Here is a 57,671-nt window from a genome sequence, read left to right as displayed (position 1 = left end):
CGCATCTCGCGGTAGAGAGCCTCATCGGGAACGAGCTGCTTGGGCTCGATCTTCATGAAGGCCTCGAACGCATCGGTGCGAAGCGCCTTGCGCTCGTTGAACTCCTCGTAGATGTCGGCGATCTCCTCTTCGACCTCTTCGGGTGCCATACGCTCGTCCTCGTCGACGTCGTCGACGAAATCATCGTCCTCCGGCACGTAATCGGTCGACAGGCGGCGGGTCGCCTCGATGAGGCGATCGCGCTCGGCGTCCAGCTCTTCGAGATCGGCTGCCAACTCGTCGCGCAGCTCGTCGGCGTCTTCCTCGCGCGCCTCCTTATCCACCGAGGTGATGATGGAGCTTGCGAAGTACAGCACCTTCTCGAGCTCCTTCGGAGGAATGTCGAGCAGGTAGCCCAAGCGGGAGGGCGAGCCCTTGAAGTACCAGATATGGCTCACCGGAGCAGCGAGCTCGATGTGGCCCATGCGCTCGCGGCGAACCTTGGAGCGAGTCACTTCGACGCCGCATCGCTCGCAGACGATGCCCTTGAAGCGAACGCGCTTGTACTTGCCGCACGCGCACTCCCAGTCCTTCGTGGGGCCGAAGATCTTTTCGCAGAACAAGCCGTCTTTCTCGGGCTTAAGTGTGCGGTAGTTGATGGTCTCGGGCTTCTTCACTTCGCCACGGGACCAGCTGCGCACGTCCTCGGCGGAAGCGAGGGAAATGCGCAGGGCATCGAAGTTGTTCACGTCGAATTCCGTCGTCATTATTCCTCCTCTCCCTCACCGATGAGGTCGTTCGTATCGCTGTAGCCGTCTACGACGTCTTTCATTAAATCTCCCAGTTCAGCGGCGATGCTGTCGAGAGCGAACGCCGCGTCGTCTTCTTCGGTCTTCTTGGCGTCGGCCTGCAGCGCCGCAAGCAGTGCGGCGTCTCCGGCGTCCTGCTCGTTCTCGTGCTCCTGCGTGATGTCGATGGCATGGTGATCTTCGCCCTCGAGCTCGACGTTCAGGCACAGCGATTTCATCTCCTTGACGAGAACCTTGAAGCTCTCGGGCACCTCGGCTGCGGGGATGTTCTCGCCCTTGACGATGGCCTCGTAGGACTTCACGCGGCCCGACGTATCGTCGGACTTGACCGTGAGGATCTCCTGGAGCACGTTGGAAGCACCGTAGGCGTAGAGCGCCCACACTTCCATCTCGCCGAAGCGCTGGCCGCCGAACTGAGCCTTACCGCCGAGCGGCTGCTGGGTGATGAGGCTGTAGGGGCCGGTCGAGCGGGCGTGGATCTTGTCATCGACCATATGGCCGAGTTTGAGGATGTAGCTCTGGCCGACGGTGATGGGCTCGCGGAACTTCTCGCCCGTACGTCCGTCGTAGAGCCACGCCTTGCCGGTTTCGGTGAGCTGCGGCACGAAGCTGTCATCGGCATGCTCGCCGTATTTGGCATGGTTGATGTTCAAAAGGTTGCGGTTCGCCTTGAGGATGGCGTCCGAGATCTCCTTCTCGGTCGCGCCGTCGAACACGGGCGTGGCCACGTGGATCGGGCCCTCGACGACCTCGTCGGAGCTTTCGTCGTCAGACCAACCCCACTTGGCTGCCCAGCCGAGATGGCATTCGAGCAGCTGGCCGACGTTCATACGCGAGGGAACGCCGAGCGGGTTCAAGATGACGTCGATCGGCGTGCCGTCGGCGAGGTACGGCATGTCCTCGACCGGCAGGATGCGGCTGATGACGCCCTTGTTGCCGTGACGGCCCGAAAGCTTGTCGCCCTGCTGGATCTTACGTTTCTGGGCAACGTAGATGCGCACGAGCTCGTTGACGCCCGGCGCCAGCTCGTCGCCTTCGAGGCGCGAGAAGCGTGCGATGCCGATGACGCGTCCGCCGGAACCGTGCGGCACCTTGAGGGAGGTGTCGCGGACCTCGCGGGCCTTCTCGCCGAAGATGGCGCGCAGCAGGCGCTCCTCGGCGGTGAGCTCGGTTTCGCCCTTCGGAGTGACCTTGCCCACGAGCACGTCGCCCGGGAACACCTCGGCGCCTATGCGGATGATGCCGTCGGCATCGAGGTCGGAGATCATGTCGTCGGAGATGTTGGGGATCTCGCGGGTGATCTCCTCGGGGCCGAGCTTGGTATCGCGCGCGTCGATCTCGTATTCGGAGATGTGGATGGACGTGAGCAGGTCTTCGGCAACCACACGTTCGGACACGATGATGGCGTCCTCGTAGTTGTAGCCCTCCCACGGCATGTAGGCGATCATGAGGTTCTGGCCGAGTGCGAGCTCGGCCCCGTCGCAGCTGGGGCCGTCGGCGAGCACGTCGCCCGCCTGCACCTCGTCGCCCTTGCGCACGATGGGGCGGTGGTTGATGCAGCCCGACTGGTTGGAGCGCTGGAACTTCGGGATCAGGTATTCGTCGTATTCGCCGTCGTTGTTGAGCACGATGATGGTCTGACCGTCAACGTAGTCGACAACGCCCGGGTTCTGCGCAACGAGGATCTCGCCGGAGTCGACCGCGATGCGGTGCTCGATGCCGGTGCCGACGAGCGGCGCCGAGGGACGCAAGAGCGGCACGGCCTGACGCTGCATGTTCGAACCCATGAGGGCGCGGTTCGCGTCGTCGTGCTCCAAAAACGGGATGAGCGAGGTGGCGACCGATACCATCTGGCGCGGCGACACGTCCATGTACTCGACCATGTCGACCGGCACCTCATCGGGCTCGCCGAAGACGCCGTTGGAGTCCTTGGTGCGGCAGAGGACGCGTGCGGCCTTCACGAAGGTTCCGTTCTCGTCGTAGTGGCCGAACTCGCGGGTATCGGGATCGAACTCGTCGTTGGCCTGGGCGATCGTGAAGTTCTCTTCCTCGTCCGCCGTCAGGTAATCAACCGTGTCGGTCACCTTGCCGTGCTCGACGCGACGATACGGCGTCTCGATGAAACCGTACGGATTCACGCGCGCATAGGTTGCGAGCGAGCCGATGAGGCCGATGTTCGGGCCTTCAGGCGTCTCGATCGGGCACATGCGGCCGTAGTGCGAGGTGTGGACGTCGCGAACCTCGAAGCCCGCGCGTTCGCGCGACAGGCCGCCCGGCCCGAGTGCCGACAGGCGGCGCTTATGCGTGATGCCCGCGGCGGGGTTGGTCTGGTCCATGAACTGGGAGAGCTGGGAGCTTCCGAAGAACTCCTTGATGGCCGCCACAATCGGGCGGATGTTCACGAGCGATTGCGGCGTGATCTCATCGGGTTCCTGCATGCTCATGCGCTCGCGCACAACGCGCTCCATGCGGGAGAGGCCGATGCGGAACTGGTTCTGGATGAGCTCGCCGACCGTACGGATGCGGCGGTTGCCGAAATGGTCGATATCGTCGGTCGAGAAGCCCTCCTGACCGGCGTGGAGCGCCACGATGTACTGCATCGAGCGGATGATGTCCTCGTCGGTCAGCGTGGAGCTCTCGTAATCGGGATCGAAACCGAGCTTCTTGTTGATCTTGTAGCGACCCACCTTCGCCAGATCGTAACGCTGCGGATTGAAGAACAGGCCCTCGAGAAGCGTGCGCGCCGAATCGATTGTCGGCGGCTCGCCGGGACGGAAGCGCTTGTAGAGCTCGATCAGCGATTCTTCCTTGGTCGTGGCCGGATCGCGATCGAGGGTGCGCAGCACCATCTCGTCGTTGCCGAGGAGCTCGATGATCTCCTCGCGGCTTTCGGCCAAACCGAGGGCGCGCAACAGCAGCGTGGCCGGCTGCTTGCGCTTGCGGTCGATGCGAACCGACAGGATGTCGCGCTTGTCGGTTTCGAACTCGAGCCATGCACCGCGGGACGGGATGACCTTGGCGTTGTAGATGATCTTATCGGAGGTTTTATCGCGCTCGGAGGCGAAATAGACGCCTGGGGAGCGGACGAGCTGGGAGACGACGACGCGCTCGGTGCCGTTGATGATGAACGTGCCGCGCGGGGTCATGAGCGGGAAATCGCCCATGAACACGTCCTGTTCCTTGATCTCGCCGGTTTCCCGGTTGATGAAACGGATCTCGACGAAGAGAGGCGCCTGGTAGCTGACGTCCTTTTCCTTGCACTCGTCAACCGTGTACTTCGGCTCGCCGAACTCGTGCTTGCCGAACTCGACGCACATATCCTTCGTGCTGTTCTCGATCGGGCTGATATCGCCGAATGCTTGGTCCAATCCCTCGTTCTTAAACCATTCGAATCCACCCGTTTGAATGGCGATCAGATTGGGGACGTCCATGACGTCTGGGATCTTGGCGAAGCTTCTGCGATTCCTATAAAGGCTGGTGGGAGCGCTTTTTTTTGCTTGGGCCACGAGGCTGTTCCTCCTTCATGAGAATCAGGTAAACTGCGAAAAAGTCGCAATTTCTAAAAGTACTGCTCCGTTACCTCACTGTCAAGAAAAAGTTTTTCGAATTGTGGTTATTCTCTGAAATTATGAGGGCGAACTGGGGTTTTGCGAATATGACATTTTGGTGCCGCCGAGGAGTCCGCGCCGGCAGGCTCGCCAATCCTGAGGTTCGCGGCTCGAGGACCCCGCCAGCAGGCAAGCCGCCATCAGAGTACGCGAATGCATCCCGAGGACGGCTTGCCAACGGATTTGACGAGAACTGCTTCAAAGACGCATCTGCACGATTTCGGGAGCGCATTCGAAGAGAGCATCCAGGTCGGCGATTACCTGTATGAGATTTACGGTAGTGAACCCGAAAAGAGTCCTTTTCCACCCGCGCGCCCGTACCTGTAAGACGTATGCCCAGTTCAAATATACCGTAACTTCCCTACTGCGTGTCACTATCGCAAATCTCATGCAAGAAAGGGGCCTTCCGCCGCCGAGACCCCGTTGGGATGCGCAGAAGCCAGCACCGACGGCGCCTCGTGCGGCGGCCGTGGCACCGTCTCGATACATCCCGGCGGGCGGGCCGCCTTTTCGGTTCAGCGATCCTCGCCTCTTTTGCTTCTCGAGCCCAAAGCCGCGTACGCCGCCACGAGCGAGCAGAGGGCGAGAACCGCAAGCGGAGCCGCGCCCAGCTCGTCGCCTACGGCGGCGAGGCCTCCCCGAGAACCGCCGCCCGTCCACGATCCCGAGCCTCCCGGATTTCCGGGATCAACCGGTTCGGCTGGATCGGTCGGGTCGGACGGCCCGCTGGGACCATCGGAATCGTCGGGGTCGTCCGCGCGCGCGAGCTCGAAGGTGTGGGCGACGTGCTGGCCGTCGGCGAAAACGAGCTTCACCTCGTGTGCGCCGTTCTCGATCCCGTCGAGATACGAACCGTGCAGCGTCAGTACCACGCTTCCCGACTCCAGCTTGCCCGCCGGCATACCTCCGTCGGCAAGGTCGACGCGGCCCTCGCCCTGCGCGAGCGAGAACTCCCGCCCGTTCACGGAAACGCCCACCGCATCGGAGATGTCGCCTGTGAAGGAGAACACTGCGTCGGTGCTCTTGCGCTCGATGCGGTCGGGCCCGTCGATCAAACGGTAGACGAACTGCCACTGCGCATACAGCGTCACATTGCCTTTCGAACCGCTAGGAATCGCTGTCACCTCGGCGCCCCCCTCGGCGGCGTCGAACCACCCCGTGAACCGGTACCCTTCGGCTTCGCCGAGCGGCGCAAGCGCGATGTCGGCGCTCTCCACCGTGTACGAAAGAGGATTGCCGTTTTCAGTTCCCCTCGTGTTCTCATAGGTTATCGAGTATGCAACGGGATTCCATTCCATGGTCAGGGCCAGATCGGCTCCTATCGGCTGACTGAACGACCACGGCTCTCCTCCGCTCGTCCACCCGGCAGCCGCATACGCCTCCCTGCTGGGATCGGCGGGCTGCGCGACCGCTTCGCCGTGCGCCGCGTATACGTCGTCGACGGCGGATCCCCCCGCGGAATCGAACGTCACCCTGTGCCCCGAAGCGAACACCGTATCGGCTGCAACCGTTACAGCGGCACCGTCGGCGATCGGGTAGCCAACCTCCTGTTGGCCCTGCTCGACCCAGTACGTCCCGCTGCCGGAAAACGCATCGTCGAAGCGGGCCAGACGCTCGAAGGTAGCCAGCTTGATTCCATCGGAACCGTACGCGAGCGAGAGCTCCGCGCCGTCACCCCGGTAAGCAACTGTCCGCACACCCGGGTACGGCTCGTTAGGGGTTCCGACGCCCTGGGGCGCGAACACCCCCGTATCAGGCAGCGAGATCGAACCTATGATCAACCCGTAGAGGCCGGCACCGATGCTCACCCCGTCTGTCGATCCGTACGCCTTGACCACCGCTTCCTCCGAAACGACGATGTCGCCCACGAGTCTGCCTCCGTACGGCGCCCCTATCCCCGCGGAGTATATCCCCCCGTGCGCCTCGACCGTAGCACCCATGATGGCAATGGAGCCGCAAGGGTCGGCCCCGCTCGCACCGATGCCGGGGAAGAGAGCGGCCCCTTGGGCAAACAGCGAAGCTCCCTCAGAACCGGCACGAATCGAGAGGTCCGCATCTCCTGGCACCGCGATGCCGCTGTATCGGTCCAGCGAAACCAACCGGTTGTCCCCCACGAGGGTCAACGCAAGCGACGCGTCCGTTGCAAGGCTTATCGGGGAGCCGGACGACGTTTCGATGGCGACGTTCTCGATCGTTATCCTCGCCTCGATTCCGGATGGCACCGCTATACGGTCGGTCGTGGCCTGCAGCCCCTCGCGGAGCTCGACGGACAACGCGGCTCCGCTGAGCACGACGAGTTTTCCGTCGCCCTGGTAGCGGTAGTCGGCGCCTTCGACGCCTCCCTTGACGGTTAGGTCGCGCACCGCCTCGACCGCATAGAGAACCGTGAGGGCATCCGTGAGGGAATAATCGCCTCCTCTTGGGTACAGCGTCGGCTCCTGCAGCGTTCTCCACGCGCGGGTTCCGATGTCGCCGTAGTCGGACGAGAACATGCGCAGCCACGTCGTATCGGGCATGGTCGCGGTGTCACCGATGTAGTTCAGGGTCGTTTGGTGCGACCCCGCGGCCGAGTAAAACGCGTAGGCGACCGTCCGCGATCCCGCCAAGTCGGCCGTCGGCGAGCCGAACGCGCGCGTACCCGACGATTGGACGCCGAGCGAGTGGATGGCGATCGTGCCCGTGCACGCGCCGTTGTAGCCCGAGCCCATTCCGGGCGCCCCGTCGCCGAAGGCCTTCACGACCGCCTGGTCCTGGATGGAAATCGAACCTGCGAACTTGCTGTACATGCCCGATCCTATGCCCGGGGAAGTCGAAACCCCCCGCGCTTCGACGCGCGCCTGATCCTTGATCAGCACCTGGCCCTTGAGCTCCGACTGGAAACCCGACCCGATGCCGGCCGAACCCGATCCCCCCGTAGCCTTCACCGCGGCGTCGCCCGCTATCGTGATGCTCTTGCTCGCATTGCTGGCATACGTTCCCGAGCCGACGCCCGGCGCCCTGTCGCCGCCATGGGCGGTTATGGTGCCGCCCTCGATGACGATCTCGCCTGCGGATGATTGCATGCTCTCGCCGATCGCGGCGCCGCCTCCCCCGTTCTTTCCGCCAGGACCCGCCTGTGCAACCAGCGTCGCCGTCGCGTCGTCGGCATCGTTTATGGTGACCTTTGCCGAGCTGGAAACGCGCACAGCCGAGCTCGTCATGCTCGCATGCAGCGTATTGGATCCCTTGATGAGGAGGTTGACCTGCCGTTCAATCAAAATGCACGAGCGATTCTGGGTGCTCGGCTGCTGTATGGTGATCCCGTCGATCGTCACGGTAGCCGCCGCCGCAACCACGATGTTGTCGGTCGTCGTTTCGACCCCGTCGCGCATGGAAACGGTGTAGGTGCCCCCCGCGCTGATGTGCAGGGTCCCCTCGACGTAGGTGTACCCGGTAGTAGCGCCCTCGACCACAAGATCCCGCTGCGCTCCCGCAGCGTACAGGGTCGTCGATGCCGCCGTCAGCGTATACGCTCCCCCCTGGCCTATTCCTACCTCGTCGTGGGGCGAAGCCGACCAGCCGCGCGCTCCCGTATCGGGAAAGCCCGCATCGTAGCGCATCAGCTGCGCGGAGGTGGGCAGCACGATTGAATCGGACGAATACGTGAGCACGGTCGTAGCGAAGTCGTATCCGCCGTTGCTGTGATACGCAACCTCGTTCACCTTCGTCGCGTCGACGGAACCGACAGCGACGATGCCGGTGGCGGGAAGGGTCACCGAGTTAGTCGGCGAACCGCCCGTACCGGGGCCGATCGCGTAGGCGTTCGCCCCCGCTTCGACGATCGCGTCGCATCGCACGGAGATGGAACCGCTGTTGCTGCTCAGAGAGGAAGCCCCGCCTCCGATGCCCGCGGCCCCGCTGCCGCCCTTGACCGACAGCAGACCGTTTGCGGGATTCTCGACGGTGAGGGCAGCTCCGACCGGAACGAGCACCCCGGCGGCCCCGCTTCCTGCCGCGATGCGGCATGCTCCCTCGATGACGAGGATCACGGCTGCACCGCCATCGAGGACGATGCCCCCCGCATCCGCCCTGCCCGTGTTGTCGATCGCCACGTTATGCAGCGTCAAGGTAGCCACTACACCGCTCCCCACCTTGATGGTATCCTGCGTCGAAGACGTGCCCTCGGCCAACGAGACGCGGTAGGCACCGTCGTTGAGCAGCTCCAGCACGCCGTCCTGGTAGCGGTAATCGATCTCGGGTATTCCGCCGGAGACGACGAAGTCTTCCGCCGATAGCGTCCCGAGGGATCCGTCGGCATCTGCGCCGTCGGTCGAGCGCAGCCCGAGGGTATCGGCGGACCCGTCGTTTTCAGCCGACGGCAACCCAGCAAAATCCCCCGATTCGTCGCCCTCGCCCGACGGTGATGCGGGCACATCTTCCGCTTCGCCGCCCTCGTTCGAAGGCGACCCGAGCGCGTCCTCGGCCTCGTTGTCACCATCCGATTCAAAGCTTTCGAAAGCGGCATCGGCTTCGATCTCAGTATCGGCTGCGCCGCCTTCTGCGCGAACCGATTGGACAAGAGGATCGGCGCTCACCGAATTCCCCTGTTCAGCATAGGCGATGGGAACGAGCGAGACCGAAAGGATACACGATAAGATGATTGGGAGAACCATGCGACGTTTCACGGAATACCCCTTTGGCGTCGGGCAGCATATACATAAAGATAATATCATACCTTTTATCCTTCGCCAAAAGGTCATCTTCATTTTACATGGCGCCAATCGAACGGCGTCAAACGGCGGTGAATCTCCCGGGAACGAAGATTGGCTCTTCCAGCCGAGCCCTTTTTGGAGCACAATACGAAATGCTATTGTTAACCGATTTGGTTTACGTTCAGAATCGCGTAGCAGGGAAAGGGCATCGATGTATCACCGGGTTCTCCACATTGCGCTGTTCGGCGTCGACGCAGAGGCGGAAGCGGCCATACGCTCCGTACCTTGTCCCGAACGGTTCTCACTTGATCTCTGCCCGCATGCCGAATTCGATGCCGATGCGTTCACCGCTTCGGATCTGGCGGTCATCGACTTACAGGGACTCGAGAGCTCAAACGCAACCTTCCCGCCCCGCAAAAGCAGCTCGAAGATCGTGCTGCGCATCCCCGCTGAAGACATCAATCGCCTGGGACGGGGCATATACGAAATGGTCGACGACGTTTGGCTCACTCCCATGCCCCCCTCGCTCGTCGCCTTTCGTTTCGAAAAGCTCCTCGAACTTGAAAAGGCGCTCGCCGAGCTCGCCCTCTCGAAGCAGTACCTCGACACCGCCATCGACTCGATCCCCGAACTCGTCTGGTTCAAGGACGCCCGCGGTTCGCACCTGAAAGTCAACGAAGCGTTCTGCCAGACGGTCGAGAAGACCAAGGAGCAGATCGAGGACCGTGGACATTACTTCATCTGGGACATTACGCCCGAGGAGTACTCGCAGGGCGAATACGTCTGCCTCGAATCCGAGGAAGAAACCATGAGCGCCCGCAAAACCTGCCTGTTCGACGAGCAGATCAAAACGAGCCACGGCATGCGGCAATTCAAAACCTACAAATCGCCCCTGTTCGATTACGATGGATCGGTGATGGGCACCGTCGGCATCGCCCACGACGTGACCGACCTCGGCAACATCGAAACCGAACTCGAGATATTCATCAACTCCATGCCCTACGCCATCGTCGTACTCGACACCGAGGGAACCGTCATCAACGTCAACGACCACGCAGAAGAATACTTCGACGTGAAGCGCGAAGCAGTGATCGGCGGCGACTTCGACGAATGGCGCAGGCTCGTCCTCGGCAATGCGGTCGTAGACGCCAACGACTTTACCGATTCGAGCTTCTTCACCGCCGACATCGGCGGTACGAGAAAGACGTTCGAAATCAATCAGCGCATGATCGTAGACGTGTTCGGCAACGAGACCGGCCAGCTGCGCATCTACCGCGACGTGACGAAAGAACGCGAACTCGAAGAGCGCGTCCTCAAAAGCGCCAACACCGATTACCTCACCGGCCTCTACAATCGGCGGTACCTGTACGAGCAGCTTGCGAAGGCTTCGAGCAGCATGATCACGCTGGCATATCTCGACCTCGACGATTTCAAGGGCATCAACGACGCCTTCGGCCACCAGATGGGCGACCGGATCCTCGTCGAGACGAGCCGGATCCTCGTCGAGCGGTTTCCCGACGACATCGTGGTGCGCATGGGAGGGGACGAGTTCATTGTCGCGATCCTCGATGGGCGCCCCGTCGATTCGGTCGAGGTTCAAGCGCTCTCTTGCCTCGAAAGCATCCGCACGCAATTCGCCGCCGACGATCTGCTCTGCCGCACGACAGGCTCGATAGGCATCGCTACCGATCTCGGGGAAGGCCTCTCGATCGACGAGCTTATCAGGCGAAGCGACGAAGCGCTCTACCAGGCGAAGCGGGCCGGCAAATCGCAGTGCTGCACGTGGTCCCAAGATTAGCGGGCAGGTAAACGCAGAACTCCGAACCGATTAGACGGATCGCGTCGTCACGCAAGCGAAAGCGACGCTGACACCCTGCCCCACTCGGCGCGGGAGCCTCCGCATGCACTACCCCGCCGATCGCACGCCGATCGCATGCGCTCTCGATATATTAATATGAAATATCTTACACATTACCTTACATGATGGTATACTCCGCTTTGTATTTATGTAAGATCTTGTATTTTACGCGTTGCATACTCGCAGAAAGGACAGGTATGGATACAGTGCACCCGGCCCGAAGGCCGCTAGCCCTCCTCCTCGCTTGCGCCCTGGCATTCGCTTTCTCCGGAATTCCTCAGTCAAGCGCGCACGCGTCCGAGAGGGGCGCTGTCGATTACCTCGACATCGACGTTCCCTTCGACAGCACGGACCAAGGCGAAGACGCCTTGGCTGCAAAGGATGCCGAGAACCGCTCCCCTCATACCGAGGATGAAGCCGCTCTTTCTTACGTGCCCGCACAACCATCGGGCAATGGGCCCGCGTCCTTCGGCGGGACATCGGCGGTTTCGCCGCTCTCTGCGCCCACCACGCAGGCAGAACTGCAGCAAGCGCTCATCGACGCCTCGGACGGAGCCGTCATCGAACTATCCCAAGATATCGAAATCGACGGCAACGGCATGGCGTACGATCAATCGACCGGCTGGGGTCAAGCGACGAACGTCCCGCTCTACATCCCCAACAACCTTGCATCCGTCACGATCGACGGCAACGGGCACCGTCTCGTACTCGCCGACGGATACGAAGGCCTCCACATCGATGCGGAAAGCTATCCCTCGGGAACTAGGGCGATCGCCCTTGTCGACCTTTCGCTCATCGGCCATAACGAAAACATCGACTCCAGCACGGCACTCGGCGACCGCAAAGCGGGCGGAGGCATGCACGTCGGAGGATCGAAAACAACGCTTGCTTGGAACAACGTGACGATGGCCGGGGTGCACGGCATCGGCACGGGCGGCGGCCTTGTCAGCTACGGCGCCAACGTTACGCTCACCGACTGCACCATCTCGGACGTGTCGGCAACAGGCAACGGGGGCTTCTACACCTCGGATGCCGGCGGCATAAACTACAACGGAAGCCTCACCGTAAGCGGAGGTACGGTATCGGGAGCGCGCTCCGGAGGAAACGGCGGCTTCGCTCTGGTTTCAGGGGGCACCCACACGTTCATCGGAGTCTCGTTCGACGATTGTTCGGCAGCAGACTCCGGCGGCGTTATATCGAACGCACGGGGAGGAGCGAGCACCTACATCGTAACCTCGTGCGCGTTCACCGGCAACTCCGCAGGGGAAAGCGGCGGCGCCATCCAGTCGCAAAAGGGCGGCCACACCATAACCGACAGCACGTTTACAAACAATGCTGCGGGAACCAGCTCGAACGCCTATCTGGGCGTCGGCGGAGCGTTTTACCAGAACTCCGCCACGCAAAGCACCTACTCCGCCATTTCAGGGTGCACGTTTACCGGCAACACGGCGAAGAGCGGCGGTGCTGTTTACGGCCAAGGTTTCGATTTCTCGAACGTCCGGTTCATCGGCAACAGCGCCCTTGCAGGAAGCGGCGGCGCGCTGAACTGCAACCCCAACACCTACTACACCATCGATGGAGCGTACTTCGAGGATAACTACGCATCGGCAGGCCAGCTCAACTGGAATATCGAAAAGCCCATGTCCGCGATAGGATCGGGGCTCGTCTTCTCGGATCTCGCGAACCACTACCGCGCAAACGTCAAGAACGTCACCGGCCTGACCGCGCAGGCGCCCGACGCCATGGTGGCCCCGTCGAACTGCCTGAACAACTACGACATCAGCACCTATGCGTTCTCCACGTACTTCTACACCGGTGGCACCGGCGCCGTTTGGAGCGATACCGGGCTCGACAAAACCCGTATGTTCAGCGTGGGTACGCGCACCATTTCGGCCGAGCTGGAAAAAAGAGGCCTGACGGTTAGTCACGAAGACGGCAAGCGGCTGCTCGGCTGGTATTTCCCAATCGGGGAGGTAACCTCGAGCGGACAACCCATCGTGTTCGAGGGATACGGCGATAAGCCCTATGTGATATCCAACGGCATCAACGACGACCTGCTCAAAGCCCAAGGGTTCGACGCAAGCGAAATCGTCGACGGGAGCACCTACGTCATTCAGGGCAGCTTCCACGTGCTCGTGCCGCTTTGGGAAGACCAGGCGGACCTCGTCTACCATCCTGATTCCTCCACGCAGATCACCGACCCGGACGGACCGCACGGCATGCTTACCGAAACGGCCGTTAAAGATCTTGCGGGCCTCGACGCGGAGACGCTCGCCCCCGAGAACATGGAGCTCGTCGGCTGGGCCCTCACCGAGCACGAGGTTGCCGGAGAGACCCTTTACGCCCCCGGCGCAAACATCGTTGTCGAAACCGACGATCTGCTCGATGGAGAAGTGCACCTGTACGCCCGCTACGGCGAGGCGGATACATCGGTCGAGCTTTCGGTTGCGCGCCTGTACGGCGAGCACCGCTACGCAACCTCGAGGCAAGTCTCAACCTATGAACGCGGTACCGAAAACACGGTGATTCTCGCCTCGGGCGACGATTACCACTTCCCCGATGCCCTCACGGCCTCGGCGCTTTCCGGCAACCTCGGAAACGCCCCCATCGTGCTGACGCCCACCGACCTGCTCGCCGACGATGCCCGCGCGGCCATCGAATCGGACCTGCAAGCGGGAACCGTCATTATCATCGGAGACCAAAACGCCGTCTCTTCCGAGGTCGAGGCAAGCGTGCGCGCGCTGTCTTCCGTTGCAACCGTAGAGCGCATCGGCGGAGCCGACCGCTACGAGACCGCCGAACTCGTCAATCGGGAAATCGGCTCGTCTCGCTCCACGACCGCCATCATCGCACGGGCCGACGATTTCCCCGATTCGCTCTCCGCATCATCGTGGTCCGCGGTTACCCAAAGCCCGATTTTCCTCGCCAAATCCGGATCGGCGGGATTGACCGAGGGGACGAAGGAAGCGCTCGCTTCGGGAGGCTTCGATCGCGTGCTCGTCCTCGGCGACGAGAACTCCGTATCGGCGGCAACCCTCAAGGAAGCACAGGCTGCCGCGGGCCTCACCGACGCGCAGGTTGTTCGCCTCGGCGGAACCGACCGTTACCATACATCGTCACTCGTAGCAGAATGGACCACGTCCGACGAGCGTTCCGCCGTCGAGCGCCTGTCATGGAACAAACCCGCCCTCGCACGCGGCGACAAGCATGCCGACTCGCTTACCGGCGGAGCCCTGCAGGGAAGGGATCGCTCGCCGGTGCTCTTGACGAGCGGCACCTCCGCAAGCAGCTACGCGCTGGCGCTGCTCGCCGCAAACGACGGCACCGTTGCCGAGCTGCGCTTCTTCGGTAACGAATACGCGATATCGCTCGACACCTCGAAAGCGCTCATCAAGGCGCTCACATGGGATTCCATCCTCTGGAAACCGAACGACGACGTAGCGCTCGAGGTGAAATAGCGCCGAGGCCGGCAATCGAACCGATGCCGCAGCCGAAAGAATCCCGCCCGAGTCGCATTTCGGGCGGGATTCTCGTTTCTCGTCAACGGACCCGGCGAACCAAAACGGATCGGCGCATTCGCTTCCATTCGCTTCCGCCTGTCGATTTGCTCAAACGCCTCGCGCTTATCAGCCAAGCGCAGCCTTCACCTGTCTACGGGGCCCGCTCAACTGCAGGCGCCTCGCCCGCAGGCACTTTGTCGCAGGTGCCCAGCTCGCCGATGCCCCGCCGCAGACGCCCCGCCGCAGACGCCTCGCCGCAAGCGCCTCCCTCTACAGCCTGTTCAAGATGAAATGACCGGACGCCATGTCGATGTCGAACTTCGCACCGCCGCTCTTATGCACATAGGAGCCGTCGCCCTGCTGGACGGTTTCGAACTGGCTCTCGAACGAACCCGAAGCTTTATCGACGTAGGCGGTGAACCCCTCGTTGTCGGGAATCGTCACGGCGATGGTGCCGCTCGCCATGTCGGCGTCGATGACGTTCGGGCACACGCTGCTCACAACCTCGATCCGACCCGATGCCGCATGGGTTTTGATCGACTCCGACACCGATCCCTGCGCATACGATTTGCCGCTTGCCACATCGATGTTGAGCTCGCGGACGGCAAAATCCCTCGCCTCGAGCTCGCCCGAAGCGAGATCGACGTCGAGCTTGTCGCAACCGATACCGGTTACGTTGTAGTAGCCCGACGCCCCGTCGATCTTCACGAGGCCGAAGTCGGCGGCGTATTTCTGAGGGACGCGAATCTCGAGGCTCTTGCTGCCGAACGAGAAGCAGGAAAACCATCCGCCATAATCGATGAAGAGCGTATTGCCGGAGATCTTCCAACGCATCTCCTGTCCCTTTGTGATGCCGTTGCCTGTCTCGATAAGCTCGATCTCGTCGGAGGCGGAATCGACCACGTGCATCTGTACCGAGCCGGCCGCCCAATCAACCTCTATGTTCTTCACGTCGCTCGCAGCGACGTTTGCGCTTCCTATCATAGAATCTCCTCCCGCTCTCAGCTGCCACGAAGAGCAGCCTGCGCCGAACCCCGCGATGGCGAACAGCGCCACGGCGAGAAGAACGGCTGATGCGATTTTGGCGTAAGACGCCCCGGTCAATCGTGCCATGGCTCGTCCTACTTTCTGTAGTTGGGGTCACTTTCGATGACATGGGCAATGTAGTAGTAGATCGGAATCGTGAGGAACACGATCCAGGCGGGATGCCAGATGCCCCAGAAGAAACCGGCGAGCAAGAACACGATCACGCACAGGATCGGGTAGGGAAAGCTCGACCACGCGCCCTTGCGATGGCCGCCGTCGTTAATGTCGCCAACGGCGTTGCGCATTTCACGCTCGACGTAGGCGTCCTCCCACTCTTTGCTTCCAACAGGATACTGATGGGGAGACTGGGGCGGGATGCTCGGACCCGTCGCGTAGGCGCCCGGAGGCGGTGGTGTCTGGGCGGTATGGTACGGGGGGCGGCGTAGGCGGCCGTCTGAGCCGGATGCGGCTGAGGGGCGCCTTGCGGGGCTTGGGCGGGTTGGGCGGTCTGGGATGCGGCGGCGTAGGCCTGCTGATCCTGCACTGCCTTCGCCGCGGTCTGGGCCGCTTGGGCTTGTGCAGCCGCCGCAGCCGCTTGGGCTGCGGCAACGCTCGCCTTCTCGGCTGCCGCTTGCGCCTTCTCTTCGGCGGATGCGTTGCGATCCTGCGCCTCGTAGATTATATCGTCTTCCAAATCCTCATCGAAGCGGAGCAGCTCGTCGAGCGTCACGCCGTACAGCTTTGCGAGCGCAACGAGATTTCCGGTGTCGGGAGACGATTCCGCGCGCTCCCACTTCGATACCGCTTGGCGGGACAGTCCGAGCCTTTCGGCAAGCTCTTCTTGGCTGTAGCCCTTCTCGCGTCTCAGCTCTGCGAGGCGTTGGGCGATCTCGACGTTCATGAATGGTTCCTTCCGTGATGTTCGAGCCATGGCGTTTTCTCTTTCGTCGACGAACCCAACGGTACCGTTGCGGGCGCGGTTGCACTAGCAAGTCTGGTAATCATTTTACGCAACCGTCGGTTGCAACCGTGCATGAAGTGGGATTTTATCCGAAAAACAATCGTTTGTAACCAGGTACCCGATTCCGATTCGCGTAAGAAAACGGCAAGGTCGCGGCTCAACCGCGGTAAGGCTGGCATGCTACGCTGCTTCTATGGGTGTTTTCATCGGATACGAATCGGCTCTAGAATTCTGGCGATCGGACCATGCTCTCAACCGACCGCCGCTCACGCGCGCCCTTCCCTCAGCGAACCGCACTCCCGAACGAAGGGCCGTCGAATCGGCGGACTTCGCAAGCATCGGCATCGCGAAGCGCCCCGTCCATCTCATGATAGCCGACACCGCAAGCCGCACGCGCTCCGCATCCGCGCCCTGCCACGTGGCAACCTCGCTGCCGCCCACCGGGTTATTCGTCAGAGCGGGAGACGGCCTGTAGAGGCGCGCGGCTAGGCGCACAGCTTGGATGGACCCTTGCATCCCATGCCCGGTTCCCGCCGACGCTCAGGGACTCTCGTGCATGGGTGGAGACGATCCATACATACACCCATCCATGGGTGGGACTTTCTGCAGCTCTGCGATCCGTGCGACGAGGCGGATGGGACCGTCGTGTTTTAGCAAGGTCAATCGGATTCCGCCGTTGAACCAGGATCGACGCGCCCTCGCGGAGCGCCCGACAGCGGGCTGGCGTTCCGAAGTCGCACGCGGGCGCATGCCGATATCGGTTCGGCGGCGGACGGGGCTGTTTCTACGGGTTTTTGCCGATTATGTTGCGTCCGGAGCCCGCCTGCAAGCCGGCCGGCTTCTTGCCAGCAGCATATTGCCTGGTCGCAGGGTTGTTCCGATTCGACCTCTTTCAAGGCTCGCCTTCAAGGGCGCCGAAAGCCGCCCCTGACGGGTCTTGAACGCAACATAATCGGCAAAAACCCGTAGACGAGGGCGATTCCGCCGTTGAACCAGGATCGACGCGCCCTCGCGGAGCGCCCGACAGCGGGCTGGCGTTCCGAAGTCGCACGCGGGCGCATGCCGATATCGGTTTGGCAACGGAAATCGGGCGTTGACGACAAAAACCGCCGATCTGAAGGATCGGTCGTTGCAGCAGGGAAAGGGCGGCGGAGCGCGGCTTTTCTTTACTTGGAGACAGTCCAGGTCGAGAAGGTGCGCCGTCCTTGGTTCTGACGGGTTTGCGATTTCGGAAGCGCAAACCTTCGTCGGATTGGGAGGATCCCCCAAACGAAATTTTTTGCGCCCAAGTGCCTGCTTTTCATGCGCTAACTTCTTACCTGATCGAGCGCAGCCCATTGCCGCTTACCAGCGATGCCGTCGAGCCGGCGCTTCGCGCGAAACCGCCGCCGACCGCTACAGCGCAGTGCCCTTCGTGGGGACGGTGAGTTTCGAAAGGTCGACGCCCTCGAGCTCGAGCAGTGCGATCTTGCGCGGCAGGCCACCGCCAAAACCCGTAAGGCTTCCGTTGGCACCCACGACGCGATGGCACGGCAAGATGATGGAGATGGGATTGTGGCCGACTCCCCCGCCCACGGCACGGGCGGATGCGCGGGCGCCCGTCTCTTCGGCGATCCGCTGGGCGATTTCGCCGTACGTTGTCAGCCGGCCGTACGGGATCTCGGCGAGCTGCCCCCAAACGCGTTGGCGAAACTCCGTGCCGCGCGGGTTGACGGGAGGAATAGGACCGGGGTCCTTGCCCCCAAAGTATGCGTCGAGCCACCTGCGTGCTTCGAGAAGGACCGGGAGATCGGGCCGAGCCTCGCACGCGCCGAGTGTAGCCTTGTCGTACTTCTGCTGCTCGAACCACAGACCCACGAGAGACTCGCCATCGCTGGCAAGCGTGATCGGGCCGAGAGGCGATTCGTATAGGTCGATGTAATCCATAGGTTTGCTCCTGTCGTTAGCCTGTCTGCACGGAGAATGCGCCGCTTGGCCGGTTTACGGGGCGGACTCAATCCCTTTGGCCGAACCGCTTTGCGAACGGGTGCCGACTTCTTTGCCGAAACCGCTTCGCAAAGAGGCGCCGGTCGCCTTGCCCGAAGCGGCTTTACCCCCCTGCGAGCCGAACGCGCTCGTCGCATGGGACGACCAAAGCGACATGACGGCATAGGACCGCCACGGCCTCCAGTTTTCGGAGAGCGCTGCGATTTCGCGCGGCTTCAGACCGGGAAAGGCGTCGCGCACCCCGAGATCCGCTGCCGGAAAGGCGTCGGGATGGCCGTAGGCGCGCATGAGCAGGTACTGCACCGTCCAATCCCCGATACCGGGGATAGCTTTGAGCGCCGCCGCATCGGTCTCGAGATCGGCGCCGGGGTACAACCCCACCTCGCCCGAACAGACGGCTTCTGCAAGCGCGCAGATGGCACGGGCTCGCTGCCCGATGACGCCGAGCTCACCGAGTCGGTTCGCCGCGTCGGGCGCGCAAAACGCAACGGGCGGCGGAAAGGCTATGTCGAGCCCCTCGTAGGGCGTATCGACCGGATGCCCGAACTCGTGCGCGACCCGTCCGGCAAGCGTACCCGCCGCTTTCACGGTGATCTGCTGCCCCAGGATGGCCCGCACGGCCATTTCGAACCCGTCGAAACAGCATGGCAGGCGTACGCCGGCAATGCGGCGCGAACCGGGCACGCGCCCGTAAAAATCATCGAGACCCGCCTCGATCGACGACGGCAGGCAATCGGTGTCGAACAGGCGGCGCACGCGTGCGAGCACCAGCGGGAGATCGTCGAAAAGTTCGGGCGAGACCGTGACCGAGAGACGGCTTTTCTCCGATTCGTCCTCGACGCCGATCCAGCCGATACGCGGATAGGAAGCAGCCGTGCCGCCTGTCGCAGCCCGCGCTTCCCCATCGAAGGACGAGGCGTCGAGGCCGATGCGCGGCGAAGAAGCATCGAGACGCACCGTACGCGCATACGAGTCTTCGCGAACCGCCTCCACGCCGTCGATGGCTCGCATGCGCAAAAAATCAAGCAGCAGGTCGAAACGGAACGGCGGACGATACCCGACGTGCAGCACAATGGGGCCGGCGCCGGTCTGCGATATGCCCGAGGCTGCCTTGACGCGAAAGCGGCTCGGCGGCATGCGATAGCGTTCGGAGAAGGCATCGTTGAATCGGCGAACCGACGAGAATCCGCACGCGTACGCAACGCGCGTGATCGGCAGCTCGGTATCGGTAAGGAGGCTTTTAGCCAAAAGCAGGCGGCATGTGGTCCGGTACTCCGTCGGCGTGACGCCGAACGCCCGCTCGAACAGGCGTCGCATCTGACGCTCCGAAAGCCCGAGCTCGGCGGCGATGTCGGCAATCCCCCGGGCTCCCGATCCCTCGCGTATAAGCTGGGCGGCCCGCCTGACGGCGCGGTCGGTATCGGGGGCCAAGGGAACGCCGGGCGCGAGCTCGGGCCGGCACTTGAGGCAGGGGCGGAAACCCGCCGCCTCGGCTTCGGCAGCCGTCTTGAAGAACGTGCAGTTCTCGCGCTTGGGCCGTTTGGCGGAGCATACCGCACGACAGTAAATGCCCGTCGAGCTCACTCCGACGAAGAACAACCCGTCGAGGCGCGGATCGCGCATGCCGAGTGCCTCCCAGCAGGTATCTCCATCCGGCAGCGGCGTGCCGAAGGATCGTTCGGCACCGAGCACCTTCTCGACTGCTTCGGCGCCATGCTTGGACTGGAACGGTTGTCGCGTTGTGCTCTGCTGTTTCATACGGTCTTCCTCTGCGCTTCGCTTCTCCACCAATGAAACCACACCAGGGGAACCTACGCTAGCCGTTTTCGGACACGAAAGTCGCACGGCACGCAGAACGCCGGGGCGGGCGCCGGCTACTGCTGCGCAGCGTCCCTGAGCTTTTCGAGCTTGGCGCGCACGGCAGGATCGATGCGGTCGGCAACCGTGTTCTTCCTCGATACGCGCGGCGTTGCATCGAGTTCGTTTTCGACAAGGAGGTTGTTCATCTCCCAGCTGAAGTCGTTCGCGCTCATGCGATCGACCCCGCCGCCGAACACGGTATCCTGAATGGTGGCGTCGCTCGTAACCACGAGCGCTTCGATGCCGCGCTCGCGGGCATCGTGCGCGAGCTTCTCGATCACCTTGTCGGCCGACTGGCCCGAGGGCGAGAACATGATGCGCACGCCGCCAACCGATTCGGCTTCCCCGGTAGAGAACCTGTTCTTGGCACCGTCGAACACGATAACCGCTCCCCACTCATGACCGGCGTAGCCGACAACGTCGTTGATCAGCGTCTCGCGAGCGCGGTTGAACGCATCGTCGGTGTAATCGGGTCCGGCTATCTGCTTGTAGCGACTGCCCGAACGAAGCACGTTGTAGCCGTCGATGATGAGGATCTTTCTGCGCTGCTTTGCCATGGCGAATCTATGCGCGGTTCTGGCGCATCCACTCGTACATGCAAGCCGTCGCCGCCTGAGCCACGTTGAGCGAACCGACGTTGCCCTCCTGCGGCAGCTTCGTGAGGAAGTCGCAGACTTCCTGGGTGAGACGCGCCAAGCCTTCCCCCTCGTTGCCCATCACGAGCGCGATCTTGCCCTTGAGGTTGGAATCCCACACGACCTCTTTCGCATGCTCGCTCGCTCCGGCAACCCAGAACCCCTCCTTCTTGAGGCGCTCGATGACCTGCGCGATGTTGGCGACTTGGCTCACGTTGAGATGGCTTATGGCCCCCGCAGAGCTCTTATAGGTGGCGGCCGTCACGTGCGCGCTGCGCTTGTTGGGGATGACGATGCCGCTCGCACCCACCACTTCCGCCGATCGGGCAATTGCGCCGAGGTTCCCTGCGTCGGTGATATGGTCGAGCAGCACTACGAGCGCGGCGCCGTCGTGTTCGGCGGCATGCGCTTCGGCCGCATCGAGGATCGTCTGCACGTTGCAGTACTCGTAGGGCTTCGCCTCGGCCATGACGCCCTGATGGCTGCCCCGCTCCGACCTCTCGTCGAGGTCGCGGTGGCGCACGGTCTTTACGGGTACGTCGGCCTTTTTGGCTTTACGCAGGATGTCTTCGACCAGCCCATCGCGCTTGAGGTTGTCGGCGATGAGGACCTGCTTGATGGGCACGTGCGTGCGTAGCGCTTCGATAACCGGACGCTTGCCTTCGATGTAATCTGTCATGGGGTGATGCTGCTCTTTCTCGGCGGTTTCGCTTTTCGCATCTATGGTACCAGAGACAGTCCCCGCCCGCCCATATGGGACGAAGCAGCAGAAAACGAGCAAGAACGAACTGCCCTACTGCTCGCCGTCGGCGAATTCGGTACGGTCCTTGCCCTCGCGCTTGGCTCGGTACAGCGCACGATCGCCCGCCTCGAACAGAAGCTCGTAGCTGTCGCCGTCTTCGCCTACCATCGCCATGCCCACGCTCAGCGTTACCCGACGGCCGGAAACCCGTATGTCGCGTACGGCATCGGACAAATCACCGGAAACCTCGACGGCGCGATCGCGGTCGGCGGTCGGCAGAAACGCCAAGAACTCGTCGCCGCCCACGCGGGCCGCTATGCCCCCGTTGTCCGCAAACGTACCCTCGATCGCACGGGCAACCTCGACAAGGAGATCGTCGCCCATCAAATGGCCGACCGTATCGTTTACCGTCTTGAAATCATCCACATCGATCACGTACAGAACGCCCGTGCCGCGTGCTAGGCAGTCCGCAAGCGCCGAACCCACCAGATCGTTTGCCGCAACCTGGTTGTACAGCTTCGTAAGAGGATCGCGGCGCGCCCTGTCCTCAAGCTCTTCGATGCGGCTGTGCTCGTCGGTCACGTCTTTCCAGCTGCCGATGACGCGCACCGGCTTGCCCGCCGGGTCTCGCACCACCATGATGTGCAGGCGCACCCAACCCTGCCGAGCGCCGGGTTCGACGGAGGATCTCCGCACATCGAACGTAGCCGTTTGGCCGTCCTCGAGCAGGTCGGGCAACCGCTTGAAATCTTCGAGCACCAGCCAGAAACCGTCTTTCATCCGGCTGCTGTAGCAGGGTATGCGGCGCTCTTGGAGCGGATTCTCGTCGGTAGCGCCCTCGGGGCGCTGGAACTCGACGAGCGTATCGGTTTCGACTTCGTATTCGAACAGCACGTCGGTTACGCTGCGCAGCGCCACGCGGTAGCGCTCCTGCTCCAACCTCAACTCTTCTTCGATGGTCTTTCGGGACGTGATGTCCATGATCACGCTGTTGATCTTCACCGTTCCGTCGGCAAGCGGAACCTTGCGGCCCGAATCGAGCACCCAGGCGAGCGTTCCGTCCTTCTTGCGGATGCGGTACTCCGTTTCGTACGTAGGCCCGCTCGCAAAGCAGCGAGCCACATCGCTGAGAGCGTTTTCGAGATCGGGTGGGTAAACCGCTCCGACGGCCGTTCCGCCGCTCATCTCCATGAACTCGTCGACCGTGTACCCGAGCAGGCCGGCCAACCCCTCGTTGACGTAGGCGAACGTGTAGAGATCGTCGTCTTCGCTCACCTTGAGGCCGCCGTTGGTGTTCTTCGTGATGAGATCGATCATCTCCGTCTTCTCGCGGAGGAGCTGTTGGAGGTATTCGTAGCTTTGGGTTCCCGCTTCGAACGGGAAATAGGGCTCGTCCTTCATCGCCTGATACGGATTCGACACATGTACGTGGCGGATCTTCAGCGAACCGCCGTCATCGACGAGTTCGTAGCTGCATCGCTGATGTTCCTCGAGCACCATGCCCGATTCGGCGCCCGTGCGCACGCGGTAGCGCCCCATGACGGTGCAGGTTCGATCGGTTACGTTTACGAGATGGAACTCCTCCTCGGACACATCGCACGGCGGCGCGAGCGGCGCGCGCTCAACGAGGTAGGATACGATATCGGCAGAATCGGTTGAGAACTCGATTTCGCCTGCGCCGATCCAGCTGAAATCATCGGCGAACCGCTCGACGACCCGATCGATTTCCTTACCGCCGTAAAACCGATGGACCGTATCGGATACGAATTCGACAGCGTGTCCGAAAAGCGGATTCATCCGACCTCGCTTCCTGTGCCCGTACGTCGACTCTCATGCTATGCACGAAGCCCTCGGCCATCGGCTTCGTGCCCGTTTAAAACAACCGTTTTGCTTATAGTTTCAAGTATACCGCTTCGGCCGTTCGTTCAGTCGATCATTATCGCCATCGTCCGCATTATCGCGAACGCGGCGGATCGACCGTCGATACCGACGGGCAGCGCGGTCAGGCGACCGTCATCCTACGGGAATCGACGGTTTGCATCCATGCGATGTAGGTATCGGGATAGTGGGCGGCGAGCGCCTTGGGGTAATCGATTCCGGCCAACGCTTGCACCGTGCCGACGACGCCTTCGATGCTGAGCATGTTCTCGAGAGAGGGAACCGTCTTCGCCGCCTTCACATCGAACGAATCGAGCGCGCCGAGATCCTCCGAACAGCAGGGGTTCGCGTACCCCGTATTGGCCTGAAACACCGCCTGCATCGCCTCGTATTCGCGCGAGAACGTCGAATCCTTCACATCGGGAAGCTCGACGGTTGCCCCGTAATGTCCGTATCCCCAGGTGAACAGAGGAAGCTTCGGAACGATATCGGAAGGATTGGCTACGTTGAAGATATTGCCGTACGACGAAGCGCTCCGCTCGATCGACTGGGTCGATCCGGGGGCGGCGAACGTGTAGGCGTACACGCCGTCCGTTCGAGCGAGCGCACGGTCGGTTGCCGCCCTGTCGTCGAGATCGGCTGCAAGCAGATTCGCTACGGCACCGCCCCTGCTGTGCCCGGTTACGAGAACCCTCGTATGGTCGGGATCGGCCCCGATGCCTTTCGCGTACTGTTCGAGCGCTTCGGCGATCTCCGACTCCGCCCGCTTGAAACCTTGATGATCGGCGCCCGCCTCGCCGCCGGCCAGATTGAAGTTGCTCAACCATTCGATGCCGTAGCTGCCGCGAATGCCCACGAAAATGAGCGTTTCGTCGGGTTCGCCGTCGGCACCCTCGAGCGTCTTGGAGGCGAACGCGTACGCGGCGACGTCATGCGATCCCGCGAACAGGGCACCGATCTGATCGAGCACATGGCTGCGCAGAGCGAAGGATTCGGTGCGCACGTTGTCGAATCCGAGCGAGCTCAAAGCCTTCTCTGCGTAGGGAACGGCCCCATCGACGCTGCCGTAGAACTGCGACTCGGAGTTGACAACGGCGCTCAGCACCGCGCACGCCGTCGCAAGATCATGATTGTAGGTATGGGAATCGGCACGCAACCACGCATCGTCGAACGTCATCTGCGTGGAAGTGAGTCCCGACGGGTTCATGCGATCGCTGCCCGCCACCACTTCGCTCGTATAGTCGACCGAGACGGTGATCGGCCCGTCAACCCGAGCTTGGCCCGCTGCTCCCTCGTGCTCGTACGCGTTGGCCTGCGGCACCGGAAGAAACCCGAAGACCGCGGCGCTGTAGCGAAGCTGGATGGAGAAAACGGATACGAGCATAAGGCAGAAGAAGGTCGTCGCCACAATACGGGCAGCCGATCGGATCGATCGGGGGCGGTTCGTCGCCACAGGCCATCTCCCTTTCGTCGGGTTCCACTGGTCGGAAACACGTATTAACCTCCACTAGTATAGGGGGCAATCGCGCGGAAGATGCCGGCTGCCAGCTAACCGCGATTATATCCACACGTTTGTAAGGGTGGTGTAAGGTTCGGGCTGTACGGAGCGGAAGACGGCCTCGGATTGGCCGCCCGGTCGCCCAGGCGGCCGCATCGCCCCTTACGCGCCCGGCTCCCGGGAAGCATCGGAGGAGACGAAGGCAAGAGCTGAGCGACCGTTCGGGGTAGATTCGGTGCCGTGCCGTCAGTACCTCATCATTTTCTTATGAATCGGCCTTTCATAAGATTCTTGGGGCTTCATTCGTACGTCCGCTCGCTATCGTTGCGGTCAGGCGCAATCGCATGAGTCCACGCGTGTCACCAGCTGGGACTCGCGCCAACAAGACGGATGCGCCCAGCAGAAACACCGAGGAGTAGGGAGCAAATATGACCATTGATCGCAGACAGTTCTTGCAAGGCGCTGCCTTTGTCGGCGGAGCGACGGCTCTTGCCGGTCTTACGGCCTGCTCGGGAGGAACCCCGAAGAGCCAAGACGAAACGAAGGCGACGGGCGGAAACCCGCAGGAGCCGGTTATCACCGAACTGCCCATTCCCGAAGCGGAGGCGCCGTCCGTTACCGAATACGAAACCGACGTGTTGATCGTCGGAGCCGGATTCGCGGGCATCCCCGCTGCCATCGAGGCCCAGGCGCAGGGCAAGTCAGTCCTTCTCGTAGACAAAGGGCATCCCGGCTACTCGGGATGCAGCCCGTTTCCCCAGTGCTACCAGTTCTTCAATGAAGAATGGGGCGACGATCGCGATGCCCAAAGGGAAGTCACCAAAGCTGCCGGCGAATACATCGCAAACCTCGACTGGTACAACGTCTACATGGACGAGTCGAAAGAATGCTTCGATCAGCTAGAGGAATGGGGTATTTTCGAACGATTCCCCAAGGCATCGGAAGCGGGAGATTATTTCGATACGAAGCGCTACCAAGACTACCATGATGAGTTCGCCCAGTACGATCGCCGCGCTCGCTGGAACCAGCTGCTTAAGGACAAAGGTATCGAAAGCGTCGAGTACACGATGATCACCGATGTCGTCAAAAAAGACGGTCGCGTTATCGGAGCCATGGGCCTGCACGTTCCAAGCGGTACCGTCATGACGTTCAACGCCAAGGCAGTCGTGCTGTGCATGGGCGGCGGCGCTTACAAGAACGGTGGATGGCCCATGTCGGGCGATACGTTCGACGGCGACTGGATCGGATATAATGCGGGAGCCTCGATCACCGGCAAAGAGTTCACGTACCAGATCGCCACCAGTTCGGTTGCACCGACATGCGGGTGGCGCGTGTACACGTGGGGATACCTGGAGAACATTCATCCGGTCGGCGGCATTTTCGGTGCCGAGGACGTACCCGAGAGGATCAAAACAAGAACCAGCACCATCGTCGGCAAGATCAACAAAGCCCGCAACGGCCTCGAACCGATCGATGCCGGCAAAACCTCCGACCAGCCGCTCGACAACGCGAAGAACTCGACGAACCCCGACGATCCGCGCATCATCGGCAACGATGTAGACCCCATGCCGTCACGAGACATCGACGGTGCAGCCGTTGGCAAGGGAATCCATAAGTGCGACGGGATCTTCTGCGGAGTCGACGATCTCGTGGGATACACGGGAATCCCCGGCCTCTACGCAGCAGGCGATACGCTTGCCTCGATGATCTACGGCTCCGTCTACACCCCCGGACAAGGGGGATCCGTTCCCGTATCCCACATACAAGGAAGGCGCGCCGCGAAAGCGGCGGCCGAGTACGCCGACACCGTCGACCTTGTAAAGATCGACGCCGACACCGTATCGTCGAAATCCGAGGAGCTGCTCGCACCAATGAGCCTCGAGACGGGATTCAGCCCCTACTGGGCGCAAGACGTGCTTCTCAGCATCATGGCTCCCTACTGGGTCGACATGGTCAAAGACGAACAGAGCCTCTCAACAGCTCTCGCAAACGTCATGCAATTGCAAGAAAACGTTGCGCCGAAGCTCATGGCAACGAACTCCCACGATCTGCGTACCGTGCATGAGGTTAAGCACAAGATCCTCAACGCCGAAATCAAGCTGAGGACGAGTCTCGAGCGGAAGGAAAGCCGCGGATACTGCTACCGAAGCGATTATCCCTATCGCGACGACGAAAACTTCCTCTGCTACATAACCGCTTCGAAAAACGAGGACGGAGAAATGGAGATCAAGCGGGTTCCCGTGAAAGACGAGTGGAAGGGCGATCTCTCGCAGCCCTACACCGAACGCTACGTTACCCGCCTTCCCGGCGAAGCCGAAGCCCTCGGCCTCCCCGAGTAGCAGACGCGTCGCACAGACAACACCCAACGATTGGAGGAAACACCATGAGCGTCGCTCGTTACGATTTGAACAAATGCATCGGATGCAAAAACTGCGTGACCATTTGCCCCATGGACGTATTCCGGTTCGACAGCTCGGAGATGAAATCGGTAATCGCCTACCCCGAAAGCTGCCAAAGCTGCGGGCAGTGCTTCGTGAACTGCACGGGACGCTCGCTTGTGATCACCTGGTACGAAGCGGGTCAGCCGATCACAACCTACCGCGCACCCGAAATACAAGAATCTCAAACAGCCTAACCGACTGCAACCCAATACGAGGAAGGAGCCCCTTTGGGCTCCTTCCTCGTGCGCGGCATTGGTATAATTCCATTATCGAACGAACCCCCATTGCATGCTATATTGCTCTATGGCGGTTGAGGGAAAAACGGCGCCGGGGATTAGCGCCAATCACGAGAAAAGACGGCATGGGCATAGTAAAGCGCCTCGGAAAAACAAGCGATCCGTTCGCTGTGCTGAGCATGGCTTTTCTTTGGCCATGCCTTATTCCGACAACGTATTACACGACGATCGCCTCGAATGCAGCCGTGTCTTCACTCACGGACTTCCCGTTTTTCATCGTCTTCCCCTCCCTGTTGATCGTTGCGCTCGTTTTCGCCTTTCTGCTTGGAAGCCGCAAGCAAACCCCGGGGCCAGCATCCGTGCGCATGCTGGGCGCATGCGGTGCGTTCGGCGTAATCGGTCATGCCATTCTCTGCATTCCCCAAGCGTGGCCGGCGATTCCTGTCTGGGTTTTCGTCGTCGGGCTGATCCTTGCAGCAGTTTACGTGACGTCGTATTGCATTGCCGTCGGGGGGATGCTATCCCAAGGAGAGCCGGGACGTGTGGCCGTCGAAGCGGTCCTCTCCTTCGTCATCTGGGAACTCGTTTCGCTCGTCTTGAATCTGACGGGCACGAACACCGGGCTGGTGCTCGTGCTATCCCCCGCGCTCGCCACCTTGTTTGCACTGCTTGCGCAACCCCGAAAAGGCCATCCGCTCGACATTCGAATCGTCCGCTCGGAAATACCCTGGTACATGATTATCGGCAGCGTTGCTCTCGTGTTCTTCAACATTGTGTACGTGAAGATACTTTTCGCCCAAGATCCGAGCACGTCGGACTCTCTCCACGTGTTCACTTCGCTCGTTGCCCTCGTGGTCTCGTTCGGCATTATCGCATTCCTTAAGGGCAGATCGTTTTCGCCGAGCACGCTCGTCGTGGTATTCGCAACGCTGGTAATTCTCTATATCGCCGCGCTGGTCGTCGTGCTGCTCATCACCGATCAGACGAACGTTGTTGTTAACAGGATATGGGCTGCAAGCGGGAGATGCTTTAAACTGTTCGTCTTTGTGGCGCTCTGTTGCCTCGTTAGCAGGAAGATCCTTTCGCCTATCGTCGCCTTCGGCTTCTTCCTACTAACCCTCGTCGCCCTTCCCGATTTCGTCTCTTTCGACCTCTCGTATCAGTCGCCTTTTCTCGACTGGATCATCCATACCGACATGGCAGGCCCCCTTGCGATCGTCGCCACGTTCGTTACCGCCGCCCTGTCGATCGTGTTTCTCGCCTTTGAAATGATGAAACTCTCAAAAGCCATCAGTCGTCGCCAAGACGACATTCACCAATCGATCTGCAAAACTGCCCTGGAGAACCGAAACCTCAGCGAACGAGAGCTGCAGGTCGCAGAATACGTGTACCGCGGCTACAGCGCAAAGAGAACCGCCGAGGCGCTGTATCTGTCGGAATCAACCGTGAACAGCCACACGAGGAATTTGTATCGGAAGCTCGGGATCCATTCGAAACAGGATCTGATACAGCTTGTCGAGAGCTTTAAGTACTGACTTCCGACCCTCGCGCTCGCACGGCTGCGCTATCGCATATCGCTATCCATGACCCGTCCCAGCATCACCGCCGCCGCGCGGAAGAGCGGCTCGCGGGACTCGGCGGCCGCGGCTTCGGCGAAGCGGGGCATCCAGGTTCGGGCGTGATCTTCGAGGAAGCGGGCGCGCGCGGCGGCCCAGGAGCCGTGCGGGGGCTCGGCGCCTTCCGGGGCGGCGGCGAGGCCGCACTCTATCATGCAGAGCCACTGCAGGAGCTCGAGCTCGGTGGCCGCGTGGTCCAGGGGCTCGTTGGTGCCCTCGGGGCGCCCGAGGCCGCAGCCGCGCACGAAGCGCTCGACGGCCATGGAGTGCGGGTTCACGAACAAAAGCGCCTGCACCCCGTCGTCGGCCGCGCGCCACACGCCCTCGTAGGGCGACACCGCGGGCTCGGGCGCGCCCACGAACAGGCGGGTGGCCTCGGCGCGCAGGGCGTGCAGGAGGGCCTCCGGGCCGCGGCCCGCGTACGACTCGAGCCCCGCGCCCCAGCCGCCCGGCAGCGCGAGCCCGAGCGCGCCCGCGACCTCGGAGGCAGCCTCCGCCCACTCGCCGGAGGCGACGGCCCCGGCGAGCTCGGGGCCCGGGTGGCGGAAGGAGAGCGCCAAGAACTCGTAGGCGGTCGCGAGGGTTCGTTCTTCCCGGTTTTCAGTTGTCGATTCCATAAGAGAAACTCCTTCTCCGTGACTCCGAGCCAACGCGCGCCGAAGACGGGCCTTCGGCGCGCATGTAGTTCTCGAGCGCAAAACCATGCTGTAGCGGCAAAAGCCACACCCGAGCGAACTAGGCTAACGAACCTCGGATATCGGCTTGAGGGGCAGGAACTTGAGGCCGAGCAGCAGCATCAGCGCCCCGAGGCCGAACACGCCGAGGGCCACGCCGAACTCGAGCGGGGTCGGCCAGTACACCATGCCCTGGTAGGCTCCGGCCATGCCGGCCGCCCAATCGGTAACGGTGTAGGGAGTCATCGGACCAGCGTAGTCGATGTTCGGGATCTGGAACCCGCCAACCAACAGCTGCACGCGCTTGCAGAAGATGCCGATTATGGCCGCGAGCGAGGCGGCTACGATGAGCCCGTTCCTGCGCAGCGCGGGAACGAAGGCGACAATCGCGGCGAAACCGCACAGCGCGATCTCGGCCCAGAAGAACGGGGCGAGCGCACCCGAGGTGAGCATCGAGACAGCCTTGGCGCCCGAGCCTCCGGGGAAGCCCTCGGTAAGGAGGTCGCAGCCGAAGAAGTACAGGTCGACGAGCACGAACGCGCCGAGCATCTTGAGCATTTTCACAACGTACTCCTGCTTAAGCTCCATGTAACCGGCCTTGCGCAGGGCTATGACCACCACGAGCACGAGCGCGGTGCCGCACACGAGCGCGGAGGACACGAACCAGGGCGCCATGAGCGCGGTGTGCCACATCTCGCGCCCCGCGTTGAGCGAGAAGATCCAGGCCGTCACGCTGTGCACGAGCACCGCGCACACGAGCGCTATGACGCTGACGACGCGCAGGGCCTTCTGCGACACCTTCCCGGCCTCCGCCCGCAGCGTCGCCCAGAGGTAGACGACCGAGAGGATCAGGTAGGTCGCAAGCACGATGATATCCCACATGAGCGGCGAGCTTAGGTTCGAGTAGGCGAAGAGCTCCCACAGGCGCAGGGGCTGGCCGAGGTCCACGACCACGAAGCCGATGGCGAGCACCGTGCAGCAGATCGACGTCCACACGGCCACCTTCGAGATGCCGCCGAAGCCCTTCATCCCGAACGCCTTCGGCACCGAGCTGATGATGAGGCCGCCCGCGGACAGGCCCACGAGGAACATGAAGCAGGTGATGTAGAGGCCCCACGAGTCGAGGTTGCGCATGCCGGTCTGCACCATGCCGCCCGAAAGCTGCACTCCCCAGAGCGCGAGCCCCGCGACGGTTACGACGGCTGCGACGGCGATGCCGATGTTGAGCCCCTTGCCCCCGAACTTGGCAGCAGGAGCCTTGGGCGACGTCGTCGCCCGGTTGTTCTCAGACATTGTATTCTCCTTTATCCGCTTAGACGAGGTAGTAGACGGAGGGGTTAGTGCCTTCGCTCGTCAGGAGCTGCTTGCACTCCCTCTCGCGGATTAATTTCGACACTTCGGATTCCGGGTCATCGAAATCCCCGAAATGGCGAGCTCTCTCCGGGCACACGGCAATACAGGCGGGCTCCAATCCTTTGTCTACCCGATGGACGCAAAGTATGCATTTCTCCACTGTATGCTTCTGGTGCGCAGGTACAGCGCCGCCAACAGGAAAGTCGATTGCATACTCGGGTTCTTCCCAGTTAAACGAACGAACGCCCGTATATGGACACGCTGCAATGCACATGCGACAACCGATGCATTTATCGTAATCCTGATGCACGATACCCGTCTCGGGATCCTTGTAGGTAGCCCCAACGGGGCACGCTTTCGTACAGGCGGGATTCTCGCAATGCTGGCAATTAACAGGAAGGTAGCTCATTGAATTATTAGGCCAGTCTCCGGCAGGCGTATCCATCTGCGATCCGCCATCGGTCAATATCCGGTTCCACCAATTTCCACGAGGAAGGTTGTTCTCATGCTTGCACGCGATTGCACAGGTGTGACAGCCTATACAGCGCGATGTATCGATCACCATTCCAAGACGCATGGCTATTCCCCTTTCTCAACCTGAACGCGAATATCATAAAAGTTGTAATTCACCGACATGGGGTTGACCTTTGTGTGGCTCAACTCTTGGTAGCACCCCTCAATGAACTGGTCGCGCTGCCAGCCCTTCGGCATCCAAGCAATGCCATCTTGCAACCCATTATGTATATGGCATCGGACTTTTACATATCCTCGATCGTTGTATACCCGCACAACGTCGTTTTCAACAATCCCTCGGCTTTCGGCTTCGTGCTGGTTGAGGTATACTAGCGGCTCGGGCATAAGCTCATTCATGCTTTCGTTCCCGAACCATTGCGTATGGGTCATCCACCGACTGTGAACCTGAAGGAACTGTAGCGGGTACGTCGCCGCAAGGGACTCGTCAGCAACTTCGAGTGTGGATTCCCAATACGGCATACGCTCTTTGTCAACGTACTCGGAGTAATCCTGGCCAAAATCGTATCGAGGAGCTGGTGACTCACAATATAGCTCGGCAAGGCCGGAATTCGTTGGAAAGGTTTTTTCGCTCTGAACGAACGGGTTCTCTTTGCTTCCCACCAACCTAATAGCCTTTTCCTTCTTCAGACGATCATAGGTAATCCCACTTTGACCAAGATCTTTGGAATCCATAATAAGATCGATCCACTCGCCAGCCGACTTCTGCGGAATCTCCTTGCTCAATCCCATCGCATCGGCTATCCCTGTAAATATTTCGAAATCAACCTTGCTTTCGAAGAGAGAGTCGATGGCTTTTTCAGAAATGGCAAGGTAAGGATTACCGTTGTTGATTCGAATATCCTCCTGCTCGAGCCAAAAACTCACCGGCAAAACCAGATCGGCATAGCGAGCGCTGTCTGTAAACTCAATATCCATAGACACGATGTATTCCAGCCGAGGGAGTACTTCATTGATATAGGAATTCTGATCAGGCTCATTGGATATCGTGTTAGCATTGGTGATAAGCATCGCTTTGATGGGGAAATCTTCGCCTTGGTATTTTCCGCTAATAATGACATCCCTCATCGCGTTTGGCACCAAATCGCTCGATGCCGCCTTCCCCTCCACCTCCGTCCACGAAGCATTAGTACTTACCTGCAAACCACTGTTCCAGAGACTGCCGTACGTTGCGCCATGCTTGCCAACGTTACCCGTAATGGCGGACAACGAAGCTGCTGCGAAAGACCAGAGATGGCCGTTCCAGTAATGATCAATGCCGTACATGCCAGCGAGCCAAAGAGGGCCACCATCGGTATAGCAGTCGTAGAGATATTGCATATCTTCAGCGCTTATACCGCATTCCTCTATAGCCCTCTCAAAAGAAAATTCGCTCACACGATCCTTCAGAAGGCCGAAAACAGTATCGACCTGAATTCCATCAACTTCAAAGCTCCCAAAAAGCGCTGGTGTCTCGCATTCGCTGAACAAGCGAGCCTCGTTGGCTGATTCATCCCAAACGTAGAAATCGTCAATTCGAGCGCTTTCCCCTGCTGCAGCCCGAGCCGCAATCAATTGAGCGAATTCCGATGTCGCAGCATCTCCTCCAGCAAGTTTCTCTTTGAGTTCGTCATCGAAGTCCGATTGCCTGAGAAGCATACCGGTATCGCGACGAACGAGACACGGTGCGGTGCTGCGCTTCATGCAAAACTCGGCATCATAATCACCATCAGCGATAACCCTATTGAGCAATGCAAGAGCAATAAGCGTATCGGTCCCCGCCTTAACGGGGATGTACTTGTCTGCGCGCGCTGCGCTTGCGGAGTAGATTGGGTCTACTACCACAATTTTTGCCCCATGATCCCTAGCCTCCATGAAGCAACGCCATGTTTGAGGGCTCGCCCATGCGGGATTGAATCCCCAAACAAGAATGGTTTTCGCATTAACGGCATCTAACGTTTCGTTTGTGCAAAAGGTGCCGAGCACACGAAACGCCGCATACTCAAATGCTTGATCGATGCTGAACCCTTGCAGTGTCGCTTCTGTCGCATTTGCGAAGAGAGCCACAAACGAGCCGGCACCGTTAAGAGCGCACCCGTTCCCATTAAGCCGAGAAACGGCAAGTGCTTGCTTTCCGTACTTATCTTGGATTTCCGTGAACTTTTCACCGATCTCAGTAAAAGCTTCATCCCAGCTGATTCGCTCCCATTGATCCGCGCCGCGTTCGCCAACACGACGCATGGGATACTTCACCCGTTTATCGCTATACGTTCGCTCCTGCATCGAAAGCCCACGCAGGCAGCAACCCGAATAAAGCTCGGTTTCATACTCTTTGGGAGTGAGCTTTACAACCTTACCGTCTCGGGCATGGACATTGAACAGGCACGCCTGCGAACAGTTGGAGCGGCATATGGTCGTAGTGATTACCTCTCCCTCATCTGCCTTTGACCCGTCTTCAAACTGGACTGCCTCCGCACCATCGAGAGTAGAAAGCGATACGCCAGCAACTCCGGCCCCAATGGCTAAACCCGTTGTCTTGAGAAAGCTTCTACGCGTAAGCCCGCCCTGCGGACTGTTCGCTCCTGACATTTCTCCTCCTCAGATCGTGTCAGGATATCCATGAAAGTTTGAATGTCATCGATGGCGTGAACCCTCGATGCAATCCCTCAGGATATCCCCCTTTGTACTCCTGAAAAGAATTGGCCGATTCTCTTTGTCATAGTCTGCCATACGTCATTACGATTATCAAGAGAATTGTATGACAGAGTATGACAAGATATTATTCTATTTTAAGAATAAACTTGAAAAGCACTGGAAAGAATCCAGTAATTCACACCCTTGAACTGGCGTTGTTTAAGCTCTCGCAAACTCGGCTACTCGCCCTTCTCCCCTACGCTATCGGTGAACCCCTCGGAAAACGCACTGGGTATGACAAGGGTGCCGCCCGACTTCTTCACGCTTTCGTAGGCAAGATGCATCGTGCGCAGCTTCATGGCCTCCGCGTTGTCCCTATAGGCCTCGGACGCATCGGCGAGCATGTCGGAGATGTCCTTCTCGGCCTCGGCAAGCACCATGCGGGCGTTCTTCTCCCGCTCGGCGATTGCCTCGAGCGACATCGCCTCCTGCAGCTCCTTGGGTACGACGATGTCGCGCACCTCAACATCGATGATATCGATTCCCCACGGGCTCAGCTTCTCTTCGATGGCAACCTTGAGCTCTTCGTCGAGCTGGTCGCGGCGCATGGCCACCTCGGCCACCGTCGCCCGCCCTATCGCCTTGCGCATGGCGGTTTGGGCCACCCACGCCACTGCAGCAGAGTAGTCCTCCACCTCGACGGTCGCCTTTTTGGGGCTGAACACCATCCAGAACAGCACGGCATCCACGTTGATGGGCACCAGATCGCTCGTCAGCGTCTCCTCGGCGCCGAAGTACGTGGCCGATACGCGCTGATCGATGCGCAACGTATAGAATTCGATGATGGGAACAGTGAATACGATGCCCGGCCCCGCCACGCGGTTGAACTTGCCGAACCTGAGCACGACGGCCTTTTCCCATTCGAGCACGACATGCACCGACGATGCGACAAGCCAGCCCGCAACGACGGCGACGATAAGCGCGCCCAAGCCGATGCCGCCCAAACAGAACTCCGCAACGGCGAGCACGATGCCGAACGCCAGAAGAAACACCACCATTGCAAACACAACCGCCCCGTTGCGCGATGCCCTTCGCTTGCCCGTCTCAACCTGGGGCATATGAGGGGCGCGATTCTGTGCGCTGAACAACGGCTGATCCGCCGCCATGTTCTCGTATGTTTTCCTGCGTTGCATCGACAACCTCCTTAACGGGACCAAGCCCGGCTTACGCTTTCGTCCGCTTGGCCTTCTCGTTCTCAAGGCAAGCGCTGAACTGCTCTTCTATATCCTCGACCGACATGCCCAGCTCGAAGCAGCGCTTCAAATACTCCACCGTCACGATCTCGGCAGTCGAAGCGATGCTCACACCCGGCTTGTCGCTCACGTCGCACACGAACGCCCCTTGACGGCGCTTCGATTGGATGTAGCCGTCCTGCTCGAGGCTCATGTACACCTTGCTCACCGTGTTGTAGTTGATCTCGACATCGGCCGCAAGCCCGCGCACCGTAGGCAGCTGGTCGCCCGGCAGGTAGTACCCCGACGTGATGAGGTAGATGAACCGGTTCTTCAGCTGCAACCAGATGGGAATGCTGCTTTTCTCATCGATCTCGAACAGCGCCGCGTTGGTGTTTTCCCTATCTCTCAAATACGACAACCCACTCTCATGTTCCGAACGTCTTATCGATCTCATCGGGTATTGCATACGTTTCCTCGACAGCGGGCTCCAACTCCAGATCGCGATGTACCCCCGCCTCGACGATGCTGAAGCGTAAGCAGAACGCCCCGACGAGCACGAGTATCGCGACGATGCCGAGCAGAACCCGAGTTCCTTGGCCGCACAGATGCACCGCTTCGAGGACAAGGGGAGCCGCAAGCCCGCACGCAACGAAGCCGAACCACCACACGAGGGCTACGTTTCCCTCGGCGAGGGCAACGAACGACTCGCGAACGCCCGGATGATCGCTCGCGCCCGCCAAGGCGACGAACGCCGCCGCGCATACAGCTTCCAGCACGACAAGCACCGCATCGGCGCGCGCCAAACCCCGCACCATACGCACGCTCGCGCTGTCCCGTTCCGCAAAGCACGACACCGCAAACAGCAGCGCCGTGCCACTCGAGAGCGATGACAGCACGAATAGCGCAGGAACCAACGGCGACGCCCAAAACGCAACCCCGCCGATGGTTTGCAGCAACAGCCCCGTGTACAGCATGACCGCCGCACCCACGACAAGCGCCGCAACCTCGAGTGCAACCACAGCCGAACGCGGAACGTCGGGCAGGTATATGAACCTCACGAGCGCCAAACACGCCCCGATGAACACCAGCGCCGCAAGCGCATACGATCCCAGGGTCAACAACGTCGGCGACGGGCTCAAAAACAGATCGAGCGCCCGATCGATGCGGCCCAGATCGAGCAACAAGCTCACGATACCCACGGCAAGCGCCAAGAAGCCAACGAGGAACCCGAAGTCGACGATTCGCTCGCGCGAAGCGACCGAAGGGCCGGGAACGTATGCCGCCGTGCCGAACGGCTGCTTCATCCAGACGAGATCGATCAGCGAGCACAGCACGATGGCACCCGCCCCGGCACCGCCGAGGAACAGATAGACCACTGCCAACGTGCCGAACATCGCTCCCCTGTCTGCCGAGAACACGCACCCTTCGGGTGCATCAACCGTATTAGATTCAGTATGACACAAAAGACGGGTTACGTATATGACACCGTGTCATATATAGGATACGCCTTGCCGCCGCGCCAAGCTCAGGGCGCAAAGAGGCGATGGGGCGATCGCATCGTTTTCGCAATCGTAACGCTCGAACGGAGCAGTGGCTGTTATAACTGCCGCGGGCGACGGTTCGTGAGCGACGATTCTCGGTTCCGTCTGGCATTAGAGGCTCTGACGAACGGGGTTATCCGCGTATTTCACCGCATCTCCCCGCCAACTATCTGCCCCGAAAAAGGCTGCGCACCTGACCGTAACCTGGAAACGCCATCAGGTGTTCTTCCCTACGCCAGCGTGTTTTTGGATCGGGTGAAAAAGATGGGAGGCGAGCTTGCAACCACCGAAGATCAACCGTTGTGCCCCGAGTATCTTGAGGGGTATTACGCACTTCCGGCATTCCGAGACCCGCCTCCGCCCGCGCATGAGCGAGGGCCGCTAGCGCACCCCTCCCCTAATCGAGATGCTCGCCAGCCCGCTTGAGCTTGTCGCGGCGGGAGCGGAACTCGATAACGGGACGGTCGCCGCGAAGCAGGTTCTCGCCCATCCTAAGCTCGGTCTTCTTCGGTCGCTGCGTAAGCACGACGCGCCGGTCCTGGTGCAGGATCACGCCGTTTGCCACGTTGCCCGCAGCGCACACGATGCCGCGCAAAACGGGAATGCGGACCATGCGCTGGTAAAGGCGCAGGTATATCTTCGTATGCTCGTCGTCGATGGGAGCGAACGCCGCCATGATGCGCAGATCGTTGGATATGCGGTTCTGCCACAGGTTAGGCACCCGATACTGCAGGCTGCTCAATTGCTCCCAATCCTCGATCTCTTCCGCCAACTGGGGCGTCTGACCGTGGTCGGGCTCGTTTTTCACGTAGAACGTGAGCGTCTCGTCGTCCCACTTCGTTACGGGGCCGTTCACGAGCGTCTTGTTGCCCCGCCCGATGGTGTTCGGATGAACGAACGGCAGATGGATTACGTCGAGTTGGTTCTCGATGGCGCGCGAGTAGTGCACGTCCCACACCTCTGAACGCTCGGCATACGGGAAATCGCCGCGGAACTCCTCGAACATCGGCAGATCGTCGGGGGCGTTCTCGGGCTTGCCGTAGAACACCCAGATGAAGCCGAACGCGTCAACCGCAAGCCACGGGCGCACGCGGAAGTTCTCGGGCACCTCGGCATCGAGGCCGTTTGCCGGGATGGCAACCACGCGCCCGTCGGCCGCGTAGCGCAATCCGTGGAAGGGGCAGTGCACGTGGCCACCCCCAACGCGCCCCGCCGCCAAGTCCGCACCGCGATGGCAGCACGTGCCGTCGATGCAGGCCACGCCGCCGTCCCCGTCGCGCCACAGCACGAGCCGCCGCCCGAAGCGAACGACGCCCACAGGACGACCGCGCTTCACTTCGGAGGATGCCATGACGGCGTACCACTGATCGGGGATCATGAGGGCCTCGCTTTCGATTGAGCGGCACCTGGCCGCGCACTGCCTTTCGATAACCCTCATTGTCGTGCTCGCAGATACCCGAAGCAACCAACGGCTCGCTTACCTCTACGCGACGGATCGATGACTTTCCGGAAAGGTGCGCCTTAAGGCCGTGAAGCGGCTCGGTTAAGCGCACTTTGAAACCGGGAAGCTGCTCCGCCAAGCACGCCCCGAGACCGTATATCCGCTGCGCTAAGAATCTACCATCTCGTATTCCAGGCACTCGGGCTTGTAGATGGCAACGAACTCCTTGGGAGTCAGTGCGGGAACGGGCGACTTGAGGAAATCCTTCTTGTTGCGCGTGATGATGAAATCGATTCCGTTCCTTTCCGCAGCGTACGCGATGAGGGCGTCTTCGAAGTCATCCATGTCGCTTTCGTTCGCTCGTTTGCAATCGGCTGGTAAGGCGTCAAGAAGATCGAACATTTCCATGAGGCCGGCAATCGAGCTACGCGCTTGCCTTTTCGAAAGATATTTCCTTGCGGCAAGCACGTAGACGATATCGGAAACGGAGGAGACCGTCGCATACGGAACGAACCCTTTCGTCAGGGCAACATCGTAAGAAATATACGAGTGAAAGAAATCTTCCGACTTCCCAAAAATGTCTACCACGACGTTCGCATCATAGAGAATCTTCATCATACCCGAACCCCTGGTTCGGTTTTTCGCATCAATCGCTCATGACGAACGACATCGAGATCGAAATCAGGCGGAAGCTCTACACTGCCGACGAGCTGGCACAAAGCACGCCTTCTTCGCTCAAATATGTCTTCGTTTCCGCCCTCGCCATCACGAAGCCATTCCGGCACCTTCTGCTCGTCCTCAAGATACCGGTAGAGCCTCCGGACGGCTTCCGATACGCTTACACCCTCACGCTCGAGCACGCGATCGCCGCTTCGCTTCAGATCCTCAGGCATACGAACATTCAACGTTGCCATTCCCATTGCTCCCCCTTTCAAAGAGTATCTTCAGCATACTGTATTGCATTACGTAATGCAATACAGTTGACATACGGGAAGGGCGCCTTGAACGAATCTCGCCCCGATACCAAAGCGCCTCGCCGAGCCGATCGACGCAGGTCGATTGCGCAACAGGCCAATACCGTTATAATCGTCCCTGACATTGTTCGAAACACGTTGAGCGCATCGTGCGCACGTTTTGAGGGGTATCCCATGTGGTTCACGCTGTTCCTTGCCGTTATAGTCTGCTGTGCGGTACTGTACGTTCCCGGCTACCTGATCGGGCGCGCGCTTTCGCTGAAACGCACCGTCTCCTGCGCCGCAGCGCCCGCCCTCTCCCTTGCGCTGCTGGTCGTCTTGGGTGTAGTTTTCCGGACGGCGGGCATATCCTGCCACGCGTTGGCACTCGCTGCCGCAACTGGCGCGGTCGCCCTCATCGCCTTCGCACTTGCCCGCGGCATCCAGGGCAAACGCTCGCGTAAGCCCGGCCACGCGAACAGCACGCCCCAACCCGGCCAAACAACCCAGAAGCCTCGCCCCCGACACGCCTCGCCTTCCGAGCGCACCCCTGAGAAAAGCGACGCGCTTTCATCCCGCTTTACCTGGCAGGCCTTTGCCCTGTACGCATGCGTGGGACTCGTCGTGTGCGCATTCGTGTTCCTGACCGCCATCGACGGACCCGATTCTTTCGCACGAAAAGACGATACGACCGTGCATCTGTCCATCGTCCGCGCCTTTCTCGATTCGGGAACCTACTCCACGCTGCACAGCGGCTCTTTTCTCGATCAGGGAACCGCAGGCACGTACTACCCGTCCGCCTGGCATATCGTTGTCGCCATAGCCGCATCGTGCATCGGCGGCGGAGTGGATATCGCCACCAACGCGGCCACGATCGCTTTTACCGTCGTCGTGCTCCCGCTGGGAGTATGCCTGCTGCTCTGCACCATATTTCCGAATCGACGCGGAGTCGTTCTGGCGGGATCGCTGTTCGCAGCGAGTTTCGCCATCATGCCGTGGGGATTTCTGACGAAAGGCCAGCTTCTGCCCAACCTGGCGTCCTTCGCGCTCATCCCCGCCGCCATCGCGCTGTTCGTATCCGCCGTTGAAGCGGACGACAGGGGAACCCGCGCGCGCCTTGCCGCAGGGGCGCTCATCGCGCTCGTCTCCATTGCGCTCTGCCAACCGAACGGCGCGTTCACCTGCGTCATCGGAATGACTTCTTACGCCCTCTGCCGCATCTTCCGCCGCCCAGACGACAAGCGCGCCACTATCACACCGAAAAGGATCGCCTGCGCCGTCGGCCTCGTAGCGGGCGCCTGTGCATTGTGGGCGGTTTTGTACCTCGCTCCCCCCTTGCGCAGCGTGGTCACGTACGGGCCATGGGACACCCTGCTGTCGTTTCCCGAAGCGGTACTGTCCGTCCTGTCGTTCATGTACGTGAAATGGGGCGGCATCCAGCCGTTCTTGTCGATCGCAGTGCTCTTCGGCCTGATTGCCTCGCTGCGCGACCGCCGTTGGCTCTGGCTTGCCGTAGCCTACGTGATCACGCTCGTCATCTACATGGGCAACGTATGCACTGATGGGGTTTTACGCCAGGTGATTTCTGGATTCTGGTATTCGGACTACTATCGCACGGGCGCCATGAACGCGCTGTTCGCCATCCCCCTGGCAGCACTCGGGTTCGCTTGGCTGGTACGCCTTCTCGGCTCCGCTCTCTCTCGGCTCCCAAAGGTTGGCGAACGCAAAAACGCATACGCGGCAGCGGCGCTCACAGTCGTCTTCGTGCTATGCCAAGCGATGCCCTTCCAGATAAGCCTCGGAAAACGCTCGATAGAAAACGGACTGCCCGCAATGCGGGATCAGGTGGCAAGCCTGTATTCGTGGGACGACATCTACACCTCAGAAGAGCGGGCTTTCGTGCAGCAGGCTGCTGCACTCGTCGAGGAAAACGCCACGGTGATCAACGTTCCCAACGACGGAACGGCTTGGTGCTACGGAACCGACGGGTTGCGCGTGCTGTTCCGCCGCACCGGAGACAACGGCAGCAACCCCTTCCCTCCCGCAACAAACGAGATCATCCGTACGCGCTTGGCTAACATTGCCGCCGACGAAGAGGTGCAGCAGGCGATCCGCGAAGTAGGCGCGAGATACCTCATTCTGCTCGACGACCCCACGGGAGACAATCCCACGATAACCGACCAACGCTACGAAGCCGCCAAATGGGCGGGCCTCGAGTCGGTCACAGCCGATACGCCCGGCTTCACGCTGCTGCTGAGCGAAGGAGACATGCGGCTATACCAGATCGACGAGATCGCCTGACAGCAGCTTTTGCGGATGCCCGCATTCGGCAAAGGACGGCGCGGCCGAACCGAATCCGAGACTCGGTTGCCGAGGGCAACCTTCGGCCGCCGAGACTCGGTTGCCGAGGGCAACCTTCGGCCGCCGAGACTCGGTTGCCGAAGGCACCTCATCGCATCGCAAGGCCATCTAATCCCGAGTCCTCAGCGCGTTCGCGTGCCATGTCAGCACGCTTTCCGCCAGTCCGAGCAACACGGCGAAGTAACCGTCGGGATGCGTCTGCGCTATCCGTTCGCGGAAGCCGCCGATCCAGTCCAACGGATGGCCCGTGATAAAGCCGAGCACAGCCAGCGCATTCGAATCGGCCGCACTGGAAGCTTCTCGAGGTTCGCCTCCCGCAGCAAACCCCAACGAGGCACATTGCGTAGACAGGTACAGAAGCTCGATTCCCATATGGTCCTCGTATTGGTTGTTCTCGTTGCTGAGCTCCAAGCCGGACTCGCGCAGGATCCGCCTCATCTCGAACGTCGGGTTCCCGAACCCCACCGTTGCATGGTCCGACCGATACATTGTTTCCCACGGGGGCGCTGCAGGCGAAGGTGGTCCGATGAACAAGCTCGTGTATTCGACCGAGACCCGCAAAACGACATCCTCCCCGTTAGAAACATGCGAAGCAGCCTGCTCTGCGAAGCGCCTGCAGCGAGCGATCGCTTCGCGAATCGAAGCATCTCCGAAATCGGGAAACGAAACCCAGAAGCCGGGATCGATGCCCGCATCGGCTGTCTGCGTCATCGGTTTGAGCAGCGAATTGCCGATAAAGCCGTATACGTCGGCTAAATCGCTCCATGGGATGTTGATAGACATTGCAATCTCCTTTTGACTGGCAACGGGAGCGAGGCGGTACGGCGCTCGCGGGTTGGGAGGAGGCCGCCCGTATGTCGAGCGCTACAGGCGGCCCAGAAAATCAAGCGATTTCGCCGATTGCCCCTTTCCCGGAAGACTCGGCATCCGCAGCAGCACGGTTGCCGGGGAGCAGTTTCCTGCAGAGAACCATGAACAAGAGGATACCGAGCGACACGACGCCGACGACAACGACGATCTCAACCCACGTGGGCGCATAGGCTCCCGCGAGAGCCCACACATCGGTGCCCGAGGCGTGGGCGGCGGCCGACGATCCCGATATAACCCCTGGCGCGCCTGCTACGTTGAACTCGATGAACGAGGTGAGCAGCAGCCATACGCGCTTGCAGAACACGCCGACGATCACGCAGATGTTTGCAAAAGCGACCAGCCCCATGCGTGCGCGATTCTTCGCGAATACGAGGATGACAAACGGAATCAAGATGCCCGCTACGATCTCGAACCAGAAGAACGGCGCCGTAGCCCCGGTTGCCATGATCGTAAGCGTCTCGGTGCCGGCGGCGCCGGGATACGCCATGGTGAGAATTTCGCAACCGACGAAAAATCCGTCGATTGCAATGCAGACGGCGAGCAGCCCCGCAAGGTTCGACAAGAGCTTCTTGTCAGTTTTGAACAGGCCCGATTTGTTCAGCCCCATAAGGGAGAGCAGCAGCAGGGCGAGGCCCGAATCCATCGCCGACACCACGAACAACGGCGCCATGATGGCCGAGTACCAGCCCTCGCGCGCAAGCTCCAAGCCGAAGATCCAGGCCGTCACGCTGTGCACGAGGATGGCCACCGGCAGCGCGAAGCGGGACACGATGGCCACGCGATCCTGCGCCCCGGACTTCTTCGACAACATGAACACCAGGTAGATCACGTTGATCACGAGATACAAAGAGATCACGCAGATGTCCCAGAACAGGGGTGATGTCGGGTTGGGCGATACGACGATCTGCCATACGCGCTGGATGCCGCCGAGGTCGATGAGCACGAACATGCCCGCCAGGCAGATGCACACGGTCGAGAGGATGACCGCGGGCAGCGCCACCTTCTTGTATTCCTTCACGTGGAAGACCGATGCCGAGGAGGCCACGATGAGGCCGCCGGCCGAGAGTCCGACGAAGAACATGAAGCAGGTGATGTAGAGGCCCCACGAGGTGCCGTTGTTCATGCCGGTGACGCCGAGGCCGCCCATGAGCTGGTAGATCCAGGCGGCGACGCCCGCCGCCGTGAGCACCGCGAGCACGCCCGCGGCAGCTTTGAATTTAACTGAAGTTTGCATCGTGCGCACCCCTTAATTGAAGTAGTGGACTTGCGGACGCGTGCCCTGTTCTTCCAGGAGTACGCCAGCCTTCTTTTCGCGAACGAGCCGCGAGATCTCGCTCTCGGGATCATCGAGATCGCCAAACGTACGAGCTTTCGAAAGACAGCAGCGAACGCACATGGGCTCATCCCCCCTGTCGGTACGCTCTTTGCAAAGCGTGCACTTCTCGACTACGCCTTTCGGCCTTACGGGAACGTCTTTGTCTCCGTAGTTGAAATCGGGATCGCGAACCGGGTCTTCCCAGTTGAAAACACGTGCGTTGTACGGGCATGCCGCCATGCACATGCGGCAGCCGATGCACTTGTCGTAGTCGATCTCGACGCGCCCCTTGTCGTCTTTGTACGTTGCACCCGTTGGACAAACCCTCAAACAGGCCGGATTCTCGCAATGTTGGCAGGCGATGGGAAGGTAGGATCGGGTAAGGTTCGGATAGGTTCCAACCGCTCCGACCTCGAAATCGCAATCTTCGACCACTACCCGATTCCAGGCGAGGGACATCGGAACGTTGTTTTGCATCTTACAAGCCATCACGCAGGTGTTGCATCCCGTGCAGCGGCTCAGATCGATTGCTAGACCAAATCGCGTCATATTGATCACCTACGCTTTCTTCACTTCGACAAGCGTGTCGTTAAAGGGGATCACGCGTCCCTTCGGCAGCGCCGGTCCGCGGTCGATCGCAGTGTCGTTCGTCACACTCTGGATCGCGCCGCTTTCAAGATACTTGTCCCATATGCCTTCGACGACGGCCACGGTGCCCGGGCGGATGGCGTTGGTTATCACGCATTCGCAGGAAAACGATCCTCTGTCGTTAACTACTTCGACAATATCCCCCGAAGCAAGCCCGCGCGATTCGGCGTCCACGGGATTCATCTCGACGCTCGGCTTAAAGAATTGCTGTATCCACGTCGAATCGACCATGTTGCAATGGATGTGGTATTTGGTTCTGCGTTGAAAGAATTGCAGCGGATACTCATCGCGCAAGGGGTTGCCGGCATACGCTTCGCAGGGATCCTCCCATGCGGGAAGCGCCTGACCGTAATTGACCAGATTCTCGTAATACAGGTCGATCTTACCCGATGCGGTGGCGTATTTCTGCCCCACGTAGCTGCGGGCTATTTCCGGTTGGTCGTTGAGCGCCACAACTCCGTTGGATTCAATAAGCTCTTCAAGCGTGATGCCCTTGACCGCTTCGTCTTTGGCGTTGTCAAGCTGATAGCGAACAAGCTCCTCGTAGCTTTCGGGGATGGCATCGCCGTATCCAAGTCGTTTTGCGATCTCGGTTTCGATCCAGAAATCGGTCCTGCTCTCGAACAGGGGATCGAGAACCTTCTGCTGGAGCAAGGCATGGCCGCGTAGAGCACGAAGCGATCCGATTTCTTGATCAAGCTCGAAGTGAGAGCAGGTGGGAAGCACGATATCGGCATAGTCGACCGATGGAGTGTGGTATATCTCCTGCGCCACGACGAAGTCGAGGGTATCGATCCACTTTGCCGTCTCGTTCATGTTTGCGCTACACTGCTGGATGGCCCCGTCTTGGAAATACAGCATCCGTATGCCGCTTTTGTCATCGCGGATGTCGACGCTTTCTTTCGGGGCAGAAGCCGCTTTGCATTCTTCGGGCAGCGGCCAATTCGGTAGCTTGCCTGCGCCGAAAACCTTCTGGTACGCATTCACGTACGCGCCGGCGCCGGCGCCGTCCTCGGATCCAAACGTCCCCACCAAAGTCGCCAAAACCACGGCCGCATGCCCGGAAACGTCGGCATTCGAAAACTTGTCGGCGCCGCCGAATCCGAACGACAGAATAGAAGGCCCGTTGCATGCGTATTTCTCGGTAATCTCCCGAAGCACCTCTTCCGAGACGCCGGTTTTTTCTGCCGCCCACTCGATCGGGTATGCCTCATGCTGCTTCTTGAATTTGCGGAATACCGTCGAGTAGGTTTTCCCATCGATTTCGATGGAAGCATCGAGCTTCGGGTCGACGCCATCCGCATCGTAGGGCTGCATCGAATCGCTTACTGCATCCCACACCATAAACGGGTTGTCGGCGCCTGTCTCCTTCGGGGACTCCGCAGGATGATCGCGCAGGAGCGAACCGTCGGCCTCGTCAACCAGAAACGGCATACTTGTATTCTCCCTGAGGTAGGCCTCGTCGTACCACTCGTTTTCGAGAATGAGTGACATCATGCCCAAGTAGAGCGCGGCATCGGTGCCGGGTTCGATGGGTATCCACCGCGAGCTTTTCGCAGCCGTCGTGCAGTAGTTCGGATCGATCGTGATAATCTCGGCCCCGGCTTCCAGCGCCTCAAAGAAATACGGCGCAGTCACCATGCACGTTTCGAGAACGTTGCACCCCACGTTGAGAATCGTCTTGGCGTTCTTCCAATCCTTCATCTCATTCGAGGCTGCGCCCTGCCCGCCCGATTCGGCGATTGCAGGCGAAAAGCCGTTGCCGAGGCCAATGTCGATACCGCGATGCGGCTTCTCTTGGGCTCCGAGAATCCTCCCGAGGTTAACCGAGAGCGTATCGACCGACGGCATATAGGCAATCGCCTGCTTGCCGTAGTCGCTCCACACCTTCTGAATGCCCTGAGCTACCGTGTCAAGCGCCTCGTCCCAGGTGATTTCCACGAATTCGCCTGACCCTCGCTCGCCCACTCGTTTGAGCGGAACCTGAAGGCGATCAACGCTGTAAACGTGTTGTATTTCCGAAATGCCCTTAAGGCATATGGTTTCGTTTCTCTTATCGGGCCAATCGTTTGGCTCGACCAAAGCCATGCGCCCGTCGCGTACCGTGCATTTCAAATGACAGTTACACTGGCAGTGCCGATAATGAAACGTATAGCCGGTCCTTTCCTGCTCATCGGCATGGGCCTGAGCTGGCGCAAGCCATTCATCGGCCGTCAACATAGCGGTTCCCGCTAGGCCCAATGCCCCAACGGCGGCACCGGAAGCCTTGAGGAAGCTTCTGCGCGTAAGCCCGTTCTGCGAACCGTTCGCTTCTGACATCTCTCCTCCTTAACAATCGCGTCCCACCACCTACACTGCCCGATCCGTCGATCGCTGGGCACTCGTCAGCGCGGTAGACACTCCTCGTCATTCGAGAATCGGCCGATTCCACTATCTGCACTATACGAAATAATCATATGACAATCAAGAATTGTCATATGATTATTTCAGCAATCTTTATTCTATTTTTAGAATAAAGATTATCAGGTATTTTTAGATTATCCCAGATCAGCAATCTATATATTAGTGATATCTTACTTTATTAACCTTTAAAGGAGTCCTTCAAGGTGTCGGGAAGCACGTCGCCAAAACCCTCCGAGAACGAGCTCGGAACGACCACCGTTCCCCCAGTTTCGCGGACGCTTTCGTAGAGCAGATGCATTGCGCGCAATCTCAACGCCGCGTCGTTTTTGGAGTAGGAATCCCCCATATCGTCCATCATCTCGCAGATGTCCTGCTCGGCTTCCATGAGGATGATGCGCGCTTTCTTGCGCTGCTCCGCCTGCGCCTCGAGCGACATCACTTCTTGCAACTCTTTGGGCAAAAGGATGTCGCGGACCTCCACCGAGAGGATCGTGATGCCCCACGGTGCAACCTTCTCCTCGAGAATGCGCTTGAGCTCGCGATCCAGCTGTTCTCGCCGTATCGCAACCTCGGCGACGCCCGCGCGCCCGATCGCATCGCGCAGCGCCGTTTGCGCGGCTAGCTCGACGGTTCGCGTGAAGTCCCCCACCTCGGTACACGCCGCCTTTGCGTCCCACACCATCCAGAACAGAACGGCGTTCACGTCGAGGGGCACCAGATCGGCGGTGAGCGTCTCCTCCGCCCCAAACGACGTTGCCCGGACGCGTCCGTCAACGCGCATCGTATTCTGCTCGACGATCGGAATCGTCCAGAAAAGCCCGGGACCCGATACGCGATTGAACTTGCCGAAGCGCAACACCACGACTTTCTCCCATTGCTGGGCGATATGGACCGAAGACATGACAGCCAAGGCAACCACAAGCGCGATCAGCAGCGATGCTACGCCCAACTCGCCCTGCAGCACCCATGCGGCTCCCAACGCTGCTCAAAACGAAACAAGGAACACAACCGCCGAGAACAAAACAACGCCCGCATTCGAAGCCCGCTCCCCTACCACTTCCGTACTCGCGTCGGGAACAACCCGGAACCGCGATCTCGGCCGAGAGGAACCCGCGTCCCCGCAGTGGCTGCCGGCAGACGACCGGCCCGCAGCAAAACCCGCCTCATACGCTTTCTCTTTCCCGATTGCCATGGCGTCCTACCTTTCGCCCTCGCGCTTCGCGCGCTTTGCGGAAACGTCGATCGTTACAATTCGCCCCGGCCCCATCGCCGACGAGCCCTCGCCGACATCCGTCAAGCCCTCGGCCTTCTTGATCTGCTTGATTTTCTTGGCCATGCACTTTTCGATATCGTCGAGCGAGAGCCCCAGATCGCGGCATGCCATCACGCAGTCGTCCATCAGCCGTTCTATCTCCGTTGTATACTCTTCGTCCATCTCGGCATCGAGATCGCGTACGAACACCCCGCGCCCTCGCGTCGACTCCAGATACCCATCGGAAACAAGGCTCAGATACGCCTTGTTAACCGTGTTGTAGTTGATCGATATATCCGATGCGAGCCCGCGCACCGTGGGAAGCTGGTCGCCTGGCTTGAAGTACCCCGAATTGATAAGGTAGATCAGCCGCTGCCGTAACTGCACCCAAAGGGGCACATCGCTTGTCGTATCAACCTCAAATGGAAACATCGCTCACCTTACTAATCTTCGCCGCCTTTACCTCGCCTGCTTCAACCCACCACCGCAAGCCGACGTCACCCGCCCGCAGCGATGGCCAGCACGGGATGCATTCCCGCCTCCACGATACAGAACCGCATGACGAAACCGCCGAATAGCACACACGCCGAAGCAGCAAGTGCCAGCCTGCACGGCGTGTGACCCACGCGCGCCCTGCGCAAAAACACCACCTCGAGCGCCAAAGGCGCCGCAAGGCCCAAGCCTGCGAACCCCACCCACCATAAGCCCGCGTTCGAACCCGCAATCAGATCAAGATACGAGTTCACCGCAGCCTCGCTCGTACCGCTCGCGGGTGCGTCGACGGCTCCTCCGCACGCCGCGAGAAACGCCGCAACCGCCGCAATCTCGAGCAGAACGACAACCGCATCGCACAAAACGATCCGCCTGAACAGAGTGGCAAACGCCGTACCGGCCTCGCTGATATGGGCAGCGCCCACGAACAGGGCGATCCCGCACGAAAGAGACGAGAGCACGAACACGGCGGGCAGCCAGAACACCGCCCAAAGCGGCACCGCAGCCAAGCTCTGCAGCAAAAGCCCCGTGTACACCATCGCAACCGCCGCAACGGGTACGGCGAGAACCCCGAAGAAGCGCACCCAACCCAAGGGCACGCCCCGAACAACGCCCGCCCATGCCAAAGCAAGCATGACGGCGAGCGCAAAGCAAGCGGCGTAGGCATAAGCCCCGACGACGATGTGGGAAAACGTCGGCGTAGACAGCAACAGCAGCAGCCGATCGGCCCTGCCCAGATCGGCGACCAAGCACAGGACGCCCAACAACAGAACAACCAGAACGCATCCGTACGCTGGAGCAAAGAGCTTCCGATACGTGCTCGGTGCCCAGAAAACCGTCTGCGACGCGCGACGCGCCCGATCGGGATGCGAAACGGCGATGCACTCGCCGGGCACGAGCAAGCCCGCAACCGCGAGCACGAGGCACGCACCCGCGCCCGCCCCGCCAAGGAAGAGATAGAGTACGATCGACATACCGAACATGATCCGCCCCTCATGGCATGGTTCCAAAGGCCCGCTCGACCCGTTCGTCGTTGCGACGGGATTATCATAAGACAATAGCCTCGATCATTGTACGCGAAGCGGCGGGAAAACGCACCTGCGTTATTCGGCGATGCGATGAGAATTCATATCCCGGCCATGCGGCGGCGCATGCGCGCTAGCCTCCTGCGACCAGCGCACGGTACGGCCTTCGAAACCGTCAGATCCAGTACCTCGAACACGTCAAGGACTTCGGGGGTCATCTGGCGAGCCTGCTTTTCCGAAGCGTGCTTTCGAGCTGCAAGGATGTACGCGAAATCGGAAAGGGAACCCGCCGAAATGCAGATATCCATACCCTCGGATAAAGCAACGTCAAGAGAGGAATACGGAGCAAAGAAGCCTTCGGTTCTGCTCCGAATATCGATTATCACATTGGTGTCGAAGCAGACTTTCATGCGAGAGTTCACGGGCGAAGTTTTCTTTCGATCCGCTCCCGCTTGAACCGACCCGCGTCAGCGTCGGGGGGGGGGACGGCCTCAACCCATGACCAGACCATCGATCGCTTCCGCTCTATTTCCGCCTGTTTTGAATCGGCTTCCCTCTCGGCTCCCGGATGATCGAGGCTCAGCAAGGACCGGGTTGCCTCCATGTATCCGAAAACCTCGCGGATCAGCTTGGAAACCGATACACCTCCCCGATTCAATACCTGCATACCGCGCTCTTGCCACTCGGAGGCGACCGTCGTCGGCAAAACCGCGCCCGATCGTTGCAGCAAGGTTCCGACACAAAAACGAATAGATTACCTTTCCCTGACCAAAAAGCCATCACCTCTATACTGGGCGGCAGACGAACAAGAACCAACCAGTGTCAGGAGCAATCATGAACGCATCAACGAAAACAAACCTGCTGCCGAAAATCGCATTTGCCGTTGCGAGCATTGCCGCGCTTGCGGTGATCGTAGCGCTCTCGTCGTGCTCGACCACCCCGCAGCAAACCATCAAGATCCCGTTGCAATCCAATGCAGGGACCGGCTACGAGTGGGTCGTCGACGGCGAAACGCCGAGCACGCTGCAGCAGATGGATTCGACCACCGAACCGCAGGGCGACGAAGACCTCGCTGGCGGACCCGTTCTTACCACATACACGTTCCAGAGCATCAAGGAAGGCGACGGAACCATTTCGTTCAGGCTCGAGCGCGCAGGCACGCCCGCTGACGACGATTTGCAGGTGACCTACCACTTCACCGTCGACAAAGACCTCCACGTGACGTTCGACGGATCCGAAGGCACCTATCTCGAAGGAGAAGAAATCCCCACGCCCGAGATCTACGCGCAATAGTGCAACGTTTCGCGCTCGGATGCGCACCCCACCGGCATCCGACGACAAAAACCGCGCGCCGCGCGGCAGCGCACGCAGCGCAACGCGCCCGTCCGATCCGCCAATCGGGCGGGCGCGTCGTTTTTTTTCGCTCGAGAAGCGCCATCCGCCAACCGCTGAGGCAAGCAGCCCTCGCGGCCTTGCGCTATCATAGATGTTCGAGGAAAGGATGTCCGTGGCAGTACTCATCACAGCAAAAGACGTTGAGCTCGAATTCCCGACAAAGCGCGTGTTCGACCCCGTCACGCTCGGCGTGAACACGGGCGACCGCATTGGCATCGTCGGTAAGAACGGCGATGGCAAATCAACGCTCCTTTCGCTGCTCGGAGGATCGCTTGAGCCCGATTCGGGCGAAGTGATTCGCAGGAGCGGTACTACCGTAGGCAGGCTGGCGCAGGCGGACAACCTCGAAGACGAAGACAGCGTCGAGCACGCCGTCGTAGGAGACGTACCCGAATACACATGGGCTTCCGATCGCACCGTCCGCGAGATCATCGCGGCCCTTCTCGGCGATATCCCCTGGGACGGAACCGTCGGCGAACTCTCGGGCGGCCAACGGCGGCGCGTCGATTTGGCCCGTCTGCTCATCGGCGATTGGGATGTTCTCATGCTCGACGAGCCCACCAACCACCTCGACGTCCACGCCATCGCCTGGCTTGCCGAGCACCTCAAGCGCCGATGGACGCAAGGCGAGGGCGCCTTGCTCGTGGTCACGCACGACCGGTGGTTCCTCGACGAGGTCTGTACCGCCATGTGGGAGGTGCACGACGGGGTCGTCGACCCGTTCGAGGGCGGCTACTCGGCCTACATCCTGCAACGGGTAGAGCGCGACCGCCAAGCCCAGGTGGCCGAGCAGAAGCGAAAGAACCTCGCCCGAAAAGAGCTCGCCTGGCTTTCACGCGGCGCGCGGGCGCGCTCCTCCAAGCCGAAGTTTCATCTCGACATCGCTCGCGAGCTCATCGCAGACGAGCCGCCCATTCGAAATCCGCTCGAACTCAAGCGGGTTGCCGTGGCGCGTCTCGGCAAGCAAGTTATCGACCTCGAGCGCGTTACCGAATCGTTCGGCGAGAAAACCGTGCTCGACGATGTTACCTGGCTCATAGGCCCAGGGGACCGCTACGGTATCCTGGGCGAGAACGGAGCGGGCAAAACCACGCTGCTCCGCGTAATCCAAGGAGCGCTCTCCCCCACCAGAGGCCGCGTGAAAATCGGTAAAACCGTCCGCGTCGCCGTGCTCTCGCAGCGGCTCGACGAACTCGAAGACCTCGGCACCGACCGCGTGCGAGAGGTGCTCGCACGCTATCATACCCGCTACATGATCGACGGCAAGAGCATTACGCCCGCGCAACTGCTCGAACGCCTCGGCTTCGAGCGCAGCCACTTGCAAGCACGCGTATCCGATCTCTCGGGCGGCCAGAAGCGCCGTCTTCAACTGCTGCTCACGCTCCTGCAAGAGCCCAACGTTCTCATCTTGGACGAGCCCGGCAACGATATGGATACCGACATGCTCGCCGTGATGGAGGATCTGCTCGACTCGTGGCCGGGCACGCTTATCCTCGTCAGCCACGACCGCTACCTCATGGAGCGCGTAACCGACGACCAGTATGCGCTCATCGACGGAAGGATACGTCACATGCCAGGTGGCGTCGACGAGTTCTTGCGCGTGATCGACGAGCGTAACGAAGCTGCGGGAAGCGGCGGCGCGAAGCAGGCCGCAGGCAAGCTTGCCCCGTGCGATGCGACCCGAGATGGATCCGCCGATACGCAACCAGCGCTCACCGGCGGCGAGGCGTACCAAGCGCGCAAAACGCTCGCTTCGACCGAACGCAAAATCGCCGCGCTCGAAGAGCAAGCCGATCGGACGCAGGCTGCGATGCACGATATCGACCCGACCGATTTCGTCGCACTCGGCGACAAGCAAGCGGAACTTCAGGCGCTTCGAGATCAGATAGCCGAACTCGAGGAGCTGTGGATCGACCTGTCAGAGAAGCTCGGAGATTAGTCCGAGCGCGTGCGCTGCGGCGCACGAAACCATAGTATGTTTTGGAGAAGCACCGTGAGTACAACGTTTCAAGAGCTCGGATTGTCCGAGACGACCCTAGCGGCCGTCGCCAAGATGGGGTTCATCGCACCCACCCCCGTACAGGAGCAGGCGATACCGCTCGCCCTCGAAGGCCGCGACGTCGTAGCCGCCGCCACGACCGGAACCGGCAAGACTGCGGCGTTCGCGCTGCCCATAATCGAGCGCATCGGGCGGGCGAAGCGCCCCGGCTCCCCGAAGGCGCTTGTCGTAAGCCCCACGCGCGAGCTCGCCCAGCAGATCGATGCCGCCTTTGTCGAGCTCGCCAAAGGGTCGGGGCACCGCATGCTCACGGTTGTCGGCGGCATGCCGTACAAAGGTCAGCTCGCCAAGCTCAAAAAGGGCGTCGACATCCTCGTAGCCACGCCCGGCAGGCTCTACGACCTCATGGAGCGAGGCGACGTGAAGCTCGGCGAGGTCGAGGTGCTCGTGCTCGACGAAGCCGACCGCATGCTCGACATGGGCTTCTGGCCGACTATGAAGAAGGTGGTGGCCGCCACCCCGAAAACGCGTCAAACGCTGCTCTTCTCGGCAACGCTCGATCGCAAGGTCATGCAGAACGTTTCGCCGATCCTCAAAGACCCCGCATTCGTCGAGGTGTCGCACAAGGGCGAGACCGCCGATACGGTCGATCAGTTCATCATCCCGATCGGCCAGATGAAGAAGCCCGAGCTGCTGCGCGCCGTACTCGAGGAGCGGGGCAGCAAGCGCGTCATCGTCTTCACCGGAACAAAAACCCGTTCGGAAATATGCATGAACCAGCTGAAACGGGCCGGCTACCGCGTGGATTCCATCCATTCCGACAAAACGCAATCGCAGCGCAAGCGGGCGCTCGACAGCTTCAGCAAAGGCACGGTCGACGTGCTCATCGCAACCGACGTGCTCGCCCGCGGCATCGACGTATCGAACATCGACTACGTGATCAACTACGATCTGCCCGACAACCCCGAAGACTACGTGCACCGCATCGGCCGCACCGGGCGCGCCGGCGAAACCGGCTACGCCATCTCGTTCGTGAGCCCCGAAGCGAAACCCGAGCTCCTCGAAATCGAGAAGCTGCTCGGAACGAAAATCCCCACCATGCAGCTTGAGAGCTACGACACTTCGAAAGCGGAGGCCGAGCTAAAAAACCACTACGTGCCGAAGTCAAACACCCGCAGCGCCGCTGCGTTCTCGCATGCCATGCGCGGCAGAGGGCGCGGGAGGAGATAGATTGAACGGCTAACGCAGCTCAAGCATGCCCCGAATCGCCGACATGATCGAGCGCATGGTCCTGTTGTCCGCGCAGCCCAGTATCGCGTAACCCCTACTTTCGACGTCCACGTTGCGCATCTGCTCTACGCACGCAAAACCTGACGCTCCATCAAACTCGCATCGTATATGCAGAGGATAGCCATTGTCCTTCGAAGTCAAGGGTACAATCGTAACGAGACTCGAACGAGTATTGAAGCCATATCCGCTCACAACCACGGCAGGACGCTTTTTTGCAGGCTCATGCCCGGCAGAAGGGCTGAAATCGATTTCGATGACGTCTCCTTGCTCAAGAGAGCTCATTCGACAACCTCCGCACCGACGTCGTTACCCCAATCGAATTCGGTCGGCTTGAAATCCCCGTCGTATCCCGCAAAGATTTCATCCATCGAGCGATACTGTGCATCGCTGAAATGTCTATGCTCTGACTCACCGGGGCGGATTACGATGTACGAGCCCAATTCATCGCTTCCCGCTTTCATGCTCAGTTGCGACTCGATATCGATGCCTACCGCTTCGCATAGGTCTTTCGGGATACGCACCGCACGAGAGGTGCCCCACGAGCATAGACGTGTTTTTACGCCACCTAAGTCTGCCATAGCAGCTCCTTTATCGAGATATCTATATAGATATCTTATCATCTATTTGAAGCCGAGTACAGCACCTGCAAAGATCGAGCATCGAAATCAACAGATTCATCTTCTCTTGACCGACAACATGGATATCTTCAGGGATACCTTGCCGACCCTAATCCCTTCCACAGATCGCACAGGAATTGAGCCACGGTAGAAAACGCACGTGGCTGCATCCAAGAGAATGCAGCCACGTTGAGCGTCTCGCACGAGGACTATCCGAGCCTACGAAGCAACCGCCTCCCTTTGCCAAATCAGCACGCCTTCAGCGAGCTCCAACATCCCCGCAATGTAGCCATGGGGGTACTCGGCTTCGACCTTGCCGCGCAGAGCACTGATCCATGCAAGCGGGTGCTCTTCGATAAACGATTCCACCTCGGTAGGATCGAGGGCGCCCGGCTCCCCATCGGCGATCCTCCGGCACAGTTCTGACAGATACAGAAGCTCGATCCCGATATGGTCTTCGTACTGGTTGTTCTCGTTCTTCAGCTCGAGGCCCGCATCGCGCAGGAGCCTGCGCATGGCGAACGTCGCCTCACCGAACCCGACGGTTACGCCGTCTGCTCGATTCATCGTCTCCCACGGTGGAGCAGCGGGGGCAGGAGGCCCGATGAACAGACGCGTATACTCGACCGATGCGTTCTCGATGGCCCCATCTTCGCCGAGCTCGCCTGCAGCCACAGCATAGTCGCGCAGCTTCGCGAGCCCAGCGTCAACCCGCTCGCCTGAGAAAACGGCGGGAAACTCGTCCCAAAATGCCGGATCAAGTCCGATCGAAGGGGTTTGGTTCATGGGCTTGAGAAGCGAGTTGCCGATAAAACCGTACGTTTCGCTGAGAAGCAGCCACGCATCCGCATTCAGTGCCTTCATCGAATTCCCTTCTATTCACTCGAGCCGAACCCGCTAGACAGTCTGCGCAGCCGTTGCCGCCTGGTCGTCGACCGCCGAATCGCCGACATCAGCCTTCGGGGCCTTCGCAAGGAGGCGCCGCGCAAGCAGCATGAAAGCCAACGCCCCGAGCGAAATCACGCCGACGACCACCACGATCTCGACCCACGTGGGGGCATAGGCGCCGACAGTCGCCCATATGCTGGTACCAGACGCATGAGCAGCCTCGGTCGATCCCGAAGAGACGCCCGGCGCACCATAGATGTTCGGATGGATGAACGACGTGAACAGAAGCCACACGCGCTTGAAGAACACGCCGACGACCACGCACACCGAAGAGATGATCACCAGTCCCGTTTTCTGGCGGTTCTTCGCGAACACGAGGATGCAGAACGGAATGATAAGCCCGATGAGTATCTCGCCCCAGAAGAAGAGCGCCGTTGACCCGCTGAACATCTCGCCAAGCAGCGCCGCTCCCCCCGCAGCCTGGGGGTACGCCACGGTCAATACCTCGCATCCCACGAAGAAGGCATCGATGGCGATGCACGTTGCCAGCAATCCCGCAAGATTGGCAATGAGCTTCTTGTCGGTGTCGAATACCTTGGCCTTCTTCAGCCCGGACAGCGCGAGGATGAGCAGAGCGAGGCCCGAATCCAACGCCGATGCCACGAAGATCGGCGCCATGATGGCCGAGTACCAGCCCTCACGCGCGATCTGCAAACCGAAGATCCACGCGGTCACGCTGTGGACGAGGATGGCGATGGGCAGCGCGAAGCGGGACACGATGGCCACCTTGCGCGGATCGGCCTTCTTCGAAACCATGAAGTACAGGTACACGATATTGATGATTAGGTACAGCGTGATCACGCAGATGTCCCAGAACAGGGGCGACATGACGTTCGGCGAGAGCAGCAGCTGGTAGATGCGCTGGATGCCGCCGAGGTCGATGAGCACGAACATGCCCGCCAGGCAGATGCACACGGTCGAGAGGATGACCGCGGGCAGCGCCACCTTCTTGTACTCCTTCACGTGGAAGACCGACGCCGAGGAGGCCACGATGAGGCCGCCGGCCGAGAGTCCGACGAAGAACATGAAGCAGGTGATGTAGAGGCCCCACGAGGTGCCGTTGTTCATGCCGGTGACGCCGAGGCCGCCCATGAGCTGGTAGATCCAGGCGGCGACGCCCGCAACGGTGAGGACACCCAGAACCGCGGCGGTTATCTTAAACGTGTTCGATGTTTTCATTGTTCCTCACCCCTTACTCGTAATAGTAGACTTGCGGTTCAGTGCCCTTTTCGGCAAGCAACTGCGTGGGTTTCTTTCCCGCGAGATGCTTTGATATTTCACTCGACGGATCGTCGAGATCGCCGAACACGCGCGCCCTCGTCGGACAGCACGCTACGCACATGGGGTCTTCGCCGCGGTCGGTACGTTCCCTGCAGAGCGTGCACTTCTCG

Annotated in this window: 43 protein-coding genes and 1 pseudogene (2 of these 44 only partly in view); 9 read left to right on the top strand and 35 right to left on the bottom strand. The window is 60.4% G+C overall.

Annotated elements, in window-relative coordinates:
• The 3 genes from MWL89_RS04550 to MWL89_RS04540 all read right to left on the bottom strand — a co-directional run.
• Window positions 1–746, bottom strand: partial view of a DNA-directed RNA polymerase subunit beta' gene (locus MWL89_RS04550; RefSeq protein ID WP_244411930.1) — the 5' portion only. The gene continues 3,673 nt to the left of window position 1, outside the view; 746 of the gene's 4,419 nt are visible here — the first part of the coding sequence; it begins with the start codon at window positions 744–746; its stop codon lies beyond the left edge, outside the window.
• Window positions 746–4,294, bottom strand: a complete 3,549-nt coding sequence (gene rpoB / locus MWL89_RS04545; protein WP_244411929.1) for a DNA-directed RNA polymerase subunit beta — start codon at window positions 4,292–4,294, stop codon at window positions 746–748. Before rpoB ends, MWL89_RS04550 begins: the two co-directional genes overlap by 1 nt.
• 617 nt (window positions 4,295–4,911) lie before the next feature.
• Complete coding sequence (locus MWL89_RS04540; protein ID WP_244411928.1) at window positions 4,912–9,060, bottom strand: InlB B-repeat-containing protein; 4,149 nt, start codon at window positions 9,058–9,060, stop codon at window positions 4,912–4,914.
• A gap of 238 nt (window positions 9,061–9,298) precedes the next feature.
• Here MWL89_RS04540 and MWL89_RS04535 point away from each other — a divergent pair, with 238 nt between their 5' ends.
• Together MWL89_RS04535 and MWL89_RS04530 are read left to right on the top strand one after the other, a co-directional pair.
• A complete protein-coding gene (locus MWL89_RS04535) occupies window positions 9,299–10,885 on the top strand; it encodes a diguanylate cyclase (RefSeq protein WP_180995100.1) in 1,587 nt (528 codons plus the stop codon).
• A gap of 257 nt (window positions 10,886–11,142) precedes the next feature.
• Window positions 11,143–14,403: a cell wall-binding repeat-containing protein gene (locus MWL89_RS04530; RefSeq protein WP_244411927.1), complete on the top strand. Its 3,261-nt coding sequence runs from the start codon at window positions 11,143–11,145 to the stop codon at window positions 14,401–14,403.
• A 312-nt stretch (window positions 14,404–14,715) separates the two neighbouring features.
• On the opposite strand, the gene MWL89_RS04525 is transcribed toward MWL89_RS04530, so the two are convergent.
• From MWL89_RS04525 to MWL89_RS04485, 9 genes are all read right to left on the bottom strand, one after another.
• Window positions 14,716–15,558 (bottom strand): DUF4097 family beta strand repeat-containing protein, encoded by an 843-nt coding sequence (locus MWL89_RS04525; RefSeq protein WP_244411926.1) that lies wholly within the window; start codon window positions 15,556–15,558, stop codon window positions 14,716–14,718.
• Between the two features lie 8 nt (window positions 15,559–15,566).
• Entirely contained in the window at window positions 15,567–15,776 is a 210-nt protein-coding gene (locus MWL89_RS04520) for a hypothetical protein (protein ID WP_244412623.1), read from the bottom strand.
• The gene (locus MWL89_RS04515; protein ID WP_244411925.1) at window positions 15,692–16,372 is read right to left on the bottom strand and encodes a helix-turn-helix transcriptional regulator; all 681 of its coding nucleotides are present in this window, start codon (window positions 16,370–16,372) and stop codon (window positions 15,692–15,694) included. The genes MWL89_RS04520 and MWL89_RS04515 overlap by 85 nt, the downstream gene beginning before the upstream one ends.
• A 1,455-nt stretch (window positions 16,373–17,827) precedes the next feature.
• The gene (locus MWL89_RS04510; protein ID WP_244411924.1) at window positions 17,828–18,358 is read right to left on the bottom strand and encodes a methylated-DNA--[protein]-cysteine S-methyltransferase; all 531 of its coding nucleotides are present in this window, start codon (window positions 18,356–18,358) and stop codon (window positions 17,828–17,830) included.
• Window positions 18,359–18,412: 54 nt separating this feature from the next.
• A complete protein-coding gene (locus MWL89_RS04505) occupies window positions 18,413–20,176 on the bottom strand; it encodes a DNA-3-methyladenine glycosylase 2 family protein (protein WP_244411923.1) in 1,764 nt (587 codons plus the stop codon).
• Window positions 20,177–20,292: 116 nt separating this feature from the next.
• A complete protein-coding gene (locus tag MWL89_RS04500; RefSeq protein ID WP_102378806.1) occupies window positions 20,293–20,835 on the bottom strand; it encodes an NYN domain-containing protein in 543 nt (180 codons plus the stop codon).
• Between the two features lie 7 nt (window positions 20,836–20,842).
• Complete coding sequence (gene rlmB / locus MWL89_RS04495) at window positions 20,843–21,592, bottom strand: 23S rRNA (guanosine(2251)-2'-O)-methyltransferase RlmB (RefSeq protein ID WP_102378807.1); 750 nt, start codon at window positions 21,590–21,592, stop codon at window positions 20,843–20,845.
• 114 nt (window positions 21,593–21,706) lie between these two features.
• Entirely contained in the window at window positions 21,707–23,452 is a 1,746-nt protein-coding gene (locus MWL89_RS04490; protein WP_244411922.1) for a sensor domain-containing diguanylate cyclase, read from the bottom strand.
• A gap of 205 nt (window positions 23,453–23,657) precedes the next feature.
• A complete protein-coding gene (locus tag MWL89_RS04485; protein ID WP_244411921.1) occupies window positions 23,658–24,986 on the bottom strand; it encodes a lipase family protein in 1,329 nt (442 codons plus the stop codon).
• A gap of 473 nt (window positions 24,987–25,459) precedes the next feature.
• Here MWL89_RS04485 and MWL89_RS04480 point away from each other — a divergent pair, with 473 nt between their 5' ends.
• From MWL89_RS04480 to MWL89_RS04470, 3 genes are all read left to right on the top strand, one after another.
• Window positions 25,460–27,370 (top strand): FAD-binding protein, encoded by a 1,911-nt coding sequence (locus tag MWL89_RS04480; RefSeq protein ID WP_102378809.1) that lies wholly within the window; start codon window positions 25,460–25,462, stop codon window positions 27,368–27,370.
• Between the two features lie 44 nt (window positions 27,371–27,414).
• Window positions 27,415–27,666, top strand: coding sequence for a 4Fe-4S dicluster domain-containing protein (locus tag MWL89_RS04475; protein ID WP_244411920.1), 252 nt, complete (start codon window positions 27,415–27,417; stop codon window positions 27,664–27,666).
• 167 nt (window positions 27,667–27,833) lie between these two features.
• Window positions 27,834–29,243 carry a helix-turn-helix domain-containing protein gene (locus MWL89_RS04470; protein ID WP_244411919.1) on the top strand — a complete coding sequence of 470 codons (1,410 nt, stop codon included), beginning with the start codon at window positions 27,834–27,836 and terminating at the stop codon, window positions 29,241–29,243.
• Window positions 29,244–29,272: 29 nt separating this feature from the next.
• Here MWL89_RS04470 and MWL89_RS04465 read toward each other — a convergent pair whose 3' ends face one another.
• The 10 genes from MWL89_RS04465 to MWL89_RS16390 all read right to left on the bottom strand — a co-directional run bounded on the left by MWL89_RS04465 (window position 29,273) and on the right by MWL89_RS16390 (window position 39,626).
• On the bottom strand, window positions 29,273–29,941 hold the full coding sequence (locus tag MWL89_RS04465) for a TorD/DmsD family molecular chaperone (protein ID WP_244411918.1): 669 nt from the start codon (window positions 29,939–29,941) through the stop codon (window positions 29,273–29,275).
• Between the two features lie 123 nt (window positions 29,942–30,064).
• Complete coding sequence (nrfD, locus tag MWL89_RS04460) at window positions 30,065–31,291, bottom strand: NrfD/PsrC family molybdoenzyme membrane anchor subunit (RefSeq protein ID WP_244411917.1); 1,227 nt, start codon at window positions 31,289–31,291, stop codon at window positions 30,065–30,067.
• A 19-nt stretch (window positions 31,292–31,310) separates the two neighbouring features.
• Entirely contained in the window at window positions 31,311–31,928 is a 618-nt protein-coding gene (locus MWL89_RS04455) for a 4Fe-4S dicluster domain-containing protein (RefSeq protein ID WP_425226282.1), read from the bottom strand.
• A gap of 2 nt (window positions 31,929–31,930) precedes the next feature.
• Window positions 31,931–34,450, bottom strand: coding sequence for a molybdopterin-dependent oxidoreductase (locus MWL89_RS04450; protein WP_244411916.1), 2,520 nt, complete (start codon window positions 34,448–34,450; stop codon window positions 31,931–31,933).
• 284 nt (window positions 34,451–34,734) lie between these two features.
• Window positions 34,735–35,688 carry a slipin family protein gene (locus MWL89_RS04445; protein ID WP_244411915.1) on the bottom strand — a complete coding sequence of 318 codons (954 nt, stop codon included), beginning with the start codon at window positions 35,686–35,688 and terminating at the stop codon, window positions 34,735–34,737.
• A gap of 31 nt (window positions 35,689–35,719) precedes the next feature.
• Complete coding sequence (locus tag MWL89_RS04440) at window positions 35,720–36,139, bottom strand: GntR family transcriptional regulator (RefSeq protein WP_244411914.1); 420 nt, start codon at window positions 36,137–36,139, stop codon at window positions 35,720–35,722.
• Between the two features lie 16 nt (window positions 36,140–36,155).
• Window positions 36,156–37,124 (bottom strand): NrfD/PsrC family molybdoenzyme membrane anchor subunit, encoded by a 969-nt coding sequence (gene nrfD / locus MWL89_RS04435; protein WP_244411913.1) that lies wholly within the window; start codon window positions 37,122–37,124, stop codon window positions 36,156–36,158.
• A gap of 544 nt (window positions 37,125–37,668) precedes the next feature.
• Window positions 37,669–38,709, bottom strand: coding sequence for an aromatic ring-hydroxylating oxygenase subunit alpha (locus MWL89_RS04430; RefSeq protein WP_244411912.1), 1,041 nt, complete (start codon window positions 38,707–38,709; stop codon window positions 37,669–37,671).
• A 171-nt stretch (window positions 38,710–38,880) separates the two neighbouring features.
• Window positions 38,881–39,330, bottom strand: coding sequence for a PIN domain-containing protein (locus MWL89_RS04425; RefSeq protein ID WP_244411911.1), 450 nt, complete (start codon window positions 39,328–39,330; stop codon window positions 38,881–38,883).
• Window positions 39,327–39,626 carry a type II toxin-antitoxin system RelB/DinJ family antitoxin gene (locus MWL89_RS16390; protein WP_425226281.1) on the bottom strand — a complete coding sequence of 100 codons (300 nt, stop codon included), beginning with the start codon at window positions 39,624–39,626 and terminating at the stop codon, window positions 39,327–39,329. Before MWL89_RS16390 ends, MWL89_RS04425 begins: the two co-directional genes overlap by 4 nt.
• Window positions 39,627–39,860: 234 nt before the next feature.
• On the opposite strand from MWL89_RS16390, the gene MWL89_RS04420 reads away from it, so the two are divergent.
• Window positions 39,861–41,966: a DUF6541 family protein gene (locus tag MWL89_RS04420; RefSeq protein ID WP_244411910.1), complete on the top strand. Its 2,106-nt coding sequence runs from the start codon at window positions 39,861–39,863 to the stop codon at window positions 41,964–41,966.
• A 168-nt stretch (window positions 41,967–42,134) separates the two neighbouring features.
• On the opposite strand, the gene MWL89_RS04415 is transcribed toward MWL89_RS04420, so the two are convergent.
• From MWL89_RS04415 to MWL89_RS04380, 8 genes and pseudogenes are all read right to left on the bottom strand, one after another.
• Window positions 42,135–42,809 carry a TorD/DmsD family molecular chaperone gene (locus MWL89_RS04415; protein ID WP_244411909.1) on the bottom strand — a complete coding sequence of 225 codons (675 nt, stop codon included), beginning with the start codon at window positions 42,807–42,809 and terminating at the stop codon, window positions 42,135–42,137.
• Between the two features lie 100 nt (window positions 42,810–42,909).
• Window positions 42,910–44,130: an NrfD/PsrC family molybdoenzyme membrane anchor subunit gene (gene nrfD / locus MWL89_RS04410; RefSeq protein WP_244411908.1), complete on the bottom strand. Its 1,221-nt coding sequence runs from the start codon at window positions 44,128–44,130 to the stop codon at window positions 42,910–42,912.
• Window positions 44,131–44,142: 12 nt separating this feature from the next.
• On the bottom strand, window positions 44,143–44,760 hold the full coding sequence (locus MWL89_RS04405; protein WP_102379594.1) for a 4Fe-4S dicluster domain-containing protein: 618 nt from the start codon (window positions 44,758–44,760) through the stop codon (window positions 44,143–44,145).
• Window positions 44,761–44,769: 9 nt separating this feature from the next.
• Window positions 44,770–47,178, bottom strand: a complete 2,409-nt coding sequence (locus tag MWL89_RS04400) for a molybdopterin-dependent oxidoreductase (protein ID WP_244411907.1) — start codon at window positions 47,176–47,178, stop codon at window positions 44,770–44,772.
• A 262-nt stretch (window positions 47,179–47,440) separates the two neighbouring features.
• Window positions 47,441–48,454 (bottom strand): annotated as a pseudogene (locus MWL89_RS04395) (slipin family protein).
• Between the two features lie 6 nt (window positions 48,455–48,460).
• Window positions 48,461–48,946, bottom strand: coding sequence for a GntR family transcriptional regulator (locus tag MWL89_RS04390; RefSeq protein WP_244411905.1), 486 nt, complete (start codon window positions 48,944–48,946; stop codon window positions 48,461–48,463).
• Window positions 48,947–49,011: 65 nt separating this feature from the next.
• A complete protein-coding gene (gene nrfD / locus MWL89_RS04385) occupies window positions 49,012–50,016 on the bottom strand; it encodes an NrfD/PsrC family molybdoenzyme membrane anchor subunit (RefSeq protein WP_279611958.1) in 1,005 nt (334 codons plus the stop codon).
• Window positions 50,017–50,132: 116 nt separating this feature from the next.
• The gene (locus MWL89_RS04380) at window positions 50,133–50,453 is read right to left on the bottom strand and encodes a type II toxin-antitoxin system VapC family toxin (RefSeq protein WP_146040728.1); all 321 of its coding nucleotides are present in this window, start codon (window positions 50,451–50,453) and stop codon (window positions 50,133–50,135) included.
• Window positions 50,454–50,865: 412 nt separating this feature from the next.
• On the opposite strand from MWL89_RS04380, the gene MWL89_RS04375 reads away from it, so the two are divergent.
• From MWL89_RS04375 to MWL89_RS04365, 3 genes are all read left to right on the top strand, one after another.
• Complete coding sequence (locus MWL89_RS04375; protein ID WP_102380497.1) at window positions 50,866–51,324, top strand: protease inhibitor I42 family protein; 459 nt, start codon at window positions 50,866–50,868, stop codon at window positions 51,322–51,324.
• Window positions 51,325–51,532: 208 nt separating this feature from the next.
• Window positions 51,533–53,365 (top strand): ABC-F family ATP-binding cassette domain-containing protein, encoded by a 1,833-nt coding sequence (locus MWL89_RS04370; RefSeq protein WP_244411903.1) that lies wholly within the window; start codon window positions 51,533–51,535, stop codon window positions 53,363–53,365.
• A gap of 54 nt (window positions 53,366–53,419) precedes the next feature.
• Window positions 53,420–54,655, top strand: a complete 1,236-nt coding sequence (locus MWL89_RS04365; RefSeq protein WP_425226280.1) for a DEAD/DEAH box helicase — start codon at window positions 53,420–53,422, stop codon at window positions 54,653–54,655.
• Between the two features lie 9 nt (window positions 54,656–54,664).
• Here the strand turns inward: MWL89_RS04365 and MWL89_RS16385 are convergent, their stop codons facing one another.
• The 5 genes from MWL89_RS16385 to MWL89_RS04345 all read right to left on the bottom strand — a co-directional run.
• Window positions 54,665–54,997: a type II toxin-antitoxin system PemK/MazF family toxin gene (locus tag MWL89_RS16385; protein ID WP_425226279.1), complete on the bottom strand. Its 333-nt coding sequence runs from the start codon at window positions 54,995–54,997 to the stop codon at window positions 54,665–54,667.
• Window positions 54,994–55,293: an AbrB/MazE/SpoVT family DNA-binding domain-containing protein gene (locus tag MWL89_RS04360; protein WP_146040628.1), complete on the bottom strand. Its 300-nt coding sequence runs from the start codon at window positions 55,291–55,293 to the stop codon at window positions 54,994–54,996. The genes MWL89_RS16385 and MWL89_RS04360 overlap by 4 nt, the downstream gene beginning before the upstream one ends.
• Window positions 55,294–55,551: 258 nt before the next feature.
• A complete protein-coding gene (locus MWL89_RS04355; RefSeq protein WP_244411902.1) occupies window positions 55,552–56,196 on the bottom strand; it encodes a TorD/DmsD family molecular chaperone in 645 nt (214 codons plus the stop codon).
• Between the two features lie 33 nt (window positions 56,197–56,229).
• A complete protein-coding gene (gene nrfD / locus MWL89_RS04350; protein WP_244411901.1) occupies window positions 56,230–57,459 on the bottom strand; it encodes an NrfD/PsrC family molybdoenzyme membrane anchor subunit in 1,230 nt (409 codons plus the stop codon).
• A 13-nt stretch (window positions 57,460–57,472) separates the two neighbouring features.
• A protein-coding gene (locus MWL89_RS04345; RefSeq protein ID WP_244411900.1) for a 4Fe-4S dicluster domain-containing protein crosses the window boundary here: on the bottom strand, window positions 57,473–57,671 show its final stretch. It continues 419 nt past the right edge of the window; only the last 199 of its 618 coding nucleotides appear in the window; the start codon falls outside the window, past its right edge — the gene reads right to left on this strand; it ends in the stop codon at window positions 57,473–57,475.

Source organism: Raoultibacter timonensis, assembly GCF_022845715.1.
Classification (GTDB): domain Bacteria; phylum Actinomycetota; class Coriobacteriia; order Coriobacteriales; family Eggerthellaceae; genus Raoultibacter; species Raoultibacter timonensis.
Note: the sequence above shows the minus strand (reverse complement) of the source record. Positions and strands in the feature narration are given on the sequence as shown.

Bases quoted from the DNA above. Each gene is read 5' to 3' on its own strand.
- MWL89_RS04425 (WP_244411911.1), bottom strand. From the start codon at position 39,330: ATGATGAAGATTCTCTATGATGCGAACGTCGTGGTAGACATTTTTGGG.
- MWL89_RS16385 (WP_425226279.1), bottom strand. From the start codon at position 54,997: ATGAGCTCTCTTGAGCAAGGAGACGTCATCGAAATCGATTTCAGCCCT.
- MWL89_RS04370 (WP_244411903.1), top strand. From the start codon at position 51,533: ATGTCCGTGGCAGTACTCATCACAGCAAAAGACGTTGAGCTCGAATTC.
- MWL89_RS04505 (WP_244411923.1), bottom strand. From the start codon at position 20,176: ATGAAACAGCAGAGCACAACGCGACAACCGTTCCAGTCCAAGCATGGC.
- MWL89_RS04375 (WP_102380497.1), top strand. From the start codon at position 50,866: ATGAACGCATCAACGAAAACAAACCTGCTGCCGAAAATCGCATTTGCC.
- MWL89_RS04400 (WP_244411907.1), bottom strand. From the start codon at position 47,178: ATGTCAGAAGCGAACGGTTCGCAGAACGGGCTTACGCGCAGAAGCTTC.
- MWL89_RS04430 (WP_244411912.1), bottom strand. From the start codon at position 38,709: ATGAGGGTTATCGAAAGGCAGTGCGCGGCCAGGTGCCGCTCAATCGAA.
- MWL89_RS04470 (WP_244411919.1), top strand. From the start codon at position 27,834: ATGGGCATAGTAAAGCGCCTCGGAAAAACAAGCGATCCGTTCGCTGTG.
- nrfD (WP_244411913.1), bottom strand. From the start codon at position 37,124: ATGTTCGGCACGTTGGCAGTGGTCTATCTGTTCCTCGGCGGTGCCGGG.
- MWL89_RS04525 (WP_244411926.1), bottom strand. From the start codon at position 15,558: ATGGCACGATTGACCGGGGCGTCTTACGCCAAAATCGCATCAGCCGTT.
- rlmB (WP_102378807.1), bottom strand. From the start codon at position 21,592: ATGACAGATTACATCGAAGGCAAGCGTCCGGTTATCGAAGCGCTACGC.
- MWL89_RS04515 (WP_244411925.1), bottom strand. From the start codon at position 16,372: ATGAACGTCGAGATCGCCCAACGCCTCGCAGAGCTGAGACGCGAGAAG.
- MWL89_RS04535 (WP_180995100.1), top strand. From the start codon at position 9,299: ATGTATCACCGGGTTCTCCACATTGCGCTGTTCGGCGTCGACGCAGAG.
- MWL89_RS16390 (WP_425226281.1), bottom strand. From the start codon at position 39,626: ATGGCAACGTTGAATGTTCGTATGCCTGAGGATCTGAAGCGAAGCGGC.
- MWL89_RS04360 (WP_146040628.1), bottom strand. From the start codon at position 55,293: ATGGCAGACTTAGGTGGCGTAAAAACACGTCTATGCTCGTGGGGCACC.
- MWL89_RS04490 (WP_244411922.1), bottom strand. From the start codon at position 23,452: ATGAATCCGCTTTTCGGACACGCTGTCGAATTCGTATCCGATACGGTC.
- MWL89_RS04390 (WP_244411905.1), bottom strand. From the start codon at position 48,946: ATGTTTCCATTTGAGGTTGATACGACAAGCGATGTGCCCCTTTGGGTG.
- MWL89_RS04445 (WP_244411915.1), bottom strand. From the start codon at position 35,688: ATGCAACGCAGGAAAACATACGAGAACATGGCGGCGGATCAGCCGTTG.
- MWL89_RS04480 (WP_102378809.1), top strand. From the start codon at position 25,460: ATGACCATTGATCGCAGACAGTTCTTGCAAGGCGCTGCCTTTGTCGGC.
- MWL89_RS04415 (WP_244411909.1), bottom strand. From the start codon at position 42,809: ATGTCTATCAACATCCCATGGAGCGATTTAGCCGACGTATACGGCTTT.
- MWL89_RS04405 (WP_102379594.1), bottom strand. From the start codon at position 44,760: ATGACGCGATTTGGTCTAGCAATCGATCTGAGCCGCTGCACGGGATGC.
- MWL89_RS04455 (WP_425226282.1), bottom strand. From the start codon at position 31,928: ATGCGTCTTGGAATGGTGATCGATACATCGCGCTGTATAGGCTGTCAC.
- MWL89_RS04420 (WP_244411910.1), top strand. From the start codon at position 39,861: ATGTGGTTCACGCTGTTCCTTGCCGTTATAGTCTGCTGTGCGGTACTG.
- MWL89_RS04520 (WP_244412623.1), bottom strand. From the start codon at position 15,776: ATGCGCAACGCCGTTGGCGACATTAACGACGGCGGCCATCGCAAGGGC.
- nrfD (WP_244411917.1), bottom strand. From the start codon at position 31,291: ATGTCTGAGAACAACCGGGCGACGACGTCGCCCAAGGCTCCTGCTGCC.
- MWL89_RS04465 (WP_244411918.1), bottom strand. From the start codon at position 29,941: ATGGAATCGACAACTGAAAACCGGGAAGAACGAACCCTCGCGACCGCC.
- nrfD (WP_244411901.1), bottom strand. From the start codon at position 57,459: ATGAAAACATCGAACACGTTTAAGATAACCGCCGCGGTTCTGGGTGTC.
- MWL89_RS04355 (WP_244411902.1), bottom strand. From the start codon at position 56,196: ATGAAGGCACTGAATGCGGATGCGTGGCTGCTTCTCAGCGAAACGTAC.
- nrfD (WP_244411908.1), bottom strand. From the start codon at position 44,130: ATGCAAACTTCAGTTAAATTCAAAGCTGCCGCGGGCGTGCTCGCGGTG.
- MWL89_RS04450 (WP_244411916.1), bottom strand. From the start codon at position 34,450: ATGTCAGGAGCGAACAGTCCGCAGGGCGGGCTTACGCGTAGAAGCTTT.
- MWL89_RS04530 (WP_244411927.1), top strand. From the start codon at position 11,143: ATGGATACAGTGCACCCGGCCCGAAGGCCGCTAGCCCTCCTCCTCGCT.
- MWL89_RS04475 (WP_244411920.1), top strand. From the start codon at position 27,415: ATGAGCGTCGCTCGTTACGATTTGAACAAATGCATCGGATGCAAAAAC.
- MWL89_RS04510 (WP_244411924.1), bottom strand. From the start codon at position 18,358: ATGGATTACATCGACCTATACGAATCGCCTCTCGGCCCGATCACGCTT.
- MWL89_RS04500 (WP_102378806.1), bottom strand. From the start codon at position 20,835: ATGGCAAAGCAGCGCAGAAAGATCCTCATCATCGACGGCTACAACGTG.